Source organism: Rhodoferax sp. (assembly GCF_030653815.1).
GTDB lineage: Bacteria > Pseudomonadota > Gammaproteobacteria > Burkholderiales > Burkholderiaceae_C > Rhodoferax.
Window position 1 is genome coordinate 112,283 of sequence record NZ_JAURYQ010000014.1, and the last position, 57,671, is coordinate 169,953.

Annotated in this window: 48 protein-coding genes and 1 riboswitch (2 of these 49 running past the window's edge); of the genes, 32 read left to right on the forward strand and 16 right to left on the reverse strand. The window is 62.1% G+C overall.

Annotated features, from left to right (window positions below):
• A protein-coding gene (locus Q7U49_RS04650; protein WP_304762614.1) for a ribonuclease catalytic domain-containing protein crosses the window boundary here: on the reverse strand, window positions 1-670 show its beginning. It extends 1,394 nt beyond the left edge of the window; 670 of the gene's 2,064 nt are visible here — the first part of the coding sequence; it begins with the start codon at window positions 668-670; its stop codon lies beyond the left edge, outside the window.
• A 159-nt stretch (window positions 671-829) separates the two neighbouring features.
• Between Q7U49_RS04650 and Q7U49_RS04655 the strand changes: the two genes are divergently transcribed.
• Genes Q7U49_RS04655 through Q7U49_RS04665 form a run of 3 tightly spaced genes read left to right on the forward strand, consistent with a single transcriptional unit; the run spans window position 830 to window position 5,795 of the window.
• Window positions 830-2,995: an HAD family hydrolase gene (locus tag Q7U49_RS04655; protein ID WP_304762617.1), complete on the forward strand. Its 2,166-nt coding sequence runs from the start codon at window positions 830-832 to the stop codon at window positions 2,993-2,995.
• Complete coding sequence (locus Q7U49_RS04660) at window positions 2,992-3,843, forward strand: HAD-IIB family hydrolase (protein WP_304762620.1); 852 nt, start codon at window positions 2,992-2,994, stop codon at window positions 3,841-3,843. Before Q7U49_RS04655 ends, Q7U49_RS04660 begins: the two co-directional genes overlap by 4 nt.
• Window positions 3,843-5,795 (forward strand): amylosucrase, encoded by a 1,953-nt coding sequence (locus tag Q7U49_RS04665; protein WP_304762623.1) that lies wholly within the window; start codon window positions 3,843-3,845, stop codon window positions 5,793-5,795. Before Q7U49_RS04660 ends, Q7U49_RS04665 begins: the two co-directional genes overlap by 1 nt.
• A 58-nt stretch (window positions 5,796-5,853) precedes the next feature.
• Here Q7U49_RS04665 and Q7U49_RS04670 read toward each other — a convergent pair whose 3' ends face one another.
• From Q7U49_RS04670 to Q7U49_RS04680, 3 genes are read right to left on the reverse strand one after another with little or no spacing between them, the layout of a single operon-like run.
• Entirely contained in the window at window positions 5,854-6,597 is a 744-nt protein-coding gene (locus Q7U49_RS04670) for a Crp/Fnr family transcriptional regulator (protein ID WP_304762625.1), read from the reverse strand.
• A 26-nt stretch (window positions 6,598-6,623) separates the two neighbouring features.
• On the reverse strand, window positions 6,624-7,067 hold the full coding sequence (gene ybeY, locus Q7U49_RS04675) for an rRNA maturation RNase YbeY (protein WP_304762627.1): 444 nt from the start codon (window positions 7,065-7,067) through the stop codon (window positions 6,624-6,626).
• Window positions 7,064-8,068 (reverse strand): PhoH family protein, encoded by a 1,005-nt coding sequence (locus tag Q7U49_RS04680; RefSeq protein WP_304762630.1) that lies wholly within the window; start codon window positions 8,066-8,068, stop codon window positions 7,064-7,066. Before Q7U49_RS04680 ends, ybeY begins: the two co-directional genes overlap by 4 nt.
• 40 nt (window positions 8,069-8,108) lie before the next feature.
• Here Q7U49_RS04680 and ruvA point away from each other — a divergent pair, with 40 nt between their 5' ends.
• The 9 genes from ruvA (at window position 8,109) to Q7U49_RS04725 (ending at window position 16,517) form a co-directional block, all read left to right on the forward strand.
• Complete coding sequence (gene ruvA, locus Q7U49_RS04685; RefSeq protein WP_304762631.1) at window positions 8,109-8,681, forward strand: Holliday junction branch migration protein RuvA; 573 nt, start codon at window positions 8,109-8,111, stop codon at window positions 8,679-8,681.
• A 77-nt stretch (window positions 8,682-8,758) separates the two neighbouring features.
• Window positions 8,759-9,955: an ABC transporter substrate-binding protein gene (locus tag Q7U49_RS04690; protein ID WP_304762633.1), complete on the forward strand. Its 1,197-nt coding sequence runs from the start codon at window positions 8,759-8,761 to the stop codon at window positions 9,953-9,955.
• 25 nt (window positions 9,956-9,980) lie between these two features.
• Window positions 9,981-10,901, forward strand: coding sequence for a branched-chain amino acid ABC transporter permease (locus tag Q7U49_RS04695; protein WP_304762635.1), 921 nt, complete (start codon window positions 9,981-9,983; stop codon window positions 10,899-10,901).
• 1 nt (window position 10,902) lies between these two features.
• Entirely contained in the window at window positions 10,903-11,865 is a 963-nt protein-coding gene (locus tag Q7U49_RS04700) for a branched-chain amino acid ABC transporter permease (protein ID WP_304762637.1), read from the forward strand.
• Window positions 11,862-12,626 (forward strand): ABC transporter ATP-binding protein, encoded by a 765-nt coding sequence (locus tag Q7U49_RS04705; RefSeq protein ID WP_304762639.1) that lies wholly within the window; start codon window positions 11,862-11,864, stop codon window positions 12,624-12,626. The genes Q7U49_RS04700 and Q7U49_RS04705 overlap by 4 nt, the downstream gene beginning before the upstream one ends.
• Window positions 12,623-13,333 carry an ABC transporter ATP-binding protein gene (locus tag Q7U49_RS04710; RefSeq protein ID WP_304762641.1) on the forward strand — a complete coding sequence of 237 codons (711 nt, stop codon included), beginning with the start codon at window positions 12,623-12,625 and terminating at the stop codon, window positions 13,331-13,333. The genes Q7U49_RS04705 and Q7U49_RS04710 overlap by 4 nt, the downstream gene beginning before the upstream one ends.
• A gap of 25 nt (window positions 13,334-13,358) precedes the next feature.
• On the forward strand, window positions 13,359-14,222 hold the full coding sequence (locus Q7U49_RS04715) for an alpha/beta hydrolase (RefSeq protein WP_304762642.1): 864 nt from the start codon (window positions 13,359-13,361) through the stop codon (window positions 14,220-14,222).
• Window positions 14,223-14,253: 31 nt separating this feature from the next.
• Window positions 14,254-15,321: a Holliday junction branch migration DNA helicase RuvB gene (gene ruvB, locus Q7U49_RS04720; protein ID WP_304762644.1), complete on the forward strand. Its 1,068-nt coding sequence runs from the start codon at window positions 14,254-14,256 to the stop codon at window positions 15,319-15,321.
• A complete protein-coding gene (locus Q7U49_RS04725; protein WP_304762646.1) occupies window positions 15,318-16,517 on the forward strand; it encodes a M20 aminoacylase family protein in 1,200 nt (399 codons plus the stop codon). Before ruvB ends, Q7U49_RS04725 begins: the two co-directional genes overlap by 4 nt.
• A gap of 4 nt (window positions 16,518-16,521) precedes the next feature.
• On the opposite strand, the gene Q7U49_RS04730 is transcribed toward Q7U49_RS04725, so the two are convergent.
• Complete coding sequence (locus tag Q7U49_RS04730) at window positions 16,522-17,733, reverse strand: CaiB/BaiF CoA-transferase family protein (protein ID WP_304762648.1); 1,212 nt, start codon at window positions 17,731-17,733, stop codon at window positions 16,522-16,524.
• Between the two features lie 281 nt (window positions 17,734-18,014).
• Here Q7U49_RS04730 and Q7U49_RS04735 point away from each other — a divergent pair, with 281 nt between their 5' ends.
• The 6 genes from Q7U49_RS04735 (at window position 18,015) to selD (ending at window position 23,571) form a co-directional block, all read left to right on the forward strand.
• Window positions 18,015-18,779 (forward strand): DUF6639 family protein, encoded by a 765-nt coding sequence (locus Q7U49_RS04735; RefSeq protein WP_304762649.1) that lies wholly within the window; start codon window positions 18,015-18,017, stop codon window positions 18,777-18,779.
• Window positions 18,780-18,955: 176 nt separating this feature from the next.
• Window positions 18,956-19,720 (forward strand): haloacid dehalogenase type II, encoded by a 765-nt coding sequence (locus Q7U49_RS04740; protein ID WP_304762650.1) that lies wholly within the window; start codon window positions 18,956-18,958, stop codon window positions 19,718-19,720.
• 36 nt (window positions 19,721-19,756) lie between these two features.
• Window positions 19,757-21,979, forward strand: a complete 2,223-nt coding sequence (locus Q7U49_RS04745; RefSeq protein WP_304762652.1) for a malate synthase G — start codon at window positions 19,757-19,759, stop codon at window positions 21,977-21,979.
• 70 nt (window positions 21,980-22,049) lie between these two features.
• Window positions 22,050-22,265, forward strand: coding sequence for a cysteine-rich CWC family protein (locus Q7U49_RS04750; protein ID WP_304762655.1), 216 nt, complete (start codon window positions 22,050-22,052; stop codon window positions 22,263-22,265).
• Window positions 22,262-22,480 carry a hypothetical protein gene (locus tag Q7U49_RS04755; protein WP_304762656.1) on the forward strand — a complete coding sequence of 73 codons (219 nt, stop codon included), beginning with the start codon at window positions 22,262-22,264 and terminating at the stop codon, window positions 22,478-22,480. The genes Q7U49_RS04750 and Q7U49_RS04755 overlap by 4 nt, the downstream gene beginning before the upstream one ends.
• Window positions 22,481-22,488: 8 nt before the next feature.
• Complete coding sequence (gene selD, locus Q7U49_RS04760; RefSeq protein ID WP_304762658.1) at window positions 22,489-23,571, forward strand: selenide, water dikinase SelD; 1,083 nt, start codon at window positions 22,489-22,491, stop codon at window positions 23,569-23,571.
• A gap of 34 nt (window positions 23,572-23,605) precedes the next feature.
• On the opposite strand, the gene Q7U49_RS04765 is transcribed toward selD, so the two are convergent.
• Both Q7U49_RS04765 and Q7U49_RS04770 read right to left on the reverse strand, forming a co-directional pair.
• A complete protein-coding gene (locus Q7U49_RS04765; RefSeq protein ID WP_304762660.1) occupies window positions 23,606-24,361 on the reverse strand; it encodes a DUF3047 domain-containing protein in 756 nt (251 codons plus the stop codon).
• The gene (locus Q7U49_RS04770; RefSeq protein ID WP_304762662.1) at window positions 24,358-24,963 is read right to left on the reverse strand and encodes a CDP-alcohol phosphatidyltransferase family protein; all 606 of its coding nucleotides are present in this window, start codon (window positions 24,961-24,963) and stop codon (window positions 24,358-24,360) included. The genes Q7U49_RS04765 and Q7U49_RS04770 overlap by 4 nt, the downstream gene beginning before the upstream one ends.
• 189 nt (window positions 24,964-25,152) lie before the next feature.
• On the opposite strand from Q7U49_RS04770, the gene Q7U49_RS04775 reads away from it, so the two are divergent.
• Window positions 25,153-25,731, forward strand: a complete 579-nt coding sequence (locus Q7U49_RS04775; protein ID WP_304762664.1) for a hypothetical protein — start codon at window positions 25,153-25,155, stop codon at window positions 25,729-25,731.
• Window positions 25,732-25,784: 53 nt separating this feature from the next.
• Here the strand turns inward: Q7U49_RS04775 and Q7U49_RS04780 are convergent, their stop codons facing one another.
• The 3 genes from Q7U49_RS04780 to Q7U49_RS04790 form a co-directional block, all read right to left on the reverse strand.
• Entirely contained in the window at window positions 25,785-27,644 is a 1,860-nt protein-coding gene (locus Q7U49_RS04780; RefSeq protein ID WP_304762665.1) for a putative nucleotidyltransferase substrate binding domain-containing protein, read from the reverse strand.
• Window positions 27,645-27,710: 66 nt separating this feature from the next.
• Entirely contained in the window at window positions 27,711-29,387 is a 1,677-nt protein-coding gene (locus Q7U49_RS04785; RefSeq protein WP_370653961.1) for a cation acetate symporter, read from the reverse strand.
• Between the two features lie 47 nt (window positions 29,388-29,434).
• The gene (locus Q7U49_RS04790; protein WP_304762670.1) at window positions 29,435-29,743 is read right to left on the reverse strand and encodes a DUF485 domain-containing protein; all 309 of its coding nucleotides are present in this window, start codon (window positions 29,741-29,743) and stop codon (window positions 29,435-29,437) included.
• Window positions 29,744-30,067: 324 nt separating this feature from the next.
• Here Q7U49_RS04790 and Q7U49_RS04795 point away from each other — a divergent pair, with 324 nt between their 5' ends.
• The 7 genes from Q7U49_RS04795 (at window position 30,068) to Q7U49_RS04825 (ending at window position 38,109) form a co-directional block, all read left to right on the forward strand.
• A complete protein-coding gene (locus Q7U49_RS04795) occupies window positions 30,068-30,328 on the forward strand; it encodes a DUF4212 domain-containing protein (protein WP_304762672.1) in 261 nt (86 codons plus the stop codon).
• Window positions 30,329-30,338: 10 nt separating this feature from the next.
• Entirely contained in the window at window positions 30,339-32,144 is a 1,806-nt protein-coding gene (locus Q7U49_RS04800; RefSeq protein ID WP_304762675.1) for a sodium:solute symporter family protein, read from the forward strand.
• A 112-nt stretch (window positions 32,145-32,256) separates the two neighbouring features.
• Window positions 32,257-32,610 (forward strand): hypothetical protein, encoded by a 354-nt coding sequence (locus Q7U49_RS04805; protein WP_304762677.1) that lies wholly within the window; start codon window positions 32,257-32,259, stop codon window positions 32,608-32,610.
• A gap of 5 nt (window positions 32,611-32,615) precedes the next feature.
• Window positions 32,616-32,828, forward strand: a complete 213-nt coding sequence (locus tag Q7U49_RS04810) for a hypothetical protein (protein ID WP_304762678.1) — start codon at window positions 32,616-32,618, stop codon at window positions 32,826-32,828.
• A gap of 2 nt (window positions 32,829-32,830) precedes the next feature.
• On the forward strand, window positions 32,831-35,551 hold the full coding sequence (locus Q7U49_RS04815) for a sensor histidine kinase (RefSeq protein ID WP_304762680.1): 2,721 nt from the start codon (window positions 32,831-32,833) through the stop codon (window positions 35,549-35,551).
• A 12-nt stretch (window positions 35,552-35,563) separates the two neighbouring features.
• Window positions 35,564-35,938, forward strand: coding sequence for a response regulator transcription factor (locus Q7U49_RS04820; protein ID WP_304762682.1), 375 nt, complete (start codon window positions 35,564-35,566; stop codon window positions 35,936-35,938).
• Window positions 35,935-38,109, forward strand: coding sequence for an exonuclease domain-containing protein (locus Q7U49_RS04825; protein WP_304762684.1), 2,175 nt, complete (start codon window positions 35,935-35,937; stop codon window positions 38,107-38,109). The genes Q7U49_RS04820 and Q7U49_RS04825 overlap by 4 nt, the downstream gene beginning before the upstream one ends.
• A 3-nt stretch (window positions 38,110-38,112) precedes the next feature.
• Here Q7U49_RS04825 and Q7U49_RS04830 read toward each other — a convergent pair whose 3' ends face one another.
• The 3 genes from Q7U49_RS04830 to Q7U49_RS04840 all read right to left on the reverse strand — a co-directional run bounded on the left by Q7U49_RS04830 (window position 38,113) and on the right by Q7U49_RS04840 (window position 42,885).
• Complete coding sequence (locus tag Q7U49_RS04830; RefSeq protein WP_304762685.1) at window positions 38,113-39,990, reverse strand: putative nucleotidyltransferase substrate binding domain-containing protein; 1,878 nt, start codon at window positions 39,988-39,990, stop codon at window positions 38,113-38,115.
• Between the two features lie 102 nt (window positions 39,991-40,092).
• Window positions 40,093-41,250: an MFS transporter gene (locus Q7U49_RS04835; RefSeq protein ID WP_304762686.1), complete on the reverse strand. Its 1,158-nt coding sequence runs from the start codon at window positions 41,248-41,250 to the stop codon at window positions 40,093-40,095.
• A 3-nt stretch (window positions 41,251-41,253) separates the two neighbouring features.
• Window positions 41,254-42,885 (reverse strand): peptide chain release factor 3, encoded by a 1,632-nt coding sequence (locus tag Q7U49_RS04840; protein ID WP_304762688.1) that lies wholly within the window; start codon window positions 42,883-42,885, stop codon window positions 41,254-41,256.
• 199 nt (window positions 42,886-43,084) lie between these two features.
• Here Q7U49_RS04840 and Q7U49_RS04845 point away from each other — a divergent pair, with 199 nt between their 5' ends.
• From Q7U49_RS04845 to malQ, 4 genes are all read left to right on the forward strand, one after another.
• A complete protein-coding gene (locus Q7U49_RS04845; protein ID WP_304762690.1) occupies window positions 43,085-44,737 on the forward strand; it encodes an alpha-D-glucose phosphate-specific phosphoglucomutase in 1,653 nt (550 codons plus the stop codon).
• Between the two features lie 75 nt (window positions 44,738-44,812).
• Complete coding sequence (glgC, locus tag Q7U49_RS04850) at window positions 44,813-46,087, forward strand: glucose-1-phosphate adenylyltransferase (RefSeq protein WP_304762692.1); 1,275 nt, start codon at window positions 44,813-44,815, stop codon at window positions 46,085-46,087.
• A 12-nt stretch (window positions 46,088-46,099) separates the two neighbouring features.
• Window positions 46,100-47,548 carry a glycogen synthase GlgA gene (gene glgA, locus Q7U49_RS04855; protein WP_304762693.1) on the forward strand — a complete coding sequence of 483 codons (1,449 nt, stop codon included), beginning with the start codon at window positions 46,100-46,102 and terminating at the stop codon, window positions 47,546-47,548.
• Between the two features lie 45 nt (window positions 47,549-47,593).
• On the forward strand, window positions 47,594-49,108 hold the full coding sequence (malQ, locus tag Q7U49_RS04860; RefSeq protein ID WP_304762694.1) for a 4-alpha-glucanotransferase: 1,515 nt from the start codon (window positions 47,594-47,596) through the stop codon (window positions 49,106-49,108).
• On the opposite strand, the gene glgX is transcribed toward malQ, so the two are convergent.
• The 3 genes from glgX to Q7U49_RS04875 are packed head-to-tail and all read right to left on the reverse strand — an operon-like array spanning window position 49,089 to window position 55,855.
• Complete coding sequence (glgX, locus tag Q7U49_RS04865; RefSeq protein ID WP_304762695.1) at window positions 49,089-51,215, reverse strand: glycogen debranching protein GlgX; 2,127 nt, start codon at window positions 51,213-51,215, stop codon at window positions 49,089-49,091. The genes malQ and glgX overlap by 20 nt on opposite strands.
• Window positions 51,203-53,380 (reverse strand): 1,4-alpha-glucan branching protein GlgB, encoded by a 2,178-nt coding sequence (gene glgB, locus Q7U49_RS04870; protein ID WP_304762697.1) that lies wholly within the window; start codon window positions 53,378-53,380, stop codon window positions 51,203-51,205. The genes glgX and glgB overlap by 13 nt, the downstream gene beginning before the upstream one ends.
• Before the next feature lie 42 nt (window positions 53,381-53,422).
• The gene (locus tag Q7U49_RS04875; protein ID WP_304762700.1) at window positions 53,423-55,855 is read right to left on the reverse strand and encodes a glycogen/starch/alpha-glucan phosphorylase; all 2,433 of its coding nucleotides are present in this window, start codon (window positions 55,853-55,855) and stop codon (window positions 53,423-53,425) included.
• 125 nt (window positions 55,856-55,980) lie between these two features.
• Window positions 55,981-56,089: riboswitch (S-adenosyl-L-homocysteine riboswitch) on the forward strand.
• Between the two features lie 63 nt (window positions 56,090-56,152).
• On the opposite strand from Q7U49_RS04875, the gene ahcY reads away from it, so the two are divergent.
• Together ahcY and Q7U49_RS04885 are read left to right on the forward strand one after the other, a co-directional pair.
• A complete protein-coding gene (ahcY, locus tag Q7U49_RS04880; protein ID WP_304762702.1) occupies window positions 56,153-57,604 on the forward strand; it encodes an adenosylhomocysteinase in 1,452 nt (483 codons plus the stop codon).
• A gap of 7 nt (window positions 57,605-57,611) precedes the next feature.
• Window positions 57,612-57,671, forward strand: the beginning of a protein-coding gene (locus Q7U49_RS04885; protein ID WP_304762703.1) for a TlyA family RNA methyltransferase. It continues 765 nt past the right edge of the window; only the first 60 of its 825 coding nucleotides appear in the window; it begins with the start codon at window positions 57,612-57,614; its stop codon lies beyond the right edge, outside the window.

The window sequence follows — 57,671 nt, forward strand, 5'->3', positions numbered from 1 at the left end:
ACCCGGTGCCCTTGGGAAAGTTTTCCAGCAGGAACCGTTTCCAGTGGAACTGGTAGGGCGAGTCAATGGCGCCGGCCTTGATCAGCAGGTCGAGCGGGCCCAGATGGGTGGCGCGCGAGGCCTCGACCACGGCCTTGTATTCGGGCGCATTCTTGTCGGGCTTGAACAGGATCTTGTAAAGCTGGTCGCGGATGGCCTGCGGGCAAACGCCTTCACTCAGTTCCTTGACCCAGGCCTCAATCTGCAGCAGCAACTGTTTCTTTTTTTCGATGGCCGCCAGGGCCTGCGCCAGGATGTCGGCCGAGGCCTTTTTGAAGCGGCCCTTGCCGGCGCGGCGAAAGTAGTGCGGTGCCTCCTGCAGCGCCATCAGGGTGCCGGCTTGCTGCTCCAGCGTGGCGTGTTCCGAGAAGTAGTCGCGCGCCAGCTCGGCAAAGGCAAAGTCGCCCTCGGGGGCAAATTCCCAGGCCATGTCGAGCTCGATGCCAGCGGCCACGGCCTGCGCGCCGGCCATCAAGTCATGCGGTGTGGGCTTGTCGAACTTGAGCAGCATGTTGGCCGACTTGACCTTGACGCGCTTGCCCGAGTCCAGCTCGACTTGCGCCGAGGTGTCGGCCTCGGAGAGGATGCGCCCGGCCAGGAATTTGCCGGTTTCTTCAAATAATAAGTACATCGGCGAATTGTCCCATGGCTTGCTGCTGTTGTCGGTACGCCCGCCAGCGGCCTGTTTCAGGCTGGCATCCCGTTGAAAATATATTTGTTAAAATGTAATTTTTTGGATGCCCTGTTTGGTGATTGAATTGTTGCCAGCGCATCTTGCAGGAGTCGTGCCATGAAAAAGCGAAGCTTGGCGGCAAAAAAACCTTTGTACATCGTACTGATCAGCGTTCACGGCTTGATCCGGGGGCACGACCTGGAGCTCGGGCGCGATGCCGACACCGGCGGCCAGACCAAGTACGTGGTGGAGCTGACGCGCGCGCTGGGTGAACGCGGCGACGTTGAACGGGTGGTGCTGCTGACGCGGCGCGTGGTCGACAGTCAGGTGAGTCCCGACTATGCCGAAGTGTTTGAGCCGCTGTCCGACAAAGCCAGCATCGTGCGCATTGCCTGCGGTGAAGACAAGTACCTGCGCAAGGAAATGCTGTGGGACACGCTGGAGAACTTTTCCGACAATGTGCTGGCCTACCTCAAGAGCCAGCCGCGCATGCCGGACGTGTTGCACAGCCATTACGCCGATGCCGGCTACGTGGGCTCGCGCCTGTCGCACCAGTTGGGTATTCCGCTGGTGCATACCGGGCATTCGCTGGGCCGCAATAAACGCCAGCAGTTGCTGGCCAGCGGCATCAAGCGCAGCGAGATCGAAGCCACCTACTGCATCTCGCGCCGCATCGAGGCCGAAGAAACCACGCTGGGCGCGGCCGACCGCGTGATCACCAGCACCCAGCAGGAAATTGAGCAGCAGTACGGCCTGTACGACTTCTACCAGCCTGAGCGCATGCGGGTCATCCCGCCGGGCACCGACCTGACGCAATTCTTCCCGCCCCAGGGTGATGAAAAAAAGAGCCCGATTGCGCTGGCACTTGACAGGCAGTTGGCGCAGCCCAACAAGCCGATGATTCTGGCGCTGGCCCGGCCAGACCCCAAAAAGAACCTGTTGACCTTGATTGCAGCCTACGGAGAGTCGCCGGCCTTGCAGCAAGCCGCCAACCTGGTCCTCGTGGCCGGCAACCGCGACGACATTCAGGAGCTGGAGAGCGTCGCCAAAACCGTGTGGACCGACATCCTGCTGGCCATCGACAAGTACGATTTGTACGGCAAGGTGGCCTACCCCAAGCACCACAAACAGGAAGAGGTGGCAGTGCTCTACCGGCTGGCTGCCACCTCGCGCGGTGTTTTTGTCAACCCGGCGCTGACCGAGCCCTTTGGCCTGACCTTGATCGAGGCGGCGGCCTGCGGCCTGCCGATTGTGGCCACCGAGGACGGCGGCCCGAGCGACATCATTCGCAATTGCCAGAACGGCCATCTGATCAACCCGCTTGACAAGGTGGCGATGGCGGCCACGCTGCTGCAGACCCTGAGCGACAAGACGGCCTGGCGGCGTTTGGCCCGCAAGGGCATGGCCGGCGTGCGCCAGTTTTACGCGTGGTCGGCGCATGTGGAGAGCTACCTGGCGGTGGTGCGGCCCTTGGTGGAAAAATCCGAGCCGGTGACTCGCATGGCCTTGCGCCGGCGCCCGGGCACGTTCCGTGAGCAGGCGATTTTCACCACCCTGGACCTGAACCTGATTGGCGACACGGCTTCGCTCGCGCCCTTCATGCACACCATGCACGCGCACCGCAAGGCCATCATCTTCGGCATAGCCACCGGGCGCAGTCTGGACGATGCGCTGAGCACCCTGAAGCGCTACAACATTCCCCAGCCCGATGTGCTGATCACCGGGCAGGGCACGCAAATCCATTACGCCCCCCACCTGACCGAGGACGCGGTCTGGGCGCGCCATATCGACCACCTGTGGCATCGCCAGGCGGTGCGCGAGCTGCTCGAGGACGTGCCGGGGCTGACGCTGCAGCCGCAAAGCCACCAAAGCGCGTTCAAGCTGAGCTATTTCATTGACACCCGCGTGACCAGCGCCAACGACATCCGGCAACTCCTGCTGCGCAACGAACAGGCGGTGAATGTGATTTTCTCGTTCGGACAATTTCTTGACGTGCTGCCGCAGCGCGCCTCCAAGGGGCTGGCCCTGCGCTGGTGCGCCGAGCAGTTTGGTTTTGCGCTGGAAAAGACACTGGTGGCGGGCGTCACCGGTGCCGACGCCGACATGTTGCGCGGTAACACCCTGGGCGTGGTGGTGGACAACCGCCACCTGGCGGAGTTGGCGGACCTGGCCAACATCGAAAAAATCTATTTTTCCAGGCAGGCTTACGCGGCCGGCATTCTGGAGGCCATGACGCATTACCAGTTTTTTGCCGACGAGTCCAAGGCCGGAGCCGCCGCATGAGGCGCCTGCTGCTGTGCACCGACCTGGACCGCACCCTGATCCCCAACGGTGCGCAACACGCCGCACCCGGCGCGCTGGCGCTGTTTCGGCAACTGGTGCGCCGCGAGGACGTGACGCTGGCCTACGTGAGCGGTCGGCACCAGGCACTGATGGCGCAGGCGATGCGTGAGTTCGACCTGCCGCAACCTGCTTTTGCCATCGCCGATGTGGGTTCGACGATCTACCAGGTCTCGCCCGCTGGCTGGTCGGAAGACGTGGCATGGCGTGCGCAGATGGCCCCGGACTGGCGCGACCTGACGCATGCTGATCTGGTGGCCCTGCTGGCTGTTTTTCCGGCGCTGCAGTTGCAGCCCCCGGCGCAGCAGAACCGCCACAAGCTCAGCTACCACGTGGCATTGACAGAAGACGCGCACAGCCTGTTGCGCGAGGTGGACGTCCGCCTGAAAGAAGCGCAGATTCAGGCGAACCTGATCTGGAGCATCGATGAACCCGCCGGGCTGGGTTTGCTCGATGTCTTGCCCGCCAGTGCCAACAAGCTGCAGGCCATCCGATTCCTGCTGCAACAAACCGGGTTGAAGGAGGGTGACGTCATTTTTGCAGGTGACAGCGGCAACGATCTGGAGGTGCTGCTCAGCAGCCTCCCCGCCGTGCTGGTGGCCAATGCCGACCCGCAGGTCAAAAGTCAGGCGGCTGCCGCCAAGCCTGGCACCCTGTATCTGGCGCAAGGCGGCTACCTGGGCATGAATGGCAACTACAGTGCGGGTATTCTGGAGGGCGTGGCCCATTACCACCCGGCGCTGGACGCCTGGTTACGCGCGCAACAACAGAAATTTTTGGGAGACCACTGATGTACGAACAAGCGTCACATGCGGTGTTGAACGACATCCTGCGGGAGCTCAAGCCCGAGATCGGCAACTTTCGGCTGCGCCATTTTTACACCCGGCTGGGCGCCAATTTTTATGCCATCCATTCCCTGTTTCATCTGCTTTACGGTGACCGGCCGGATTTCAAGGCGCAGATGGTCAGCCTGGTCGAGACGCTGGCGGTGCGCTACATGGAGCGCAGCCCGGCCTTGCGCAAGTCAGACCTGACGCGGGAGCGCGACTACAACTGGTTCCTGAGCCAGAAATGGGTTGGCATGGCGCTGTATTGCGACCGCTTTGCCGATGACCTGAAGGGCCTGCGCACCAGGCTGCCCTACCTGCAGGATCTGGGCATCAACATGCTGCACATCATGCCGATCCTGGATTGCCCGCCAGTCCATGCCGACGGCGGCTACGCCATCAGGGATTTCTTCAAGGTGGACCCCCGCTACGGCAGCACCGAGGACGTGGAAGCGCTGGCTGCCACGTTAAAGAAGCGCGACATGCTGCTGGTGCTCGACGTGGTGGTCAACCATACCTCGAACGAGCACGACTGGGCGCAACGGGCGCAAAGTGGCGACAAAAAATACCAGGACTACTACTACGTGTTTGACGACCGCGAGATGCCCGACACCTTCGAGGAGACCATGCCCGAGGTCTTTCCGGCCACGGCACCCGGGAATTTCACCTGGGACGAGGCCATGGGCAAGTGGGTCATGACGGTGTTCAACCACTACCAGTGGGACCTCAACTACCGCAACCCGGCCGTGTTGATCGAAATGATCGACATCATTCTGTTCTGGGCCAACAAAGGCGCGGACATTTTGCGCCTGGATGCGGTGGCGTTCTTGTGGAAAAAGATTGGCAGCACTTGCCAGAATGAGCGTGAGGCGCACCTGCTCTTGCAGTTGATGAAAGACTGCTGCCAGGTGACTGCGCCGGGTGTGCTGTTCATTGCCGAGGCCATCGTGGCGCCGAGCGAGGTGGCCAAGTATTTTGGTGAAGACGCCATCAACGCCAAGGAGTGCGAGATTGCCTACAACGCCACCTTCATGTCCCTGCTGTGGGACGGGGTGGCCACCAAGAATGCCGTGTTGCTGAACCAGGGTATCAAGCATTTGCCGGTCAAGCTGGAGCGCGCCACCTGGCTCAACTATGTGCGTTGCCACGACGACATCGGCCTGGGTTTTGATGACAATGACGTGCGCCTGTCAGGCTACGATCCGGTACAGCATCGGCGCTTTCTGATCGATTACTTCACCGGCAGATTCCCCGGTTCGTTCGCCCGGGGGCTGCCGTTTGGCGAGAATCCCAAGACCGGTGATGCGCGTATCTCGGGCTCGCTGGCCTCGCTGGCCGGGCTTGAGGCGGCGCTGGAAAGCCAGGACCCCCAAGCCGTCGATCAGGCCATCAAGACCATTCTGTTGCTGCACAGCCTGATCCTGTCCTTTGGCGGTATTGCCTTGTTTTACTACGGCGATGCCATCGGCACGCTCAACAGCCTGGCCTATCTGACCGATCCCGCAGAGTGTGATGACAGTCGCTGGGTGAACCGCTCGTATTTTGACTGGACCAAGGCCGCCTTGCGCCATCAGACCGGCACGGTGGAGCAGCGCATTTTCAGCGCGCTCAAGAAAATGATCACCTTGCGCAAGGAGCTGAGTGCGTTTGCCGACTTCGACAACCGCCAATTGCTGAGTGTCGACAACCCCAACCTGCTGGTTTTTTTGCGCACGGACATGCACAACGCGCGCAACCGGGTGCTGGTGGTGAGCAACTTCAACACCGTGGCGCAACGCTTGCCGCTGGGCGCACTGCGCCCTTATGGTTTGTTTCAGCAAGAGGCCATGAAAGAGCTTTGTTCGGGCGAGCGCATCACGGTTGACCACGACACGATCACCATCCCGGCGCTGGTCAGTTGCTGGTTGGTCGACTGAGTCCGCACGCCAAAACCCAAGCCCTGCGCAGCGCGCAAGCACGGACCATGCGGGTGGGTTAGTGACTTGTTTTGGGGGCAGGCAGCAAGCGCTCGCATTCCTCGGTGACGGCCGCGTAGCACTCGCAGACACGCGCCTCCAGCCCCGGGCGATCCACCACGGTGAGGCAGCCGCGCGACACCGCAATCAAGCCATCTTTTTGCAGTTTGCCAGCGGTTTGTGTGACGCTTTCGCGGCGGATGCCCAGCAAGTGCGAAATCTGTTCCTGGGTGATGGCCATTTTGTCACTGTGCAAGCGGTCCAGGCTCATCAACAGCCAGCGGCAAAAACGTTGCTCCACCGAGTGGTGCTGGTTGCACACAGCGGTTTGCGAAGTTTGGCAGATCAGCGCCTGGCTGTAGAGCAAGGCCAGATGTTGCAGTTTGCCGCCCAGCGCAAATTCGTGTTTCATGACTTTGCGGCTGAGCCGGTAGGCACTGCCAGCGCTTTGCACCTCGGTGCTGCTGGGCAGGCTGTCACCGCCCATGTAGATCGAGATACCGATCAGCCCCTCGTTGCCGACCAGGGCGACTTCGCTGGACGAGCCATCTTCCAGGTCGTAGATCAGCGACACGATGCCGGAGGTGGGAAAGTGCAGAAAATTGACATGGTCGCCCGATTCCGAGAGGGTCCATTTGCGCGGCATCTCGACCAGGTGCAAATCGGGCAGCAGGCGTTCGTACTCCGCCGCTGGCAGCATGGCCAGGATTTGGTTGAGCTTGGGGCTGGGTGGGCTGGACACAGGTGTTTTTTTGGTGGACATGGCAGATCCTTAAAAATGAAACTGACTCAATACGGGTTGTCAAACCCCAGCCGCGCCATGATCTCGCTCTCGCGCAGCTCCATCACCTGGGCGTCTTCGTCTTCATCGTGGTCCCAGCCCTGCGCGTGCAGCGCGCCGTGCACCAGCAGATGGGCGTAATGGGCTTCCAGGGTTTTGCCCTGTTCTTTCGCCTCGGCGGCCACCACCGGCGCGCACAACACCAGGTCGGCGGTGACGACCGGTTCTTGCGTGTAGTCGAAGGTCAGCACGTTGGTGGCGTAGTCTTTCTGGCGGTAATCCCGGTTGAGGGCCTGGCCCTCAGCGGCATCGACGATGCGCACGGTGAGCTCGGCGTCGTCTTGCAGCGCGGCGCGCAGCCAGCGCATGACTTTGTGACGGGGCAGGGCGGCGCGGTGCTGCGCCACGTCTTCAAACTTGCCGAATTGCAGGGAGAGGGTGAGTTGGTTCATAGGTCAGAGCGTTTCAGGCTGCGGGCGGGGCGTTTGACGGCGAGCGGCTCGGCGTCGTCGCGGCGCAGGATGCCGATGCGCCCGGGGGCGTCGTAGGCGTCGACAATGCGCGCCACCAGCGGGTGCCGCACCACGTCCGCGCTGGTCAGACGGCACATGGCAATGCCGTCGACACCCTTGAGCACGCGCTCGGCGTCAATCAGGCCGCTGAGCTGGGTGCTGGGCAGGTCGATCTGGCTGACATCGCCGGTGACCACGGCCTTGGAGCCAAAACCGATGCGTGTCAAAAACATCTTCATCTGTTCGGGCGTGGTGTTTTGCGCCTCGTCCAGGATCACAAAAGCAGTGTTGAGCGTGCGCCCGCGCATGAAGGCCAGCGGCGCGATCTCGATGGTCTGGCGCTCAAAGGCTTTTTGCACCGCCTCGAAGCCCATCAGGTCGTAAAGCGCGTCATAAAGTGGGCGCAGGTAGGGGTCGATTTTTTGCGCCAAGTCGCCGGGCAGGTAGCCCAGGCGCTCACCGGCTTCCACCGCCGGGCGGGTCAGCACAATGCGCTGCACCGTGCTGCGCTGCAGCGCGTCGACCGCCATGGCCACCGCCAGGTAGGTCTTGCCGGTGCCGGCCGGGCCAATGCCGAAGGTGATGTCGTGGCTGACGATGCTGTCCAGGTAATGCGCCTGGTTCAGCGAGCGGGGTTTCAGGTCGGCACGTTTGGTCTTGAGTGACGGGCCTTCCGCGCCGTGCGGGTCGCCGTCGCCGGCCAGCATCAGTTGCACGGTGCGTGGTTCGATCGGGCGCGCCGCGATCTCGTACAGCGCCTGCAGCATTTCCATGCCGCGCTTGGCGTTGGCCTTGAGGCCGTCGACCTTGAATTGTTCGTGGCGGTGCGCAATTTTGACCTGCAGCGCGCCCTCAATGGTGCGCAGGTGCTCGTCCATGGGGCCGCACAGGTGGCCCAGGCGGGTGTTGTTGGGTGGGGAAAAGATATGTCGGAGGATCACGTTGATAATTCCATAAATACTTCTCGATGATAGGCACAAAATGATCGGTAAATTGACAGGCACTCTGGACGACAAGAATCCGCCGATGGTGATCGTCGACTGCCACGGCGTGGGTTACGAGGTATTTGTGCCCATGAGCACCTTCTACAACCTGCCTGAACTGGGTGTCAAGGTGACGCTGTTGACCCACTTTGTGGTGCGCGAAGATGCGCAGATCCTGTACGGCTTTGCCACCACGGCCGAACGCGCCGCGTTTCGTGAACTCATCAAGATTTCGGGGGTCGGGCCGCGCACGGCGCTTTCGGTGCTGTCGGGCATGGGTGTGACCGAGTTGTCACAAGCCGTGACCTTGCAGGAGGGGGGGCGGCTGATGAAGGTGCCCGGCATCGGCAAGAAAACCGCCGAGCGCCTGTTGCTGGAACTCAAGGGCAAGCTCGGGCCCGACATTGGCGTGCCCAGCAGCCTGGCCAGCGACGCCCAGGGTGACATTTTGCAGGCCCTGCTGGCCTTGGGCTACAGCGACAAGGAGGCCGCTGCCGCGCTGAAAGCCCTGCCCAAGGACATTGGCGTCAGTGATGGCATCAAGCTGGCGCTGAAGGCGCTGGCGAAATAGCTTCAAAGCTCCGCGACAATGGCGGCCTGAATTTCCCTTGGTCTCACGTTCGGTTCAACCCCTGATAGGATATTTTGATGAAAACAATTGGTCTTAAAACCCTGCGCTGTACTTTGACAGTGGCCGCCGCCCTGCTGTGTCTGACCGGGCCTGTTCAGGCCGCCGACAAGGTCAAGGTGGGCCTGCTCAGCACTTTGTCCGGCCCCGGTGCGGGTTTGGGCATTGACATTCGCGACGGCTTCAACCTGGCGCTCAAGCACGCCAATGGCAAGTTGGGTGGGCTGCCGGTCGAGGTGATCGTGGCCGACGACCAGGCCAAACCCGACGCAGCGCGCCAGACCGCCGACCGGCTGGTGAAGCAGGATAAAGTGGATTTCATGACCGGCGTGGTGTTTTCCAACGTGATGCTGGCTGTCGGCAAGCCGATTTTTGATTCCAAAACCTTCTACATCAGCGCCAACGCGGGTCCGTCGCAGTATGCGGGGGCGCAATGCAACCCCTATTTTTTCAACGTGGCCTGGCAGAACGACAACCTGCACGAAGCGGTGGGCAAGACGGTGCAGGACAAGGGCTTTAAAAAGGTGGCCCTGCTGGCGCCCGACTATCCCGCAGGCAAGGACGCGCTCGCCGGCTTCAAGCGTTATTTCAAGGGGCAAATTGCCTCGGAAGCCTACACCCCTTTAAGTCAGCTGGATTACGGCGCCGAGCTCTCCAAAATGCGCGCCTCGGGGGCCGATGCGGTCTATATCTTTTTGCCGGGCGGCTTGGGCATCAACTTCATCAAGCAGTTTGTCGGCGCCGGTTTGTCCAAGGACATGACGCTGTTTGGCCCGGGTTTCTCGGCCGATGAAGACGTGATTCGTGCCGTGGGCGAGCCCATGCTGGGCATGTTCAACAGCTCCCAGTGGGCGCACGACATGCAAAATCCGGTCAACAAACGCTTTGTTGCCGATTTCCAGAAAGACTACGGCCGCCTGCCCACGCTGTACGCGTCGCAAGGCTACGACGCTGCGCGTTTGATGGATGCCGCCGTGCGCGACGTCAAAGGCAATTTGAGCGACAAAGCCGCCCTGCGCAAAGCCATTGCAGCCGCCAAGTTTGATTCGGTGCGTGGCGCCTTCAAGTTCAACACCAACGGCTATCCGATCCAGGACTACTACCTGCGTGTGATCACCAAGGACGCCCAGGGCCGCGTCACCAACCGCACGCTGAGCACGGTGTTCAAAAACCACGCCGATGCCTATGTGGGCGAATGCAAGATGCCCGCGCTTTGATGCCGGCTGAGGTGTACTGCGCGCAATGACCGCCATTCTGGTCCTGGAGCAGTCGCTCAACGGCCTGCAGTTCGGCCTGATGCTTTTTTTGCTGGCCGCCGGGCTGACGCTGGTGTTCGGCATCATGGACATGATCAACCTGGCGCACGGCTCGCTCTACATGATCGGGGCCTACCTGATTGCCAGCATCGCGCTGGCCAGCGGCTCGTTCTGGCTGGGTCTGGCGCTGGGCATCGTCGCAACGGCGGCCATTGGCGCGCTGCTGGAGCTCAGCGTGTTGCGCCGCCTGTACCAGCGTGACCATTTGTCGCAGGTGCTGGGCACCTTTGCCATTTTGCTGATGAGCAACGAGGCCGTGCGCATGCTCTGGGGGTCGCAGCCCATTGAACTCAACCCGCCGGCTGCGCTGGCTGGCCCGGTGGCGTTGCTGGCGGGTTTCAGCTACCCGGCCTACCGCCTGTTCATCATTGCCGTGGGTTTGGCTGCAGCGGGCTTGTTGTACCTGCTGGTGTCACGCACCCGCCTGGGCATGCAGGTGCGTGCCGGTGCTTCGAACCGGGAGATGGCGCTGGCCATGGGGGTCGATGTGCGACGCCTGTTTACCCTGGTGTTTGCCATGGGCGCGGGTTTGTGCGCGCTGGCTGGCGGCATGCTTGGGCCGCTGCTGGCGGTGCAGGTCGGCATGGGTGAGCGCATTTTGATTCTGGCCTTTGTGGTGATCGTGATCGGCGGCATCGGCTCGATCCGCGGCGCGCTGCTGGGGGCCCTGTTGGTGGGCGTGGTGGATACCGCCGGGCGCACGCTGATTCCTTTTGTCTTTGAGCGCATCGCGGGGCCGGAGCTGGCCACCAACGTCGGCCCGGCGGTGGCCGCCATCCTGATTTACGTGCTGATGGCTGCCGTGCTGTTCTTCAAGCCGCAAGGCTTGTTTCCTGCCCATGGCTAAGATGGATGCAAAACCCGGCTTGCTCGACCACCCGTTGCGTTGGCGCACCGGTTTGGGTTTGCTGATCGCTCTGGTGTTGCTGCCCACCTTGGCGCACGCCTGGGGCCAGGAGTTTTATGTCGGCGTGGCCAGCCGGTTTTTGATTTTTGCGCTGGCGGCCACCAGCCTCAATCTGATTCTGGGTTTTGGCGGCATGGTCAGTTTTGGTCACGCGGCGTTTGTCGGTGTCGGGGCTTATGCGGCGGGGATCTTGATGCAGCACGGTATTGCGTCGGCCTGGCTGGCGCTGGCGCTGGCCTTTGTCGCCGCGGGCGCTTTTGCCTTGCTGATCGGGGCCATCAGTCTGCGCACCCGGGGCGTCTACTTCATCATGATCACGCTGGCCTTTGCGCAGATGCTGTACTACCTGATGGTGTCGGTCAAAACCTATGGCGGCGACGATGGCCTGTCGCTGAGCGGTCGCTTTGACCTGGGATTCAACCTGGACCTGAGCCAGGATGCCACCTTCTACTACCTGGTCCTGACCCTTTTTGTGGCGATTTTCCTGGGAGTGCAGCGCTTGCTGAACTCCCGTTTTGGCCATGCGCTGCAGGCGATTCGCGACAACGAGACACGCATGGCGGCCATTGGTTTCCCGGTGTACCGTTTCAAGTTGGTGGCCTTTGTGCTGGCCGGTGCCCTGGCCGGCCTGGCCGGTGCCCTGCTGGCGCACCAGGGTGGTTTTGTCAGCCCGTCGATGATGCAGTGGAGCGAGTCCGGCATGTTGATGGTGATGGTGATTTTGGGCGGGGTCGGGCACCTTTATGGTGGTTTGGTTGGCGCCGTGGTGTTTCTGGCGCTCGAAGAACTCCTGAGCAGCAGCACCATCCACTGGCAGTTTGGTCTGGGCGCCGTGCTGCTGGCCGTGGTGCTGCTGGCACCCAACGGCCTGCTGAGCTTGCGCTTGAAAAGGAAAGCGCCATGAGCCACAGCACGCTGCTGCAGGTCGACGATCTGGTCAAGTCCTATGGCGGCCTGCGTGCCACCGACCACGCCAGCCTGAGCGTGCTCACCGGTGAGATTCATGCGCTGATCGGCCCCAACGGCGCTGGCAAAACCACCCTGATCCAGCTGATTTCCGGCGCCCTGGCGCCCAGCGCCGGGCGCATCGAGTTTGACGGCATGGACATCACCCGCATGCCCATGCATGCGCGGGTGGCGCACGGCTTGGCGCGCTCGTTCCAGATCACCAGCATCTTCCATCGACTGTCGGTGCTCGACAACCTGGCGCTGGCGGTGTTGGCCCACGCCGGCCACAGCCTGAACTTCTGGCGACCCGCGCGGCGCGATGCCGAACGCTACGCGCTGGCAGCCGAGGTGGCCCAACGGGTCGGTTTGGGTTTGCACGTCCATCGGCTTGGCGGCGCCCTGTCGCATGGCGAGCAGCGCCAGCTGGAGCTTGGCCTGGCGCTGGCCACCCGGCCCAAATTGCTGCTGCTCGACGAGCCCATGGCCGGCATGGGGCCCGACGAATCCGAGCGCATGCTGAGCTTGCTGCAAAGTCTGCGCGGGGAGACCACGCTGCTGCTGGTGGAGCACGACATGAATGCGGTGTTCCGGCTGGCGGACCGAATTTCGACGCTGGTGGCTGGCCGGGTCATCGCCTGCGGCACCCCGCAGGAGATACGCCAGAACCCCGAGGTGCGGCTGGCCTACCTGGGCGACGACGAGGAAGCCACGGCATGAGCGCGCTGCTGGAAGTGGAGGGTCTGCAAACCGCCTATGGCGCCAGCCAGGTGCTGTTTGGCGTGAGTTTTTCCGTGCAGCCCGGTGAGGTGGCCACCCTGCTGGGGCGCAACGGCATGGGCAAAACGACCACGGTGCGCTCCATTCTGGGGCTGACCCCGGCGCGCAGTGGCAGCGTGCGTTTTCTTGGTGAGCGCATCGACCGTCTGACGCCCGACCGCATCGCCCGCATGGGGCTGGCGCTGGTGCCCGAGGGCCGGCAGATTTTTCCAAACCTGTCGGTCCGGGAAAACCTGCTGGCGTTTGCCGACAACCGCAACAGCGCCGCAGACCCGTGGACGCTGGAGTCGGTGTTCGACTTGTTCCCGCGCCTGGCCGAGCGAGTGCGCCACATGGGCAACCAACTCTCGGGCGGCGAGCAGCAAATGCTGGCGATTGGCCGTGCCCTCATGACCAACCCGTATCTGCTGATCCTGGACGAAGCCACCGAGGGCCTGGCGCCGCTGGTGCGTGAAGACATCTGGCAATGCCTGCACCAGTTGAGCCACCGGGGACAGACCATTCTGGTGATCGACAAATACGTGCAGCGGCTCATCAAACTGGCACATCACCACAGCATTCTGGAGCGCGGCCAGGTCGTGTGGCAGGGCGACTCCGAGCAGCTGGCGGCTGAGCCGGGCCTGTGGCAGCGTTATATTGGCGTGTGATTCCCCACCTGTTGAGTTTAAAAAAATGACCACTCTCTACCGTGAATTTGCAAGCCAGGCCCAAATTGATGCGCAGTACAACCCTGCCATCAAGCTGCCGGACCCTTTGGTGCCGGCCAAGCACTACATCGCGCAGTCGGCGCTGGCTCGGCAGAATTTGCGCTGTGTGCTCGATGTGCCTTACGGCCCCACGCTGGCCGAGACGCTCGACATTTTTCCAGCCGATGTGCCCAACGCGCCGGTGTTTGTGTTCCTTCACGGAGGGTACTGGCGCGCGTTTTCCAGCAAGGAATTCAGCTGTGTGGCGCTGGGCCTGCAGTCACTGGGCATCACCACCGTGGTCGTGAATTACGCCCTGTGCCCTTTTGTGAGCCTGGATGAAATCACGCGCCAGGTGCGTGCGGCCGTGGCCTGGACGCAGCGCCACATTGCCGCTTATGGTGGTGACCCGGCGCGGCTGGCGCTGGGCGGCCATTCGGCTGGCGCCCATTTGACCGCCATGTGCCTGCAAACGCGCTGGGCCGAGGACTACGGACTGCCACCAGATCCGTTGGCGGCTGCGGTGCTGGTGAGTGGCGTCTATGACATTGCACCGCTGCGCTACAGCTACTTGCAGCCCATGATCCAGCTCGACGAGGGCCTCATCCGGCGCAACTCGCCGATGTTCGGCGTGCGGCCGTGCAAAACGCCGATCTGGGTGAACTGGGGCAGCGAGGAAACGCCGGAGTTTGCGCGCCAGGCCAGCAGTTTTTTGGCGGCATGGCAAGACGCCGGCAATGCCGGCGAGCTCAGCGCGCTGCCCGGCGCCGACCATTACATCGGCATCCACGGCTTTGAAGACCCCGCCAGTTCTTTAAGCCAGTGGCTGGCGACCCGGCTGGCGCTATAGTGCCTCTCTTTGCTGCTGAATTGAGCCCGCCTTGAGTATTCAAACCGACGACTTTGCCCCGGCGCCGCCCAAGCGGGTGGTGTCCAACGCGCCCGCCTCGCCCAACGAGGAGGCCATCGAGCGCGCGCTGCGGCCCAAGCTGATGCAGGAGTACGTGGGCCAGACCAAGGCGCGCGAACAGCTCGAAATTTTCATCAGCGCCGCCAAGATGCGCAGCGAGGCGCTCGACCATGTGCTGTTGTTTGGCCCGCCGGGCCTGGGTAAGACCACCTTGAGCCACATCATCGCGCACGAGCTGGGCGTGAACCTGCGCCAGACCAGCGGCCCGGTGCTGGAAAAGCCCAAGGACCTGGCCGCGCTGCTGACCAACCTGGAAAAAAACGATGTGCTGTTCATCGACGAAATCCACCGCTTGAGCCCGGTCGTCGAGGAAATTCTGTACCCGGCGCTGGAAGACTACAAGATCGACATCATGATCGGTGAAGGTCCGGCCGCGCGTTCCATCAAGCTCGACCTGCAGCCCTTCACGCTGGTGGGTGCCACCACCCGCGCCGGCATGTTGACCAACCCGCTGCGCGACCGCTTCGGCATTGTGGCGCGGCTGGAGTTTTACACCCCTGAGGAGCTGGCGCGCATCGTCAAGCGCAGCGCCGGCCTGCTCAAGGTGACCACCGATGAACGAGGTGGCTTTGAGATTGCGCGCCGTTCGCGCGGCACGCCGCGCATTGCCAACCGCTTGTTGCGCCGGGTGCGCGACTACGCCGATGTGAAAGGCGTGGGCGAAATCACCCTCGACATTGCCAACCGCGCGCTGGCCATGCTCGATGTCGACCCGCAAGGGTTTGATCTGATGGACCGCAAACTGCTCGAGGCGGTGATCCACCGCTTTGACGGCGGCCCGGTGGGCCTGGACAACATTGCAGCCAGCATTGGTGAGGAGCGCGAGACCATTGAGGATGTGATCGAGCCCTACCTGATCCAGCAGGGCTACCTGCAGCGCACCCCGCGCGGCCGCATCGCCACGCTGGCCGCCTACCGCCATCTGGGTGTGACGCCACCGGCCGACCAAGCCGGCGGGGAATTGTTTGGGGCGCTATGAGTAACCGCGCCTTTGCCCACATCGCCGCTTTTCACCCGGAGCTGACTGCCCTGCGGCGCGACCTGCACGCGCACCCGGAACTGGGCTTTGAAGAGGTTTACACGGCCAGACGCGTGCAGCAGGCGCTGCAACTGTGCGGCGTCGATGAAATTCATCCCGGCATCGGCAAGACCGGTGTTGTGGCGGTGGTCCGGGGCCAGCGCAACAGCAGCGGCAGGATGATCGGGCTGCGCGCCGACATGGACGCGCTGCCCATGACCGAGCACAATGACTTTGCCTGGAAGTCTGCGCGTCCCGGCCTGATGCACGGCTGCGGCCACGACGGCCACACCGCCATGCTGGTGGGTGCGGCACGCTACCTGGCCGAGACGCGCAACTTCAACGGCACTGCCGTGCTGATTTTCCAGCCTGGCGAAGAAGGCTACGCCGGCGCCCAGGCCATGATCGACGACGGCCTGTTTGAGCGTTTTCCGGTGCAGTCGGTCTATGGCATGCACAACTGGCCGGCCATGCGCCCGGGCACCATCGGCCTCAATTCCGGCCCGATGATGGCCGCGGCAGACCGCATCAAGATTGAAATCACCGGCAAGGGCGGCCATGGCGCGCACCCCTACCAGACGGTCGACCCGGTGCTGGTGGCCGGGCACATCATCACTGCGGTGCAAAGCATTGTGTCGCGCAACGTCAAACCGGTTGACAGCGCCGTGATCAGCCTGTGTGCCATGCAGGCGGGTGATTTGAATGCCATGAGCGTGGTGGCGGGCAGCGCGACCCTGGTGGGCACGGTGCGCACCTTCAAGGTGGAGGTGCAGGCGCTGATCGAGCGCCGCCTTCATGAGTTGTGCAGTTCGGTGGCGCAGGCATTTGGCGCCACAGCAGTGGTGACTTACCAGCGCATGTACCCGGCCACGGTCAACACGGCGCCGGAAGCCCGCTTTGCCGGTGATGTGGCGGAGAGCCTGGTGGGCGCTGCCAACGTGGTGCGCGACCTGGAGCCAAGCATGGGCGCCGAAGATTTTTCCTTCATGCTGCGCGTCAAGCCAGGGGCCTACCTGCGCCTCGGCCAGGGCACGGAGAACGGCCTGGGCAGTTGCCACCTGCACAACAACCGCTACGACTTCAATGACGAGGTGCTGCCGCTCGGTGCCGCCCTGCACGCCAGCCTGGCGGAGCAGGCGATGCCTTTGTCGGCCTGACCACTCAGCCCACGGCACCGGCCTGGCGCAGCGCCTGCACCGCATCCGCCTCCAGACCCAGCGCGTTCAACAGCTCATCGGTATGCGCGCCCAGCTTTGGCGGGCTCAAGCGCACACCCAGGCGCTGGCCGTCCATGGTGAAGGGGAACAGCGTGGCTTTGCTGGTTTGTCCGGCGCGTTCGCCGTCGGGCAGAGTGATGTCGGCCAGGCCGCCGGTGGCCAGCAGGTGCTCGTCGTCAAACAGTTCCTCGGGTTTGCGGATCGGTGCGTAGGGCAATTTGTTGGCTTCCATCAGATTAGCCAGCTCAGCGGCGCTGTAGTGGCCCAGGCGCTCGCGCAGGATCGGCATCAGCGTGGGGCGTTCGCGCACGCGGTCGTTGTTGCTGGCATAACGCGCATCCGCCTTCAGGTCAGCAAAACCGAACACCTCACAAAAAGTGGCCCATTGCGTGTCGCTCACCGCCGAGATGAAAATCTGCTCGCCGTCTTTCACGGTGAACACGTCATACACCGCCCAGGGCGAGATGCGCGCCGGCATGGGCGCGGCGGGTTGGCCGGTCATGGCGTACTGCAGCATGTGCTGGCCGACCAGAAACACGTTGTTCTCAAACAGCGCGCTTTGCACTTCCTGGCCACGCCCGGTGATGCCGCGCTGGATCAACGCGCCCAGCGTGCCAATGGCGCCAAACATGCCGCCCATGATGTCGTTGACGCTGGTGCCGGCGCGCAGCGGGTCACCGGGTCGGCCGGTCATATAGGCCAGGCCTCCCATCATCTGCACCACTTCATCCAGCGCGGTGCGGTGCTCGTAGGGACCGGGCAAAAAGCCTTTGTGGCTGACGTAAATCAGCTTGGGGTTTTGGGCCGATAAAGCGGCGTAGTCCAGCCCGTACTTGGCCATGGTGTCGGGCTTGAAGTTTTCCAGCACCACGTCGGCACTCCCCGCCAACCGGCGCGCAAGGGCCGCACCCTCGGGCTTGTGCAGGTCGATGGCGATGCTTTTCTTGTTGCGGTTGAACATGGGGAAAAAACCGGCCCCCGCGCCGAGCAAATGCCGGGTGCGGTCACCTTCGATGGGTTCGACCTTGATGACTTCGGCGCCCATGTCGGCCAGCACCATGCCGCAGGTGGGCCCCATGACCATGTGGGTGAATTCGACCACGCGCAGGCCGTCAAGTGGCAGGGGGTGGGGTTTGTTGTCTGGGCTTGGGTTCATGGCGATGCGCTTTCTGGATTAAACCGATTATTTCGCAAACTTTGCTGACTGACCAAAAGCAAATCCCAACACCCATTAAGTTAGTGACCATGGCCAGGTCACATTGCTGTCCGCACTGAAATCAGCCTGTACTGCCTGGATTACAACCTGCTCCGGGCAACTCGAAGAGGGTTGTAACAGGCTCTGGTGGCGTGGCTGAGCATTGACAATTATCAACAGATCATTTTGCTGCAAGCTCACAGTGAATCGATGCTGATTGAGCAGGGTACAGGGGGATTGTTATGAAACACTGGTTTCAATCGTGCGACGCAGTGGCTTGTGCTGTGTCGGCCGTGGCCATGGGGGGCGGTCTATGGACAAGTAGTGCATCACCCGTTCGGGCCACAACAACTGTTTTGTGCCCCACCCTTGCGATGGAACGGATTGAAGTCGCATGTCCCACAAAAGACAAACTTGTTCATTCATGTGAACCGGCGGATGTAAAGCTCGCATGCGAAGGCGCGCTCGCCGCCGCTTTCTTTCTTACAGCGCAGGGCTTCATCATGGCCAATCCCATTTTGATTGTGATCGCACAGAAACTGCCGCTCGCTGGGACGGCCACCACAGGCGGTCTCTATCTGGATTCGCCGGACGATTGCAATAGTGACACGGCCCACGTGGTGCATATATTGTCATATTCGGAATTCAAAAAATTCAAAAACTGGTTTCACATTCCAATCGAGTCTTCGCTCTACCGCAGCCTCGCCGCGCACGAAGTCGCTCATGCAATCAGTGATTGCAACTTCAAGCTTGCCAGACCCACCATTCAGGCAAAAGAGTACATGGCTTACGTGACGATGTTTGCCACCATGGCGCCCGCAGTACGAGCGCGCATTTTGAGGAAATCCCCAGGACATGGCTACGACGGCGATTGGCAGATGGGTACCACCATCTACATGGCTGATCCCATGAGATTCGGAGTGCAGGCGTACCGGCATTTTCTTAAACCGGTCAATGGGCGTAGTTACTTGCATGCAATCCTGGATGGAAAAGTCATGCTTGAATAGCGGCTTGGCCACAAGAATTCAGCGGGTTCATGGCGTTTTTCAACACTATCTGGTCCAAGCAGCAGCGTTTTCACTACCGCTGCTGCCATCTTTCAGTTGAATTACCCGCATTTTGGTCAAAGCTCTTGCATGGCCGGCCAAAGACTGGCGTCAGCATCCTTCCTTAAAATTCTGCTATGCCCAGTTCGTCCTCCTCCATCCTCGCAAAAAGCACAGTGCCCGGCCGCAAACCGCCGCGCGCCGTGCTGTTTGACGCCTACGGTACGCTGTTCGACGTCTACAGCGTGGCGCAACTGGCCGAGGAACTGTTCCCCGGTCACGGCCAGGCCTTGAGTGTGTTGTGGCGCGACAAGCAGATCGAATACACGCGACTGGTCACCACCAGCAACCATGGTGCGCATTACCAGCCGTTCAGCGTGCTGACCCGGGCCGCGTTGATTTACGCCATCAAGAAACTGGTGGTCGGCCCTGGCGCAACGCTGCCGCAAGACGATTTTTTGCTGGACCACGAGCCCGCCATCGAGATGCTTCTGGCCCAGTACCAGCATCTGGATGCCTTCCCGGAAAACCTGGCGGTGCTGCAGCAGCTTAAACGCCAGGGCATTCCGGTCGGCCTCTTGAGCAATGGCGACGCTGCCATGCTGCAGGCCGCCGTGCACTCGGCGGGCTTTGATGGCCTGCTCGATCACATCATCAGCGTCGACCCGATTCGAAAATTCAAAACCCACCCCGACGCCTATGCCCTGGGTGAGCAGGTCACCGGCCTTGCGGCGCGTGACATCCTGTTCGTCAGCTGCAATGCCTGGGACGCACTGGGCGCCACCTGGTATGGCTACACCACGCTGTGGGTCAACCGGTACCAGCTGCCTTTTGAAGAGCTGGGCACCCAGGCCACCCGGACAGGCGTCGACCTGCGCGCCGTGCTCGACTTTTTCTCCTGACCATTTTTCTGATTTTTAACTCTGAGCCTCACCATCATGACTGAACGTATCACCAAGAACGGCCTGCAGGTCGCAAGCAATCTGTGCCAATTCATTGAAACCCAGGTGCTGCCCGGCACCGGCGTGACGCCTGCCAAATTCTGGAAAGGCTTTGGCGCCATCGTGGCCGACCTGGCCCCCAAGAACATCGCCCTGTTGGCCGAGCGCGACCGCCTGCAGACCGAGCTGGATGCCTGGCACAAGGCACACCCCGGCCCCATCGCCGACATGCCGGCTTATCGCGATTTTTTGGAGGGCATTGGCTATCTGGTCGAAGCCCCCAAAAAGGCCCGCATCACCACCTCGAACGTCGATGCCGAACTGGCCAAGCAAGCTGGCCCGCAACTCGTGGTGCCTATTTTGAACGCGCGTTACGCGCTCAACGCTGCCAATTCGCGCTGGGGTTCCCTGTATGACGCGCTTTATGGCACCGACGCGATCGATGAAGCCAAGGGCTGCGAAAAGGTCGGGAAAAAAGGCGGCTACAACCCCAAGCGCGGCGCCAAGGTGATCGCTTATGCGCGCAACGTGCTGGATCGCTGCGCCCCACTGCGCAAGGGCTCGCATGTGGACTCGGTCGAGTACCGCATCAAGGCCGGCAAGCTGGCCATCAAACTGGCCGACGGCAGCAACACCAGCCTGGCGGACGCCAGCCAGCTGGTCGGTTATCAGGGCGACGTCAAGGCGCCTTCCAGCGTGCTGTTGGCGCACAACGGCCTGCACCTGGACCTGATCATCAACCGCGCCACCACCATTGGCGCCAGCGACCCGGCAGGTGTCTCCGACCTGGTGCTGGAAGCCGCCCTGTCGACCATCCTCGACCTCGAAGACTCGGTGGCCGCTGTCGATGCCGACGACAAGGTGCTGGCCTACAGCAACTGGCTCGGCATTCTGAAAGGCACGTTGACCGAAGAAGTCGCCAAGGGCGACAAAACCTTCACCCGCGGTCTCAATGCCGACCGCCTGTACACCGCCCCCGACGGCAAGAAGTCAGTGCGCTTGCACGGCCGCTCGCTGATGTTTGTGCGCAACGTCGGCCACCTGATGACGAATCCGGCCATTCTGTACACCGACAAGGCCGGCACCGTGCGTGAAATCCCCGAGGGCATTCTGGACGCGGTGGTCACCACCACCATCGCCATGCACGACCTGGCCAAGACCAAGAAGGACGCCATCCGCAACTCGCGCAAGGGCTCGGTCTACATTGTCAAGCCCAAGATGCACGGTCCGTTTGAAGTGGCTTTTGCCGGCGAACTGTTTGGCCGCGTCGAAGCCATGCTGGGTCTGCCTGATAGCACGGTCAAGCTCGGCATCATGGACGAAGAGCGCCGCACCAGCGTCAACCTGAAAGCCTGTATTGCCGCCGCGGCCAGCCGCGTCGCCTTCATCAATACCGGCTTCCTCGACCGTACCGGCGACGAAATGCACACCGCCATGCAGGCCGGCCCCATGATCCGCAAGGGCGACATGAAGAGCAGTGCCTGGATCCAATCCTACGAGCGCAACAACGTGCTGGTGGGCCTGGGTTGCGGCCTGCGCGGCAAGGCGCAGATCGGCAAGGGCATGTGGGCCATGCCCGACCTGATGAAGGCCATGCTGGAGCAAAAAATTGGTCACCCCAAGGCTGGCGCCAACACCGCCTGGGTGCCAAGCCCGACCGGTGCCACGCTGCACGCGCTGCACTACCATCAGGTGCTGGTGAGCGACGTGCAAAAGGAACTGGAAAAAATCAGCGCCGACAAAGAGCGCGACGTGCTGCTCAATGGCCTGTTGACCATTCCTGTCACCGCCACACCGAACTGGAGCGAGGCCGAGAAGCAGCAGGAACTCGACAACAACGCTCAGGGCATCCTGGGTTATGTGGTGCGCTGGGTCGATCAGGGCGTGGGCTGCTCCAAGGTGCCCGACATCCACAACGTGGCGCTGATGGAAGACCGCGCCACGCTGCGCATTTCCAGCCAGCACATGGCTAACTGGCTGCATCATGGTGTGGTCACCGAAGCCCAGGTCAAGGAAACCTTTGAGCGCATGGCCGCCGTGGTCGACGTCCAGAACGCGGGTGACCCGCTCTATAAGCCGATGGCCGGCCACTTCGACACCTCGATGGCCTACCAAGCGGCGTGCGATCTGGTCTTCAAGGGCCTGGCGCAACCCAGTGGCTACACCGAGCCGCTGCTGCATGGCTGGCGGTTGAAGGTGAAGGCGGCGCTGGCGGCTTAAGTCACGATCAGGCAAAAAGCTGCCAGCGTCTATGATGACGTTGGCAGCTTTTTTTTCAAGTGAACTCAACATGAATCCCACCCCAACCCTCAATCCCCAAAACTGCCCCCTGTGCGGCCAGCCCAACCAATGTGCCATGGAGGTGCAGGCTGCCACCGGCATCCCGCAACCGCCCTGCTGGTGCACCCAGGCGCAGTTCAGCGCCGAGTTGCTGAACAAAATTCCCGAGGCAGCGCGGGGTGTGGCTTGCCTGTGCGCAGCTTGTGTGAAGGCGGCAACCGCATGAGCTGGCTCGATAAATTTCCGCTCGCCATTTTGATTGCGCTGGCCGCCTGGATGGCGGTGGCGCCGATCAGCCCTGAGCCGCATCTGATTGAAAAACTGCGTATGCTGAGCCAGGGCACGCTGGTCAAGCCAATCGATATTTTTGATTTGCTGCTGCACAGCGCGCCCATCGTGTTGCTGGCAGTGCGGCTGTGGCGCAAGTTCACGGCCCGCTGAACACGTCCATGACCTTTGAAAATCCACTGTTGACGCCCGCCCCCACGCGCGCCGAGCCGCGCCTGACCAGCCTGTCGCACGGCGGCGGTTGCGGTTGCAAGATCGCCCCTGGCGTGCTGTCCAGCATCCTCAAGGGCACCACCGCCATGCCGATGCCCAAGGAACTGCTGGTGGGTATCGAGACCGCCGACGATGCGGCGGTGTACCAGCTCAACGACACACAGGCGCTGATTGCCACCACCGATTTCTTCATGCCCATCGTCGATGATCCGTATGATTTTGGTCGCATCGCCGCGACCAACGCCATCAGCGACGTCTATGCCATGGGCGGCACGCCGATCATGGCGCTGGCGCTGGTGGGCATGCCGATCAATGTGCTGTCGGTCGAGACCATTGGCAAGATTCTTGATGGCGGCGCCAGTGTCTGCCGCGCCGCCGGCATTCCGATTGCCGGAGGCCACACCATCGATTCGGTCGAGCCCATTTATGGCCTGGTGGCCATGGGCCTGATGCACCCGGGGCGGGTCAAGCGCAATGCCAGCGCCCAAGTAGGCGACCGGCTCATTTTGGGCAAGCCGCTCGGTGTGGGCGTGCTGTCGGCCGCGCTCAAAAAAGACAAGCTCGGGCCAGAAGGCTACGCCGAGATGATCCGTGTCACCACCCAGCTCAACACGCCCGGCCCGGCGCTGGCCGCGCTTGACGGGGTGCACGCCATGACCGACGTCACCGGTTTTGCCCTGGCCGGCCATGTGCTGGAGATGGCGCGCGGTGCCGCGTGCACGGTGCAGCTGGACTGGCACAACGTACCGTTTTTGAGCGGCGTGCGCCAGCTGGCACAGCAGGGTTGCATCACCGGCGCCTCGAGCCGCAACTGGGCGGCGTATGGCCATGAGGTCAGTTTGCCCGCCAGCTTTTCAGCGGTCGATCAAGCCCTGCTGACCGACCCGCAGACCAGTGGCGGCCTGTTGGTGAGCTGTGCGCCGTCGGAGGTCGATCAGGTGATGGCGATCTTCCGGGCGCATGGTTTTGCCGATGCGGCGGACATCGGTGGGGCGATTGCCTTCAACGGCGCGACCCATCTGGTGCTGTGAACCCATTGGTTTTTCGGTCGTTGGGCTGGCCGGCTCACGGCAGCCAGCGCAGCTGGGTCACATAGCCCAGGCTGCTGCCCTGCGTGTTGTCGCTGTCGGCCCCCACGGCCACGGCGGTAACCGGCGGCATGGCCAGGCTCTCCTGACCGAACAGCAGCGCAAAGTCTTCGGCGATGTTGCGGCGCTGGTTGATCCATTGGCCGGTGGCGGATTCCACGCCATTGAGCACCATGTAGCGCACTCGTGCGCTGTAGGGGTTGGCGCCACGCGTGCCTGCCGGGTAGCGGCTGTCCCACAGGTAACACAGGGTGGCGCTGGGCAAGTTTTGCCCACTGACCGAGCGCGCCAGGGCCAGCACCGAACGTTGCACGAAAGGGATGTCGGCCAGCGGCTGGTTCAGCATCACACAGACCTTGAGCGCCGCATCGTCACCGGCCTTGGTCTTGATGTCGGCCGCTGCCAGCGGCTGCTCCAGGCGCCAGCGCCAGCTCAAAAACGGTGGCGCCGCGCCTTGCCAGGCGTGGGTCAGCACGCCATAAGACCCTTGGGTGCGCAGCCCCAGCACGGTTTCGCCGTTCAGGGCAAGCGCTTCAAACGTGCTGCGCGGCGCCTTGTTGTCGGGCAGGCCACTGAGCTGCCAGACCGGGTGGGGTGCCGGGTTGCCCGGACTAACCAGCGGCGCCAGGGCGGTGGCGGGTGGGGTTGATACCGTTTGAGCCCCGCCGTGCTGGCTGCCCAGCAGCCCAAAAAAGAAGCTGACCCAAGCCGGTGTTTTGTTGCGAATTTTCATTGAAATGTCTTCCAGCCCCACCAGATGCGCGTGGCGGTGGTGATGGCACACAACGCAGCAAAGCCATAGGCGAGCTCGATGAACAGGCCGGGCCAGACACACATGGCCATGAAACACAGCAGGGTCTCGCTGGCTTCGGTCAGGCCACCCAGAAAGTAAAACGACTTGTTGGGGGTGGCCAGGTTACGCAAGCCGCGCTTGGCGGCCATCACGGCAAAGGCCAGAAAGCTCGACCCGGTGCCGATGAAGGCGGCCAGCAGCACGGCGGCGGGCAGCGCGTTGCGCGCCGGGTCGCTGACGGCAAAAGCCAGCGGGATGCTGGCGTAAAAAACAAAGTCCAGGGCAATGTCGAGAAAACCACCGGCATCGGTGGCCTGGGTCAGGCGCGCCACGGCCCCATCCAGCGCGTCCAGCAGCCTTGATGCCAGGATGGCGACGGCCCCGGCCAGGTAGGCCTCGAAGGCGATTAAAAATGCGGCCAACAAGCCAAGCACAAAACCCAGCAGGGTGAGCTGGTTGGCCGTGAGCCCCAGACGCCTGGTCTGGCGCGCCAGGCGCTGGATCGAGGGGGCCATCATCTGGCTGACGAAGCGGTCAAACATGGTTCAAAGGCCGTGGGCTAAAGTTGTTGAGTCGGTGCGCGGCGGAAATTCTTACAGACTGCCAGGCTAAGCGGTGCCAGTCCCAGTGATCGGTTAAGCTTGTTAACCATGAGCATAGTGGAATCCAGGCACGCGCCTGGCGCCACCGAGCCCCCATTGTTGAACGCGCGTCATTGATCGGAGATCCGGATGAAAAAAACCCTTGTGGCCTTGCTGCTGTTGGCCAGTGCGGGCGCCTTTGCCCAGACCAGCCCGGCCAAGCAGGCACTGATTGACAAGCTCTTGAGTCTGCAGCGCCCCGCGATCGAGCAAACGGGGCAGGCGCTTGCCGAGCGCCCGGCGCTGCAAATGATGCAGCAGGCGGGTGTCGCCCTGCAAACCCGTGTGGCCCCGGAAAAGCGTGAGACGGTGGCCAAGGACATTCAGGCCGATCTGAAAAAATATGCCGATGAGGTGGTGCCTTTGATGCAACAGCAGGCGGTCAAGCTCGCGCCCGCCACGGTGGGGGTGATGCTGGCAGAAAAATTTACCGAAGACGAGCTCAAGCAGCTCATTGCCATCATCGAGTCCCCGGTGAACCGCAAATTTTTGCAAATGGGTGGTGAGATGCAGAAAGTCCTGGCGGACAAACTGGTGACCGACATGCAGAGCGCCGTCGACCCCAAGGTCAAGGCGCTGGCCATGGCCATGGACAAGCACCTTGGTTTGGCTGCGCCAGCGGCAAGCGCCAACGCAGCCAAACCGACCGGTGCTGCGCCCAAAAAATAGCCAGCAACGCCCGCAGCAGCGCCCGCAGCAGCGGGCACCCAGACCGGGGGGCATCAGGATTCAAGCCGGTAGTGTTGGCGCAAGAACTGCTTGAACTGGCGGATGATGCCTAAAGCATCGGTGAGCTGGTCGCGTTCCAGCGTGCCCAGGCTGTTCAGCTCCACCAGATTGCTGATGGCCTGGCCCAGTGCACGCTGGCGCAGGTTGTTGCGCAGCTTCAGGGTCATGAGCATGTGAAGGGTCTCCACCAGGTCGCGCTCCAGTGCGGCGGGCAGCACCTGCAGATGGGCCAGGGCCTGCAAGCGCTCCACCGTGCCCAGTGCTTCCAGACGGTATTCCAGGGCCAATGCCCGCGCCCCATGCACGATGGGGAAGGTGCCGATTTTCTTCAGGTCAAAAGTTTCGGATTCGCGACTGCCCAGCAGCGGCAGGCGGCTCCACCAAGCGCTGCTGGGTTCCGCAAACTGGTCGATCGCGCTGGCCATGCGGCTGATGAAGGTGTTGCTGCCAATGGCCCGGTTCAACGCAAAGTCGCGTGCGTTTTGCAGCAGCGTGGCGTCACCGGCGACGGCGCGCGCGTCCATGAAGATGGCCAGGTGCATCTTGCCCTCGGGGTTGTCGGCATACAGCCACTGACCAATGGTTTGCCGAAAGGCGCCCAGGCTCTGGCACCACATCGGGTTGGTGACCATGATGTGACCCGGGCACGGCGGGTAGCCAAAGCCCAACAGCGCGGTGCTGAACTGTTGGGTGATGTCGGTCAGGTGGGGGGGCAGGTAGCCGTCGCGCAGCAGCAGCGCGTTGTCCTGGTCGGTTTTCAAAATTTGCTCGCTGCGGCCTTCGCTGCCCAGCACCAGCAGGCAGCTGTTGTGCACCAGTTCCGGCGGTGCCAGCAGCGCCCAGAGCCGGGCAAAGATCTGGCTGTTGAGCTCGCTCACCAGCCGCGAGATGATCTCGATGCGCAGGCCGCCGCGCTGCAGCAGTTTGATGGTGTTGTCCACCTGCAGTGCCGCCACCTGCAGCTCGGCCACGCTGCGCGCCTGCTCGACCTGCAGCATGATCAGGTGCGAGTGGTTCGACATGAAGCTCATCAGGTCGAGCTGGCTCAGCACCCCCACGATGGTGTCGCCGTCTTTCACCAGCACCCGGTGCACCCGATGCCGCAGCATGATCAGCAGCGCATCGAAGAGTTCGGCATCGGGCGCGACAGTGACCAGATCGAAGCGGGCCACGTCGCGCACCGCCAGGTGGGCTGGCGGCGTAGGCTGCAGCAGGGCATCGCGCAGGTCGGTGGTGGTGAACATGCCAATGCGTTCCACCCCGTTATGCACATCGCGCACCAGCGCATTGCCGGTTTTTTGCCCGGACAGCAGACGGCACACCGACACCAGGTCGAGCCGGCCGTCCACATAAAACGGCTTTTGCAGGTAGGCGTCCCGCACGCGCACCAGCAGCAGCGACAGCAACTCGCGGTGCTGGTCCATCTCTTCGTCGTCGGCCAGGTGGCCCGCGACCTCGCTGAATACCTTGGCGCTGAAGCGGGCATTGTGGGCCAGCAGTTGCCGCAAGGTTTGCGCGGGCAGTTGCCATGCCTGCACCGCATCGAGCGCGGTCACGCTGGCCTGGTTGTGCCCGGTCAACACAGCGCGCCAGCTGAAGCATTCACCCGCGCCCAGAATATGCACGTGGCCCTGTTCCTCCTGCTGCACGTGACCGCTGTGCAGCACCCACAGGCAAGACGGTGGCTCCGTCTGGGGCCGCAGGATGGCCTCGCCGTGGTGGTAATGCACCAGGCTTGTCAGCTCTTGCAACTGGCCTCGTTCGGTTGCACCCAGTTCGTTGAACGGCGCTGATGCAAATGAAAAATGGTCTGACACGGTCAGCTTCTCAAAATAAAAAAGGGCTGCAGACACTTTGCCTGCAGCCCCTTGAGCTTATCGCATCGCTACCCGGACAGGGGCCATGCCGTTGTTGCCAGGTCAGTGGCCTGACGCGCCGTCAGCACCAATGCCGGTCTCAGAGCGCACTTGCTGCGCCAGGAAACCTGCACGGTCTTTTTTGGCACGTGCGCTGTTGTCCAGAACCGAGAACAGCCAGATACCCACGAAGCCGATGGTCATGGAGAACAGGGCCGGCGAGGTGTACGGGAACAAGGCTGAGCCCTTGGGGTTGCCCAGCGTGGCTTCCCACACCGAAGGCGACACCACGGTCAGGCCAACCGACGAGATCAGGCCCAAAAAGCCACCAATCACGGCGCCCTTGGTGGTGCAGTCTTTCCACAGCACCGACATGAACAGCACGGGGAAGTTGGCCGACGCGGCAATCGCAAAGGCCAAAGACACCATGAACGCAATGTTCTGTTTCTCGAACACGATGCCCAGGGTCACCGCCAGAATGCCAAGGCAAATGGTGGTGATCTTGGAGATGCGCAGCTCGTCGGCGCTGTTGGCCTGGCCTTTTTTGATCACGGTGGCGTAAATGTCATGCGACACAGCCGAGGCGCCAGACAGTGTCAGCCCAGCCACCACGGCCAGGATGGTGGCAAAGGCCACCGCCGAAATGAAGCCCAGGAACACATTGCCGCCCACCGCGTTGGCCAAGTGAATGGCCGCCATGTTGCCGCCGCCGATCAAGCCGCCCTTGGCGTCCAGAAAGTCGGGGTTGGTCAGCACAAAGGTGATGGCGCCAAAACCGATGATGAAGGTCAGCAGGTAGAAGTAGCCGATCCAGCCGGTGGCCCACATCACCGAGCTGCGCGCCGCCTTGGCACTGGGCACCGTGAAGAAGCGCATCAGGATGTGGGGCAAACCGGCGGTACCGAACATCAGCGCCATGCCGAAGCTGATGGCGGAAATGGGATCTTTGACAAAGTTGCCCGGGCCCATGATGGATTGGCCAGCGGCCGCGGCCACTTCGGCTATCTTGCCGTCTTTCAGGGCCAGGTCGGTCTTGATCTGGACGGCGCCGGCGAACATGGCTTCAAAGCTGAAACCAAAGTGCCACAACACCGACAGGGACATGAAGGTGGCGCCCCCCAGCAACAGGCAGGCCTTGATGATCTGCACCCAGGTGGTGGCCGTCATGCCGCCAAACAGCACATACACCATCATCAAGCCGCCCACAATGATCACGGCCACGTAGTATTCCAGACCAAACAGCAGCTTGATCAACTGACCGGCACCCACCATCTGGGCAATCAGATAGAAAGCCACCACCACCAGCGTGCCCGAGGCCGCAAAAATGCGCACCGGCTTTTGCTCGAAGCGGAAAGCGGCCACGTCGGCAAAGGTGAACTTGCCCAGGTTGCGCAGGCGTTCGGCCATCAGGAAGGTGATGACGGGCCAGCCCACCAGGAAGCCGATGGAGTAGATCAGGCCGTCAAAACCGCTGGCCATCACGGCCGCGGAAATACCCAGGAACGAGGCGGCCGACATGTAGTCGCCGGCAATCGCCAGACCGTTCTGGAAGCCGGTGATGCCGCCGCCTGCGGTGTAGAAGTCGGATGCCGACTTGGTTTTGGCCGCCGCCCACTTGGTGATGAACAGCGTAAAAACCACAAAAGCCCCGAACATGCCGATGGCCGTCCAGTTGGTGGCTTGCTTTTCGGCCTGACCCAGGTCAGCGCCAGCGGCCCAGACGGCTGCCGAGACGCCCATCAGGGCCAGCAGCGTGAGGATGCGTCGTGTGTGTTCAGTTTTGTAGTTCATTTAAGTACCGCCTTGGTGATGGCGGCAGTCAGGTCGTCGTATTCGCTGTTGGCACGGCGCACATAAATGGTGGTGATGATGACGGTGAACACAATCACGCCGAAACCGATGGGGACGCCAATGGTCATGACGCCTGCGCCCAGCTTCTGCGAGAGGAACTCTTTGTTGAACGCCACCAGCATGATGAAACCGTAGTAAACGATCATCATGGCCCAGGTCAGCGTCCAGCCAAAGCTGCTGCGCTTGCGCTTGAGCTCCTGGTATTGGGGATTGTTGACAACCCGCTCTATCAAATCATCTTGCATGAACTATGTCTCCTCGTAAATTGCGACGAGAGTGAGACTAAGGGTTAGTACTTACCAAGCACTTACCTCGCGCTTACCCAGCGCTTACCGGGTGCTTATTCGTGCGCTGGCAAGTGCGGTTTTTGCCCGTGAAGCCGGTTAGCCAAAAAAGCCCAATTTATTCGCTAAGTGTTTACCCTCGTTTGATGCGCTGGGGCCCGCTTTATAAGAAAACTGTAAGCAAGCGCCTTAATAGTCCCCCCTGCATCAGCGCGGGTTCAAGCCGCGCACTGTAAAGGCGCAGCTGATTCAGCTGCTTTGTCTTATTAAAACTTAGGAGACTTCATGAAGCATGACTATGACAGTGGTGCCTACTGGAAGGAAACCATCAAACTTTTGAGGAACGTGCTGATCCTCTGGTTTTTGGTGTCTTTCGGGGCGGGCATTTTGTTCGTTGACTTTTTCAACCAATTCCACCTCGGTGGCTATCCGCTGGGATTCTGGTTTGCACACCAGGGCTCCATGTACGTCTTTGTGGCGCAGATTTTTTACTACGCCTGGCGCATGAACAACCTGGACATCAAATTTGATGTTCATGAAGACTGAGGACTAAAACATGGATCTTCAAACCACAATCTACATCATGGTGGGCTTGAGCTTTTCGCTCTACATCGGTATTGCCATCTGGGCACGTGCCGGTTCCACCAGTGAGTTTTATTCTGCGGGTGGCAACGTCAACCCGATCATGAACGGCATGGCCACCGGCGCTGACTGGATGAGTGCGGCGTCCTTCATCTCCATGGCCGGCCTGATCGCCAACATGGGTTACGGCGGCGGCCTGTTCCTGATGGGTTGGACCGGCGGCTATGTGCTGCTGGCGATGCTGCTGGCACCCTACCTGCGCAAATTCGGCAAGTTCACCGTGCCGCAGTTCATTGGTGACCGCTTCTATTCCCAGGGCGCTGCCGTGATTGCCGTGTTGTGCCTGCTGACCGCTTCACTCACCTACATCATCGGTCAGATGACGGGTGTGGGCGTGGCGTTCTCGCGTTTCCTGGGCGTGTCGAGCGAAGTCGGCATTTATGTCGGTATGGGCATCGTGTTCATGTACGCCGTGTTCGGCGGCATGAAGGGCATCACCTACACCCAGGTGGCGCAGTACATCGTGCTGATTCTGGCTTACACCGTGCCGGCTGTCTTTATCTCCTTGCAGTTCACGGGTATCGCCCTGCCGCAATTGGGTCTGGGCTCCACCCTGGTGGGTACCGATGTGTCCTTGCTGATGAAGCTGGATTCTGTCGTGACTGACCTCGGCTTTGGCAAGTACACCACCACCACGGCGGGCAGCACACTCAACATGTTTGTCTACACCTTGTCGCTGATGATTGGTACTGCCGGTCTGCCCCACGTGATCATGCGATTCTTCACGGTGCCTACCGTGAAAGACGCGCGTTCATCGGCTGGTTGGGCGCTGGTCTTCATTGCGATTTTGTACACCACGGCTCCTGCCGTGGCCGCCATGGCCAAGTTGAACCTGCACTCTGCCGTGAACAGTGCGGTGGCTGCCGGTGGTGACCTGTATGCACCAGAAGCCAGTATTCAAGCTGAAGCCCGTCCTGACTGGATGAAGCGCTGGGAAAAGACCGGTCTGCTGAAGTTTGAAGACAAGAACGGCGACGGCCGCATCCAGTACTACAACGACAAGACCAAGAACGAAGCCGCTGCTGCCAAAGCCGCAGCTGCGGGCTGGAAGGGCAATGAGCTGACAGTGAACGCCGACATCATTGTGTTGGCCAACCCTGAAATTGCCTTGCTGCCCAACTGGGTGATTGGTTTGGTGGCTGCCGGTGGTCTGGCCGCTGCGCTGTCGACGGCTGCCGGTTTGCTGATGGCGATTTCTTCGGCCGTGTCGCATGACCTGATCAAGGGCATCTTTGCGCCGGAGATCTCTGAAAAGGGTGAGCTGATGGCTGGCAAGATCTCGATGGCCGTGGCGATCGTGGTGGCGGGTTACCTTGGCTTGAATCCGCCAGGGTTCGCGGCGGGCACGGTGGCCCTGGCCTTCGGTATTGCGGCCAGTTCGTTGTTCCCTGCCATCATGATGGGTATTTTCAGCAAGAAGATGAACAAGGAAGGCGCCATGGCCGGTATGCTGGCTGGCCTGTTCATCACCCTGTTCTACGTGTTTGCGCACAAGGGTATCTTCTTCATCAAGGGCACCGAGTACCTCGGTCTCATTGGTGGTCCGAACCCCTTCTTCGGCATCACGCCTGAAGCCTTCGGTGCCATTGGCGCAATGGTGAACTTTGCGGTGGCTTTCGCTGTGGACAAAGTGACGCCCGAGCCACCTGAGCACATCCAGCACATGGTGGAAGCTGTGCGTATTCCGCGTGGCTCCAAGCTGGTGGATGGCGCCCACTAAAAGGTGCTTTGATGATCTGAGTCACCCGCTTGCCTGCCTCGGTGGGCAGGGGTGACAATGAAAGCCCTGTCGGTCATGCTGGCGGGGCTTTTTTCTTGAACTGGAGCCTTCCATGGTGTTTGATATCAGCGTCGCAATGACGTGGATTTTGTTTTTGGCGCTGTTTCCGATCAGCTTTGTCTGGTTGCGCCGGGCCTGGCGCATTGTGGCGAACCGTGATTTTTCCGAGGTGGGTATCAAGCGTGGCGAGGCACCGCCCAACCCGGAAAAATTTGCACCCTATGAGATGGCCATCAACCTGGTGGCCGGGGTGGTGATTGTGTGCGTGATTGTGGCCGTGCTGGCCGGGGTGTGGGAATACAGCACCTGGAGCGCCATTGCCGGCAGCACCATCTGGTGCAAATTCATTGCGAGTTTTGCGCTCAGTCGCCATGCGCACGCCAGTTGGCTCAAGGGCAAGGTCTGAGCGACATGGCCGAGGGCTTGACGTCCCAGCGCCTGGTGGCCCTGTTTGGCTGCGGCTGGGTACTGCTTAACTTTCCCTTGCTGGGGCTGTGGGATGTGGACACCACCGTGCTTGGCGTGCCCTTGTTGCCGGCCGCCCTGATGGCCCTGTGGGCCTTGTTGATTGCGGCGGTGGCCTGGTTGATGGAACGGCAGCACGCCGCTGACGGGGACGACTAGCCATGCTGTCACCCCTGCTGGTCGTCGGGGCTTCGTTTGCTTACCTGCTGCTGCTGTTTGCCGTGGCCAGCTTTGGTGACTGGCGCGCGTCCCGCGGCCGCTCGATCATTGCCAACCCCTGGACTTATGCCTTGTCGCTGGCGGTCTATTGCACGGCCTGGACCTATTTTGGCAGCGTTGGTCGCGCCGCATCGGGCGGCATCTGGTTCCTGCCGATTTATCTGGGGCCGACACTGGCCATGATTCTGGGTTGGCTGGTGATTCGCAAGATGATCCGCATTGCCAAGACCTACCGCATCACCTCGATTGCCGACTTCATTGGCAGTCGCTACGGCAAGAGCCCGCTGCTGGCCGGCCTGGTCACGCTGATTGCGGTGGTGGGCATCGTGCCTTACATCGCGCTGCAGCTCAAGGCGATTTCAGCGGGTTATGGTTTGCTCACGGCGGCCTCACTGAGCGAACTGCCGGTGCAGGTGCACTGGGCCCAGGACAGCACGTTTTACCTGGCGCTGGCGCTGGCGGGTTTCACCATGGTGTTTGGTGCCCGGCATCTGGATTCGGCCGAGCGCCACGAAGGGTTGGTGGCGGCCATTGCCTTTGAGTCGGTGGTCAAACTCATTGCTTTTCTGGCAGTAGGCCTGTTTGTGGTCTACGGTTTGTTCAACGGCTTGACCGACGTTTTTGCGCGTGCGCACGCGGTGCCCGAGCTGGCCAAGCTGTTGCGGCTTGAGCAGGGTGGCAACTTTGCCTGGACCCAGTGGTTTGCCCTGACGCTGCTGTCGATGTTTTCGGTGATTTTCTTGCCGCGCCAGTTCCAGGTGATGGTGGTGGAGAACGTGCGCGAGAGCCACCTGCGTCGGGCGGTCTGGGTGTTTCCGCTGTACCTGCTGGCGATCAATCTGTTTGTCTTGCCGATTGCCCTCGGGGGCTTGTTGTATTTCGGGCCGGGGCAGATGAATGCCGACAATTTTGTCTTGTCGCTGCCGCTGGCTGCGGGTCAGCCCGCGCTGGCGCTGTTTGCCTTCATTGGCGGCCTGTCGGCGGCCACCGGCATGGTGATTGTGGAAACCATTGCGGTGTCCACCATGGTCTGCAACGAGCTGGTGATGCCGCTGTTGCTGCGCACCCGGCATTTCAGGTCCGAGGCCGGGCACGACCTGACGCGTGTGCTCTTGCTCATTCGGCGTGCCGCCATTCTCGGCGTGCTAGTGCTGGGCTACGTCTACTTTCATCTGGCCGGTGAAGCCTACGCGCTGGTCAGCATCGGGCTCATCAGCTTTGCCGCCGTGGCCCAGTTTGCCCCGGCGGTGTTGGGTGGCCTGTACTGGCGAGGCGCCACGCGCCGGGGTGCGCTGGTGGGTTTGCTGGCCGGCTTTGTGATGTGGTGCTACACGCTGATGCTGCCCTCTTTGGCCAAGTCGGGCTGGCTGCCGGATGCCTTCCTGAGCCAGGGCCTGTTGGGCCTGGACTGGTTGCGGCCCGAGCAACTGTTTGGCTTGCAGGGGCTGGACAACCTGACGCATTCGCTGTTCTGGAGTCTGCTGGTGAATGTGGGCGCCTATGTGGGCTTGTCGCTGTGGCGCGCGCCCAATGGTCAGGAGGCCAGCCAGGCGCTGTTGTTCGTCGATGTGTTCGAGCGCACCAGCAGCGCGCGGCCGGTGTTCTGGCGTGGCCGTGCCACGGTGCCGGATTTGTTGCGCCTGTGCGAACGTTTCATGGGCGCAGAGCGGGCGCAGGCCTTGTTTGCCGACTATGCGCGCCAGGCGGGGGCCAGTAGTTTGACCGGCATCACGCCCGACGCCCGTCTGGTGCAGTTTGTCGAGACCCAGTTGTCGGGTGCGGTGGGCAGCGCCTCGGCGCGGGTGCTGGTGGCCAGCAGTGTTGATGAAGAAACCCTGACACCCGACGATGTGTTGCGTATCCTGGACGAAAGTTCGCAACTGCGTGCGCACTCGCTGGAGCTGGAAGAAAAATCCAGTTCGCTCGAGCGCGCCACCCGCGAGCTGCGCGCAGCCAACGAACAACTCAAGAGCCTGGACCGGCTCAAGGATGACTTCATGTCCTCGGTCACCCATGAGCTGCGCACGCCACTGACCTCGATCCGGGCGCTGGCCGAGCTGATGCGCGACGACCCCGGCATGGGCGAGGCCCAGCGCAGTCAGTTCATCGCCATCATCGTCAGCGAAACCGAGCGCTTGTCCCGGCTGGTGAACCAGGTGCTGGACATGGCCAAGATCGAGTCGGGTCATGCCGAATGGCACAACGCCGAGGTGGATTTGGGCGCGCTGGTGCAGCAGGCGGTGGTGACCACCTCCGAGTTGTTCCGTGAGCGTCAAGCCCAGGTCACCGTCAGTTTGCCAGAGCTGCCGCTGGTCCTGCTGGCCGACCCCGACCGCCTGACCCAGGTGCTGCTGAATTTGCTGTCGAATGCCGCCAAATTTGTGCCGGTGCCTGGTGGTCGGGTTGATGTAAGCCTGAGCGGCGACGATGCTGGTGCGACCGTGGTGGTGCGTGACAACGGCCCGGGTGTGTCGTCTGAGCAGCAGGCGCTGATTTTTGAGAAATTTCGCCAGGGCGGCGATGCCGCCAACCGCCCTCAGGGGACCGGTCTGGGCTTGCCGATCAGCCGCCAGATCGTGGCGCATTTCGGTGGCCGGCTGTGGCTGGAATCACACCCCGGGCAGGGCGCCGCGTTTTGCTTTTACTTGCCATTCAAAATATAAGAGGAGACCGAGATGAGTCCAAAGATACTGGTGGCTGACGACGAGCCCAACATCGTGATTTCGCTGGAGTACCTGCTCAAGCGCGAAGGCTATAACGTGGTGATTGCACGTGACGGCCAGGAGGCGGTGGACGCCATCGTCCGGGAACAGCCCGACCTGGTGCTGCTCGATGTGATGATGCCCAAAAAGACCGGCTTCGAGGTGTGCCAGGAAATCCGCGCCATCGAGTCGGTGCAGGGCACCAAGATTCTCATGCTGACCGCCAAGGGGCGTGACACCGATGTGGCGAAGGGGCTGGCGCTGGGGGCCGATGCCTACATGACCAAACCCTTCGCCACCCGTGAACTGGTGCAGAAGGTGGCCGAGATGCTGGGATCCGCAACATGAACCGACCCAAGATCGACCGCCGCCTGCTGCTGGCGATTGCCGTCATCGGCCTGGCCACGGTGGTCTGGCTGTTGCTCACGATCGGCCTGATTGCGTCGACCCTGGAGCCCGAACAACGTGCTTTGCTGGCGGACCAACTGGCGCCCCGCTTCGTGTTGATTGGCCTGACCTGGATTTTTGGCCTGGTGGTGATCGGCTCGACCCTGCGCTGGCTGTTCCGGCGTTATGCCAGTGCGCCGGGGCGATTGCTGGAGCAGACCCAGGTGCTGCTGGCGGCGCCGCAAGCCGCGCCCATGAACCACCAGGGCACCACCGAGACCCAGGCGCTGGCCGAAGTGATTTTTCAGCTGGCGACCCAGCGCGACAGCTTGCGCGCCGACGTGGCCAGCCAGATTGCCCAGGCCAGCCTGAGCGTGCAACAGGAAAAAAACCGGCTGGCTGCGCTGATGTCCGAGCTCACCCAGAGCGTGGTGGTGTGCAATCTGGACGGCCGCATCATTTTGTACAACAACCGTGCCCGCCTGCAGTTCAAGACGCTCTCGGTGGCGCCCACGCTGGCGGGTGGCGCCGAACTGGTGGGCATCGGGCGCTCCATTTATGCGGTGTTCGATCGGCAGCTGGTGGCGCACGCTTTGGAGAGCATCCAGCAGCGCATCAGCCGCGGTGCCGGCAGTCCGTCGGCCCAATTTGTCACCACCACGCAAGCGGGCCAGTTGCTCAAGGTGCAAATGGCGCCGGTGCGCAGTGTCGATGCCACCGGGGGGGCCACCGAGATCAGTGGCTTTGTGCTGATGCTCGACAACGTGACCCGGGCGTTTGAAGAGGAGCATTTGCGCGACCAGTTGCTGCACGGCCTGACCGAGGGCAGCCGCTCTTCGCTGGCCAACATTCAGGCGGCGGTCGAGATGCTGGCTTACCCTGACCTGGAGGCGCCCATGCGCGAGCGCTTTCTGGCCGTGGTGCGCGAAGAAGTCAGCAGCATGAGCACGCGCATCAACACCATGACGCAACAGGCCACGCAAGGCCTCAAGGCGCGCTGGCCGATGGAGGAAATGCTGGGTGCCGACGTGCTGCTGGCCTGCCAGCGCCGCATCGAGGTGCGCAGCCAACGCCCGGTCACGCTGGAAAACCTGGACGCCAGTGTCTGGCTCAAAGTCGACAGTTTCAGTTTGACGCAGGCGCTGGATTACCTGGCGCTGCGCCTGGTCGACGAGTTCGACATCAAGTTTTTCCGCTTGCGCCTGCAGGCCAACGGCAACCGGGCCCAGCTTGACCTGATCTGGACCGGCCAGGCCATGAGCACCGAGACCGTCATGAGTTGGGAGATGGACAGCATGCGTTTTGGTGCCGAGAGCACGCCGCTCACCGTGCGCGATGTCATCGAGCGCCATGGCGGCGAGATGTGGTTTGAACGGGAGCGCGTGCGCCACGAGGCGTTTTTCAGATTTTTGTTGCCCATGGCGAGTGTGCAGGAGCAACTGGAAGCCACACAGATTTTGCACAACGACAGCCGGCCCGAGTTCTACGATTTCGACCTGTTTCAGACCACCGACCAGAGCAGCGCGCTTGAGGATCGCCTGCTGGGTGAGCTGTCGTTCACCGTGTTTGACACCGAGACCACCGGGCTGAATCCGTCCGAGGGCGACCAGATCATCCAGATCGGCGCGGCGCGCATTGTCAATGGCAAACTGTTGCGGCAGGAAAGTTTTGAGCAACTGGTCAACCCCGGGCGCCTGATTCCGGCGGCCACGGTGCCGATTCACGGCATCACGCAGGACATGGTCAGGGGCAAGCCCCCCATCACCGAAGTGCTGCCGGCCTTCTACACCTTTGCCCAGGATACCGTGCTGGTGGCGCACAACGCCGCTTTTGACATGAAGTTCCTGCAACTGCAGGAGCGCCACACCGGCCTGGTGTTCAACCACCCGGTGCTCGACACCTTGCTGCTGTCGGCGGTGGTGCATCCGAACCAGGAGTCGCACCGCCTGGAGGCGATTGCCGAGCGCTTCAACATCACCGTGCTGGGGCGCCACACCGCTTTGGGCGATGCCATCGTGACCGCTGAAGTCTGGTTGCGCCTGCTGCCCCTGCTACAGGCGATGGGCATCACCACCCTGCGCCAGGCCAGGGTGGCTGCGCAAAAGACCTATTACGCGCGGCTGAAATACTGACGACTAGAACCGGCCGCCGGCGTAGCGCTGGCCCAGCACGCCCTGCAGGGTTTGCACCACGCTGAAAGCCTCCTTGAGGTGGCTGCGCTCGAAGTTGCTGAGTTCTTCCAGTGCCAGAAAGTTGTCAGGTGCCTGGCCCTGTGCCATTTGCCGCGCCTGGTGGGCAATACGCAATTTGCCTAAAAATTCCAGCGCGCCGCGCAGGTCGCGCGCGCTTTGCTCGGTCACTTCGCCGGCCTGGGCCGAGACCTCTAGCCGGTCATGGGTGTTGGCTACGGTGACGCCAGCGGCCAGCGCATAGACCCGCGCGAGGTCGACAATGGGCACGATGCCGGTATGTTTGAGGTCGATGGTGTGCGGGTTGTCGCCGCCCTTGATCAGCGTGATCTGGCCAAACATGCCCAGCGGTGGCCGGTGCTTGAGGGCGTTACTGACCATGTGCGCCAGAAACAGGCTGTTGCCCTTGGTGTGTTGCACCACCTGCTGGCGCAGGCCATCGAGCAACGCGGCTTGGCCGTGGATGGCGCGCAGGTCGAAAAATACGCAGGTCAACATCAAGGACTTGGGCTTGGGACTGTCGACCCACTTGCGGAAGTACTCCGCCCAGACCCGCCGCGGCTGGCGCCAGATGTCGGTCATGGCCATCATCTCGCCCGGGCAGTGGATGTAGCCGCACTCGGCCAGGCCGTCACAGACGAATTTGCTGAAAGTCTTGAAGTAGGCGCCGTGCGCTGCTTCGTCGAACGCATCGTCCAGGATCAGGCAGTTGTCCTGGTCGGACTTGGCGGTCTGCTCATTGCGCGCCTGGCTGCCGGCGGCGACCCACACGTAATCCACTGGGGCCGGACCCAGTTGCGCTTCGGCCAGGTGAATCAGCCGAATCGTGATGGCGTCGGTGATGGCGGTGATGATGTGGCCGGTGCTGTAGGCGCTGGCGTCGGCCGCGGCCAGGTGTTGTTGCAGTTGGCGCACCCGGGTGCTGATGCTTTTCAGGCCATCAAGTGAGCTTTGTTTGTAGATGTCGCCGGCCAGGTAGACCGCCGAGGTACTGTGCTGCTCGGTCAAGTCGGTGGCCGTGATCATGCCCAGAATGTCGCCGCCTTCCATCACCGGGATGTGGTGGATGTTGTGGCGCGCCATCAGCAGCAGGGCCTCAAAAGCCGGGCTGTTGGCGCTGACCGTCATGGGCGCGAGCGTTGCAATGTCGGAAACCGGGCGGCTGATGTCCAGGTCGAGGGCCACCACACGGTTGCGCAGGTCACGGTCGGTGACCAGGCCAAACAGCAGGCCTTGTTCGACCAGCAGCACCGAGGACACTCGCCGGTCGCGCATCAGCACGGCGGTCGCCTGGATCGAGGTATCGGGGGCCACGGTGATGGGTGGGCGTTTGATCAGGCTGCGAATGGGCGTTCCCAGCAGGTTCAGTGCATTGCTGGATTCGCTGACCGGCGGTGCCGGCACCGCCGGTGGCTGATGCGCTGGCTGCAGTGAGGGCAGGAAAAACGCCAGTTGGGGATGTTTGGTGCACAGTTGTGCCAGTACGTCAGCCGCTAGCCAGGCCACTTCGCAATCGGCGGCAGCCACGGCCTGCCAGGTCGCCAGTTGGGGTGCTGGCGTGACGCCAAAGCCGAACAGGTTGCCGACTTCAAGTTGAACCGACAGGTTCAGGTCCGGATCGCTCAAGCGCACGGTGCCGCTCAGGATCAGGCCCAGCTGGTCTGGCAGGCGGCCTTGCGCCGCCAGTGTGGCCCCCGCCGTGGCGTTGGCCAGCGTGAATTGGCCCGCCAAGGTGTCACGACTTTTGGCACTGAGCTGGGAAAAAACCCGCTGCTGGGACAATTGGCTGATGAGCAGGGGCGGGTGCTTGGGCGTGGAGGGCATGACAGATCACTCAAGGTTGTGAGGGCGTAGCATACGATTTTCGGCTATATTTTGATGTAAAAACAGCAGCTTTTCGCTGTTGCACAGGGCCTCACTGTAACGTCAGGGCAAGCGTTTGTGCCGGTTTTTGAGCAAGGCGGCCAGCCCGATGCTGGCCGCGGTCAGCAACAGGGCCGGAAAACCGAGTTCGAGCGAGACGTCAAGCATGGCCCCGGAGACGCTGGACGCTATCAGCCCGCCCAGGGTGTAGGTGAGCACCAGCACGGCCGTGGCGTTGACCAGTGTCATGCCTTTTTCGCGCGAGCCAATGTCGACCATGGCCAGCGTGTAGAGGGCGCCGCCCGAGGCGCCCCAAATGGCCACCATGGGCCAGATCAGCCACGGTGCGTGACCGACCCAGGGGCTGGCGCAAGCCGACAGAAAAATCAATGCGGCACACACGGCCATCAGGGTGCGCCGGCCCTGAGCGGGGGAATCAAAGCGGTCGGCCAGCATGCCCGCAGGCAGTGCCGCCAGCGTGCCGCCCATGCCACTGACCGACACCAGCAGTGCCGCCGTGCTGGCGCCCAGACCCAGCGTGAGCCCGTACAGTGGCAGGATGGAGGCCAGGCCCAGTTCGAAAAAACCGCCCAGAAACCCGGCCAGCATGATCACCGGATGGGCGCGCACGGCGCGCCAGAGTCCAGCCAGGCCGATGCTTGCGGTATGGCGGTCAGGGTCTGGCGGCAGCGGGGGAATGAGCGCGGTCCAGGCCAGGCCAATGGCCAGCAGGGCGATCACCAGCCAGAGGGCGTGGCTGTTGTCGGGACCCACCCAGGCCAGCAGCGCCGGACCGATCACAAAGGTGAGGCCGACCATGGTGGCATAGGCGCCAATGTAGCGGCCGATCTTGCCGGGGGGTGCAAATTCGGCAATGAAAGCTTCCGCCAGCACCCAGCGCAGCCCGCCCGCCACACCGGCCATCAGCTCGAGCGCAAACCAGACCCACAGCACATCGGTGAGCAAAAAGCCCAGCGCTGCGACCATCGGCAAGGTGGAGGCCAGCCACATGGTGGGCCGCCGCCCCAGGGTGTGGGTGATGACCGAGGCAAAGGGCGTGATGACGAAAATGCCGAGCCAGGTGGTGGCGGCAAACAACCCGGCCACGGTGGTGGAAACCTGGGCTTGCTTGAGCAGCAACAACAGCAACGGCGACAGCATGAAGATGCCCGACAGCTGGAACAGCGTTGAGCCGAAAACGCTCAGCAAACCTTGTCGCAAGGTTTATCCCGCCGATTGCAGCGCCAGCCCGGCGTGCTCGCGCAGCGGGTGGAAGTGGATTTTGGGAAAGCGCTCCTGCGCCAGGCGCACGTCGTAGGGGCTGGTGCACAGGTAGGCCAGGGTGTCGGCTGCGTCGCGCGCCATGCGTTGCGGGTAGGCGTAGACAAAGTCCTTCAATTCCCCGGGCGAGTCGGCGGTGATCCAGCGCGCACCGGTGTACTGGCTGCCCTCCAGCCGCACATCGGCATCGTATTCGCCCTTGAGGCGGTGCTGCACCACCTCGAACTGCAGCTGGCCGATGGCGCCGAGCAGCATGTTGCCGCCCATCTCGGGCTTGAACACCTGGATCGCGCCTTCTTCACCCAACTGCGCCAGCCCTTGCTGCAACTGTTTGGTGCGCAACGGGTTTTTCAGCACCACGGTCATGAACATCTCGGGCGCAAAAAACGGCAGGCCGGTGAACAGCAGGTTGACCGAGCCGTCGGTGATGGTGTCGCCCAGCTGCACGCCGCCGTGGGTGGTAAAGCCGACGATGTCGCCGGCGTAGGCTTCCTGCACGGCTTCGCGGCGCTGGCTCATGAAGGTCACCACGCTGGTTGGGCGCAGCTCCTTGGCCGTGCGCATCACCTTGAGTTTCATGCCGGGGGTGTATTTGCCCGAGGCGATTCGCACAAACGCGATGCGGTCGCGGTGGTTGGCGTCCATGTTGGCCTGCACCTTGAACACCACGCCTGAGAAAGCATCGTCTTCGGGCTGCACCTGCTTGATGACCGGCTGCTTGTTGACCACGAACGAGCTGGTGCGTGGACCCGGCGAGGGCGCCAGGTCGACCAGCGCCTCGAGCACTTCCATGACACCGAAGTTGTTGACACCCGAGCCAAAGAACACCGGGGTCTGTTTGCCCGCCAAAAAGGCTTCGCGGTCGAACTCGGGACTGGCGCCGGTGGCCAGTTCCATGCTTTCCAGGGCGGTGTCCCATTCATGGCCGAAGCGTTTCTGCAAGGCCGCCGGGTCGCTCAAAGGCATGGACTCGAAGTCATGCGGCAGGCGCTCGCTGCCCGACTCGAACACCGTCATGGCTTGCGTGCGCAGGTTGATGATGCCGCCGAAGGTCTTGCCCTGGCCCACCGGCCAGGTCATGGGCACGCAGGGCATGCCGAGCTCGCGCTCGACCTCGTCCAGGATGTCGAGCGGGTCGCGCACCTCGCGGTCCATCTTGTTGATGAAGGTGATGATGGGGGTGTCGCGCTGGCGGCAGACCTCGATCAGCCGGCGGGTCTGTGACTCGACGCCGTTGGCCGCGTCGATCACCATCAGTGCCGAGTCCACGGCCGTGAGCACGCGGTAGGTGTCCTCGGAGAAGTCCTTGTGGCCCGGGGTGTCGAGCAGGTTGATGACGTGGTCGCGGTAGACCATCTGCATGACCGAACTGGCCACCGAGATGCCGCGCTGTTTCTCGATTTCCATCCAGTCGCTGGTGGCATGGCGCGTGGCCTTGCGCGCTTTCACCGAGCCGGCAATCTGGATCGCACCCGAGAACAGCAACAGTTTTTCGGTCAGCGTGGTCTTACCCGCGTCGGGGTGCGAGATGATGGCAAAGGTGCGGCGGCGGCGGGTTTCAAAAGCGTAGGTCACTGGGAGTTCTCAAGTCTGGGGTTGACGCAGGCCCGTTTGGCCTTGCCTGCGCGGCCGATCTGGACCGGGCCGGGTGTGGCCAGGGCGGGCGATTCAACCAAGGGGGGATGGCGCTATTTTAAAGGGCGTGCGGCGTCGGTTTACGGCCCCAATTGGTGCTAAATTCAAGTGGTCACAGTTGCAGCAGGTGTTTCTCATCATGGCTATCCAGACAATCCCAACTCAGCCCTTTGCCGGGCAGCGTCCCGGTACTTCAGGTTTACGAAAGAAAGTGACGGCGTTCACCCAGTCGCACTACCTGGAAAATTTTGTCCAGACGCTGCTGGACGTGCTCAATGCCTCGGGTCCCGACGGCCAGGCCTTGACAGGCCAGACACTGGTGCTGGGGGGCGATGGCCGGTTTTACAACCGCACGGCGGTGCAAACCATCCTGAAACTGGCGGCTGCCAACGGTGTGGCGCGTGTGCTGTTGGGGCGCGGCGGCATTTTGTCGACGCCGGCAGTCAGTGCCGTGATTCGCCGCCGCCAGGCTTTCGGCGGCATTGTGCTGTCGGCCAGTCACAACCCCGGCGGACCTGATGGCGACTTTGGCATCAAGTACAACGCCGGCAACGGTGGCCCGGCCAATGAAGCCCTGACCGAAGCGGTTTATGCCCGCACCCAGGTTTTGCGCGAGCTGCGCATCAGTGATGTCCCGGACGTCGACATTGATCGCTTGGGCCTGCAGCAAATCGAGCAAATGCAGGTGGACGTGATCGACCCGGTAGCGGATTACGCCGCGGTGATGCGTGTGCTGTTCGACTTTGACCTGCTGCGCACCATGTTCAAGCGCGGTTTCAGGGTACGCGTGGATGCCATGAACGCCGTGGGTGGCCCTTATGCCCGGGCGATTCTGGAAGGCGAACTGGGCGCGCCGGCAGGTACCGTGGTCAATGCCGAGCCACTGGAAGACTTTGGCGGCCTGCACCCGGATCCGAACCCGGTCAACGCCGAGGACCTGATTGCCCACATGCAGCGGCCCGATGCGCCCGACTTTGGCGCCGCCATGGACGGTGACGCCGACCGCAACATGGTGGTGGGCCGCAACTTTGTGGTCACACCTTCCGACAGTCTGGCCCTGATGACGGCGCACGCCAGGCTGATTCCGGGCTACAAAGATGGCTTGCTCGGCGTGGCGCGCTCCATGCCGACCTCGGCGGCGGTGGACCGGGTGGCCAAAGTCATGGGCTTGCCTTGCTTCGAGACGCCCACCGGTTGGAAGTTTTTTGGCAACTTGCTCGATGCCGGGCGCGTGAGCCTGTGTGGCGAGGAAAGCTACGGCACCGGCTCCAGCCATGTGCGCGAAAAGGACGGCTTGTGGGCAATCTTGTTCTGGCTCAGCCTGCAGGGCGCGACCGGGCGCTCGGTCGAGTCGCTGGTGCGCGAGCATTGGCGCATTTACGGCCGCAACTACTACACCCGGCACGATTACGAGGGCATTGCGGTGGACGTGGCCCAGGCGCTGATGCAGGATTTGCGCGCCGCCCTGCCTGCCCTGCCCGGACGCCAGTTCGGCACACGTCGGTTGGTGTTGGCCGATGACTTTGCCTACACCGACCCGGTGGATGGCTCGGTCTCGGGCCAGCAAGGTATCCGGCTGATTTTTGATGATGGCGCGCGCGTCATTTTCAGGCTGTCCGGTACCGGCACCGAAGGCGCCACGCTGCGGCTGTACCTGGAACGTTATGAAGCCGACTCGGCAAAGCAGGACCAGCCCGTGCAACCCGCGCTGGCTGAACTGGCGGCGGTGGCCGAGCAGGTGGCCGGCATCAGCGGCCGCACCGGCATGGCCGGCCCGACGGTGGCAACCTGAGTGCAGCGGCAGATTGGGAGCAGGGTGATTTCGCCCCCATCAGTGTCAACAAGAACAAGCAACAAGGAGTCTTTCATGGTGCATTTTGAAAAACGATCCCCCGAAACCCACCAACTGGTGCGGCACACGGTGGCCTTGATCCTGGCGGGTGGGCGCGGCTCCAGGCTCAAGCAATTGACCGACACGCGTGCCAAGCCGGCGGTCTACTTTGGTGGCAAGTTCCGCATCATCGACTTTGCACTGTCCAACTGCCTGAATTCGGGGATTCGGCGCATGGCGGTGGTGACCCAGTACAAGTCGCACTCGCTGATGCGCCATTTGCAGCGGGGTTGGAGTTTTCTGCGGGCCGAGCTCAATGAGATGGTGGACATCCTGCCGGCCCAGCAGCGCGCTGGCGAGGAGCATTGGTACCGCGGGACTGCCGACGCCATCTTCCAGAACATGGACATCATCCGCTCCAGCAAGCCGGAGTACGTTGTCATCCTGGCGGGTGACCACGTGTACAAGATGGACTACTCGATCATGCTGAAGGACCATGTGGCCAATGGCGCCGGCTGCACGGTGGGCTGTATCGAGGTGCCACGCACCGAGGCCAGTGCGTTTGGGGTGATGGCCATTGATGCGGCGCGCCAGATCACCGCCTTCATCGAGAAACCGGCCGACCCGCCACCGATGCCGGGCAATGACACGGTGTCGCTGGCCAGCATGGGCATTTACATTTTCAATGCGGATTACCTCTACGACTTGCTCGACGCCGACCTGGCCAATGCGCAGTCCGAGCACGACTTCGGCAAGAACGTGATTCCCCAGGCGGTGGCTGACGGCAGGGCCATCGCCCATCCGTTCGGTCTGTCCTGTGTCTCGCGGGTGAAGGATGTCGAGCCCTACTGGCGCGATGTCGGCACCATCGACGCGTTTTGGTCAGCCAACCTGGACTTGGCCTCGACCGTGCCCGAACTCGACATCTATGACACTGATTGGCCGATCTGGACTTACCAGCGCCAGCTGCCGCCAGCCAAGTTCGTGCCGGACAAGGATGGCAACCATGGCGTCTATGCCAACACCGTGATGTCGGGGGGCTGCATTGTGTCCGGCTCCAACGTGGCGCACTCGGTGTTGTTTTCTGAAGTGCGGGTGCATTCGGACTGCCTGATTGACGAGGCCGTGGTGTTGCCTAATGTGACCATCAACCGCCATTGCCGCCTGCGCAAAGTGGTCATCGACCGCGGCTGTGTGATTCCCGAGGGCACGGTGGTGGGAGAAGATGCGGTCCTGGATGCCCAGCGCTTTGATCGCAGCGAAGGTGGCGTGGTCTTGATCACCCGTGAGATGTTGGCCCGGCTGAAGTAAAGAAAGATGTCGATGAACGTGTTGCAGGTCAGTGCCGAGATTTTTCCCTTGCTCAAAACCGGTGGCCTGGCAGACGTTGCCGGCGCCTTGCCTGCGGCCTTGAATGCGGCGGGTTGCGAGGTGCGCGTATTGCTGCCGGGCTTCGCGCCCATCCTGGCCGACCTGCAAGCCGGAGAGATGCTGGCCGAGTTGACGGCGCCCTGGGGTGAGCGCGTGGCGCTGCGCCACGGTGTGCTGGCCAGTCTGGGTGTGCGCGCCTATGTGATCGACGCACCCCATCTTTATGTGCGCGCCGGCACCCCTTACGAAGACGTGCAGCGCCAGCCCTACCATGACAACCACCTGCGTTTTGCGCTGCTGGGTTGGGTGGCGGCGAAACTGGCATGCGGACTTGACCCCTCTTGGCAGCCTGCCGTGGTGAACAGCCATGACTGGCACGCCGCGCTGACCTCAGCTTACCTTGCGTTCGGGCCGGTCCAGGGCCGCCGTGTGGCCAGTGTGTACACCGTGCACAACCTGGCCTACCAGGGTGTTTTTGCGCCGATCCATTTCTTTGACCTGGGGCTGCCCACGCATGCATTTTCGGTGAACGGGCTGGAGTTTCATGGCCAGTTGTCGTTCATGAAGGCGGGGCTTTATTTTGCCGACCACATCACCACGGTGAGCCCAACCTACGCGCGGGAAATCCAGACCCCGGCGCAGGGCTGTGGGCTTGACGGCCTGCTGCGTTCCCGTGCCCACGACCTCAGCGGCATTCTCAACGCGGTGGACGAGGCGGTCTGGAACCCCGCCCTTGACGCCGCGATTCCGTACGGTTTTGATGCACAAAAGACCGCGGGCAAGGCGCGCTGCAAGGCCGCCTTGCAGCAAGAGCTGGGTCTGGCGCCAGAGCCCGATGCGCCGCTGTTTGGTGTGGTGAGCCGCCTGACCGAACAAAAGGGGCTGCACCTGGTGCTGGCAGTGCTCGATGCGCTGATTGCCCGCGGTGGCCAACTGGTGGTGTTGGGTGCTGGGGATGCTGCCTTCGAGGCGGCGTTCAAGGCGCGCGCTTTTTCCTACCCGCAAGCGGTGTCGGTGCGCATCGGCTATGACGAAGCCTATGCCCACCGGGTGTTTGCGGCGACCGATGTGACGCTGGTGCCGTCGCGCTTTGAACCCTGCGGCCTGACGCAAATGTACGGTCTGAAATACGGCAGCTTGCCGCTGGTGCACCGTGTCGGCGGACTGGCCGACACGGTGGTGGATTGCGCGCTGGAAAATCTGGCCGATGGCTCGGCCAACGGTTTCGTGTTTGACGAATTCACGCCGGAGGCGCTGGACCGTGCCGTGCGCCGCGCCCTGGCGCTGTATGCCCGCAAAAGCGAATGGCGCGCCGTGCGCCAGCGCGCCATGCAGCAGCCGCTGGGCTGGGACAAGGCGGCCGCGCAGTATGTGGCGCTGTACAGGCGCCTGCTCGCTTGAGCGGGTCGGGCACTGATTTTTCTTACTTTCTGGAGCTTTTGACGCATGGCTGACTCATGGATGGTGCAGCGTGCTGCTGGCGTGGTGTTGCACCCGACCTCTTTGCCCGGGCCGCATGGTGTGGGCGATCTGGGGCCGAATGCCTATTTCTTCATAGACTGGCTGCACAGCGCGGGTCAGGCCTTGTGGCAGACCTTGCCGCTCGGGCCGGTCGGGTCGGGCGACTCACCCTACATGGGCAGTTCCGCCTTTGCTGGTAATCCCTTGCTGGTGGCCTTGGAGCCTCTGGTGCAGCGCGGTTGGCTGGCGGGGTCAAGTGTGGCTGCCGATTGGGACTCCGCGCGGGTGGACTATGCGGCCGTGACGCCCTGGCGCATGCAACGCCTGCGTGAGGCTTTTGCCGGGTTCGAGCAGCAGGCCACAGTTGAGGAGCGGGCCGAATTGACTGCCTGGGTGTTGAGTGAGCAGGCCTGGCTGCTTGATTACACCCTGTTCATGGCACTGGATCAGGCGCACAGCCCGGCACTTTGGCCCGATTGGCCGCCCGCGCTGGCCCAGCGTGACTCTGCCGCATTGGCCATGGCGCGGGCCAGTCATGCGCAGGAGATTGCCTTTTGGTGTTTTGTGCAGTGGCAGTTCGAGCTGCAATGGCAGGCGGTCAAAAGCTATGCCCACAGCAAGGGTGTGCGCCTGGTCGGTGACCTGCCGATCTTTGTGGCGCACCACAGCGCCGATTGTTGGGCGCGGCCTGATTTGTACCTGTTGGATGCCTCAGGCCGACCGCGTGTGGTGGCGGGTGTGCCACCTGATTTCTTTTCAAACACCGGTCAGCGCTGGGGCAACCCGCTGTACAACTGGGACGCCATGGCGCAGGACGGTTACCGTTGGTGGATCGAGCGGGTGCGCCGACAGCTGCATCTGGCCGACCTGGTGCGCATAGACCATTTTCGTGGTTTTGTCGATTACTGGGAAATTCCCGCCGACGAGCCCACCGCGATCAAAGGCGGCTGGCGACTGGGGCCGGGCATGGCCTTGTTCGATGCCCTGGAACACGCCCTGGGTGACTTGCCCATCATTGCGGAAGACTTGGGCATCATCACGGCTGAAGTCAATGCCTTGCGCGAGCGCACCGGGTTCCCGGGCATGCGGGTGCTGCAATTTGCGTTTTCGGGCGATGCGGGCAACGCTTTCCTGCCGCACAACTTCGAGCCCAACACGGTGGTCTATACCGGCACCCATGACAATGACACGGCACCCGGCTGGTGGGCCAATTGCAGTGCCTATGAGCGCGCTTTTGCCGCGCACTATCTCGGCGTCGACGGCCATGAGGCGCATTGGGCCATGGTGCGCGCGGCGTCTTTTTCGGTGGCACGCCTGTCGCTGTGCCAGTTTCAGGACGTGCTGGGCCTGGGCAGCCCGCACCGCATGAACACACCGGGTACCTTGGGTTGCTGGACTTGGCGCTTCAGCTGGGACTGGGTGGGGCCCGACCTGGCGCAGCGCTTGGCGAACATCACGGCCGCCAGTGGTCGCACCGGATTCAATCGGCTGAAGTTATAGCCGGGTTCGCACTTTTCTGCAGCAGCATCATGCTGTGCGCCGGGACCGGAAAAGAGACGCCGCCCACGCTCCGGGCCTGGCTTTGACCACGCGCTTGGCTGGTGTCCAGCAGCGCTTGCCATTCGCCAGGTGGCAGCATAAAGTTCTCACGCCGGGCACCGGCATTGAACAGCAGCAGCAGGGGTGTCGCGCTGCGCCCGGGTTTGCCAATGAGACAAACCAGGCTGCGGTCCGTGGCATGGTGCCAGGCCTCGTGTTGCAGCGTCGTGCCGTCGGCGTTCCACCAGGACACGTCATAGAGCCCATTGCCATCGGCAATGCCGCTGTACCATTTGTTGGCGAAGGGTTGCAGTTGGTGGCGCAACGCCACCAGATGCTGGGTGAACGCCAGCAGGTCCGTGTTGGTCGCCGACCAGTCGATCCAGGTGGTGGCGTTGTCCTGGCAGTAGGGGTTGTTGTTGCCGCCTTGGGTGTGGCCCAGCTCGTCGCCGGCGCACAGCATGGGTGTGCCCTGGGCCAGCAGCGTGTTGGCCAGCAGCGCGCGCTGCAAGCGCTCGCGCAGGGTCACAACCATGGGGTCGTCGCTGGGGCCCTCGACGCCACAGTTGAAACTCAGGTTGTCGTTGTGGCCGTCGCGATTGTCCTCGCCGTTGGCCTCGTTGTGGCGCTGGTTATAGCTGACGAGGTCCAGCAGGGTGAAGCCGTCATGGGACACCACGTAGTTCACCGACTTGGCTGGCGCACGACGACGCTCCTGGTAAAGGTCGGACGAGCCACACAGGCGCATGGCAAAGTCGCCGCGCGTGCAGCCCGCGGGCATCTCTTCGCCAGCGGCGGCGCCCTGCACCCAAAACCGGCGCGTGCAGTCCCGGAATTTATCGTTCCACTCCAGCCAGCCGCGTGGAAACCCGCCCACCTGGTAGCCGCCGGGCCCGGTGTCCCAGGGTTCGGCAATCATCTTGACGCGCGACAGCACCGGGTCTTGCGCCATGGCGACAAAAAAGGCGGCTTGGGCACTGAAGCCGGTGTCGGTGCGGCCCAACACGGGAGCCAGATCAAAGCGGAAGCCGTCGACATGCATGTCCTCGACCCAATAACGCAAACTGTCCATCACCAGTTGCAGTACCTTGGGCTGACGCAGGTTCAGGGTGTTGCCACAGCCACTGTAGTTTTCATAGCGACTGGGATCATCGGGCGGCAAGCGGTAATAACTGGCGTTGTCGAGTCCGCGGAAACTCAGCGTCGGGCCGGTCTCGTCGGCTTCGGCGGTGTGGTTGTAAACCACATCCAGAATGACTTCGAGCCCGGCCTGGTGCAGAGCACGCACCATGGTGCGGAACTCGTCGCGCGCCGCCTTGCCGTCGCCCGCGCTGGCCAGTTGCGGGTTGACACAGAAAAAACCAAGGGTGTTGTAAGCCCAGTAGTTGCTGAGCCCCTGCCTGACCAGGCGCTCTTCGCTGAGGCTGTAGTGCACTGGCAACAGGCTGACGGCAGTCACGCCCAGACCCTTGAGGTGGCTGATCGAGGCAGGGTGGGCCAGCCCGGCGTAGCTGCCGCGCCGTTCAGGTGGGATCAAGGGGTTGAGCTTGGAAAAACCCTTGACGTGGCATTCGTACAACACGGTGTCGGTCAGGGTGATGCTCGGGGGGCTGTCATCGCCCCAGTCAAACTGGTCATGGATGACGCGGGCCTTGAGCGCCAGGGCGGCGTTGTCGTGGCTGAGCTTGTGCCCCGGGTAATGCCGGTCCGGCGTGAAGTGCTCATCGCGCCATTCAAAGTGGCCGACGATCTCGCGCGCATAGGGGTCGAGCAGCAGTTTGCTGGCGTCAAAACGGTAGCCCTTGTCGGGCCACCAGGGGCCATGGGCGCGCAGGCCGTAGACCAGGCCGGGTTGCGCCCCTGGCAGGTAGCCATGCCAAACATCGACGGTATGGCATGGCAAGGGCAGGCGTGCCAGTTCGTGCTGGCCATCGGCGTCGAACAGGCAAAGATCCATGGCCTGGGCATGGGTTGAAAACACGGCGAAATTCACCCCGTGGCCATCGAAGTGGGCCCCCATGGGCCAGGGGTGGCCGGCTTGCAGCGGCTGAGGTGTCAGGCGGTCCATTCGAAAAATACCGTGGCGAGTGGGGGCAGCGTCAGCAGGACGGAATGTGGTTTGCCATGGCAGGGCAAGGCTTCGGTGTTGGCTGCACCTAAAGGCGTGCCCACATTGCTGCCACCGTAATGGGCGGAGTCGGTGTTGAGCACCTCGCGGTAGCAGCCAGGCTGAGGCACGCCCAGTCGATAGCCTTGCCAGACCTGCGGCGTGAAGTTGCACACCACCACTGTGAAGGTGTCGGCATCATGCCCGTGGCGCACAAAGCTCAGCACCGAGTGCGCGGCGTCACTGTGGTCAATCCACTCGAAGCCCGCCGGCACAAAGTCCTGCTGGTACAGCGCGGGGCTGGCGCGGTACAGCGTGTTGAGGTCGCGTACCAGGCTTTGCACGCCGGCATGCGCTGGATCGTTGAGTAAATGCCAGTCCAGGCTCTGGTCGTGATTCCATTCGCGTTCCTGGGCAAACTCGCAGCCCATGAACAGCAGTTTTTTACCGGGGTGGCCAAACATGTAGCCCAGGAAAGCGCGCACATTGGCCAATTGTTGCCAGCGGTCGCCTGGCATTTTGGTCAAGAGCGAGCCCTTGCCGTGCACCACTTCGTCGTGCGAGATCGGCAGCACAAAATTTTCATTGAAGGCGTAGACCAGGCCGAACGTCATTTCGCCCTGATGGTGCTGGCGGTAGATCGGGTCGCGCGCCATGTAAGCCAGGGTGTCATGCATCCAGCCCATGTTCCACTTGTAGTGAAAGCCCAGTCCTCCGGCATAGGTGGGGCGCGAGACCGCAGGGTAGGCGGTGGACTCTTCGGCCAGCGTGATGGCCGACGGGCATTCGACCCCCACGACTTCGTTGACGCGTTTCAGAAAGGCAATGGCTTCCAGGTTTTCGCGTCCACCAAACACGTTGGGAACCCATTCGCCGGCTTTGCGGCTGTAGTCACGGTAAAGCATGGAGGCGACCGCATCGACGCGCAGGCCATCGACGCCAAAACGCTCCAGCCAATACAGGGCGTTGCCAACCAGGAAGTTGCTGACCTCGGTGCGGCCCAGGTTGTAGATCAGCGTGTTCCAGTCCTGATGGAAACCTTCGCGCGGGTCGGCGTATTCGTACAGATGGGTGCCGTCGAAATTGGCCAGCCCATGGGCATCGGACGGGAAGTGCGCCGGGACCCAGTCCAATATCAGGCCAATGCCGGCAGCATGGCAACGCTGCACCAGGCGGCCAAAACCAGAGGCATCACCAAACCGGGAGGTGGGCGCGTACAAACCAATGGGTTGGTAGCCCCAGGAACCATCAAACGGGTGTTCGCTCACCGGCATCAGTTCCAGGTGGGTGAAACCCATGTCTTGCGCGTAAGGAATCAGTGTGTCGGCCAGTTCGTCCCAGGTCAGCCAGCGGTTGCCGTCATCCGCCTTGCGCCGCCACGAGCCCAGATGCACCTCGTAAATGCTCACGGGGGCGTCCAGCCCGTTGGCCGCCAGCCGTTGCGTCGAAGGCGAGACCTTGGCCGGCAACTGGCCGACCACGCTGGCCGTGGCGGGACGAAGCTCGGCTTGCAGGGCGTACGGGTCAGAGCGCGCTGGCAAGACATCGCCGCCTTGTGTTCGGATCTCGAATTTGTAGAGTGACCCCGCGGACACGCCAGGCAAAAACAACTCCCAGACACCACATTCGCGGCGCAGGCGCATCGGGTGGCGGCGGCCGTCCCAAAAATTGAAGTCGCCCACGACGCTGACGCGCGAGGCGTTGGGCGCCCAGACGGCAAAGCGCGTGCCGGCCACGCCCAGCATCGTGCCCGGATGCGCACCCAGCACCTCGAAGGGGCGCAAATGGGTGCCTTCGCCCAAAAGCCAGACGTCCATGTCGCCCAGCACCAGGGGGAAGCGGTAGGGATCTTCCAGGGTGCTTTGCTGACCGTCGGCCCATTGCACTTGCAAGCGGTAGGTTTCTGTCGGCGCGAACTTCACCTTGCCTTCAAAAAAACCGCTGCTACGTTCCTTGAGCTGGCCCAGCTTGTGATTTTGCTCATTGACCACCGTGACCTGGGTGGCATTGGGTAAAAAACAGCGCACAGAGGCCTGACCGGCAGTCGCCGCATGAGGCCCCAACACGGAAAACGGATCGCCGTGACTGGCGTGACAAATCATTTGAATGGTGTGTTGGTGCAGCATGGCAAGCAGTTCTTCGGTAAGGCGGTGGGCCGGACGCGCTTCTCAGTGATTGTCGGGCTGGATGTGCCAGATGTCCCGAGCGTACTCGCCAATGGTACGGTCAGATGAAAACACCCCCATGCCGGCCACGTTGCGGATGGCGCGCTGGCTCCACGAGGCAGGCTGGCTGTAGAGCGCATCGACCTGCCCCTGAGTGGCCACATAAGAGGCATAGTCGGCCAGCAGCATGTAGTGGTCGCCGCCCCACACCAGCGAGTTCACCAGGGCGCGGTAACGCTCGGGTTCATCCGGGGAAAACTGGCCCTCGCCAATGGCGTCAAGAACGGCCTTGAGCGCCGGGTTGTTTTGGTAGTGGTGCAGCGGGTGGTAACCCTCGACCCGGAGCTGGCGCACCTCGGGCGTTTTCAGACCGAAGATGAAAATATTCTCATCACCGACCTGTTGCCGGATTTCAATGTTGGCGCCATCGTCCGTGCCGATGGTGAGTGCACCGTTGAGCGCCAACTTCATGTTGCCGGTGCCCGAGGCTTCGGTGCCTGCGGTGGATATTTGTTCTGACAGGTCAGCGCCGGGCATGATGATTTCAGCGACCGAGACGCCATAGTTGGGGATGAAGACCAGCTTGAGTTTGTCACCGACACGTGGGTCGTTGTTGATGGTCTGACCGATGTCGTGAATCAGGCGGATGATGGACTTGGCGGCCACATAACTTGACGCGGCCTTGCCGGCAAAAATGACGGTGCGTGGTACCCAGGGGGCGTTCGGGTTGGCCAAAATGGCCTGGTAGCGGCTGACGACATGGAGCACGTTGAGCAATTGCCGCTTGTACTCGTGAATGCGTTTGACCTGCACGTCAAACAGGCTGTCCGGGCTGACCTGAACTCCCGTGGTGGTGGCAATGTAATGCGCCAGACGCACTTTGTTGGCGCGCTTGATAACCATGAACTGCTCAATGAAGGCAGCATCGTCCAGACGGTCCTCAAGGCGTTTCAACTGAGTCAGGTCGAGCCGCCAGGCCTTGCCCAGAGTGTCGTCGAGCAGGCCGGAGAGTCCCGGGTTGGCCTGTGCCAACCAGCGTCGCGGGGTGACCCCGTTGGTCATGTTCGTGAAGCGCTCGGGCCACAAGGCTGCAAAGTCCGAAAAAATCGTGTGCACCAGCAGTTCAGAGTGCAATGCCGAGACGCCGTTGACCTGGTGGCTGCCGACCACCGACAAATGGGCCATGCGCACCCGCCGCTCGCCGACTTCATCGATCAGCGACAAGCGTTTCAGGAACTCTTGGTCGCCCGGGCGAAAGCGCGCGGCATGGTCCAGGAACTCCTTGTTGATGCGGAAAATAATTTCCAGGTGCCGCGGCAGCACATGCTGCAGCAGCGAGACCGGCCAGGTCTCCAGTGCTTCCGGCATCAGGGTGTGGTTGGTGTACGAGAATGTTTTGCCGCACAGTGCCCAAGCCCGGTCCCAGTCAAAAGCGTGTTCGTCGCACAAAATCCGCATCAACTCGGCCACGCCGATGGCAGGGTGGGTGTCGTTGAGGTGAATCGCGACGTGCTCGGCCAGGTTGTTGAGTGTGGGGTGTTCGTCAAGGTGGCGCTTGATCAGGTCCTGCATGGATGCGGCAACAAAGAAGTACTCCTGTTTGAGTCGCAACTCGCGGCCGGCCGGCGTGCTGTCATTGGGGTACAGCACCCAGGAGATGTTTTCGTATTCATTTTTGGCGCAGGCGGCACGCGCATAGTCGCCGGTGTTGAAGGCACCCAGGTCAATGTGCTCGGGTGCAACCGCTTTCCACAAGCGCAGCGTGCTGACCTTGTCGGTGCCATGACCGGGCACCACCATGTCGTAGGCTTTGGCGGCCACTTCGCCGGCGTGCTTCCAGACGGCCTTGTCGTTCACGTGGGCGACCCAGCCGCCAAAACGAACCGGGTAAGTCAGGTCTGCCCGCGGAAATTCCCAGGGCGTACCGTCCTTGAGCCAGGAGTCCGGGTGTTCCATCTGGCTGCCCTGTTGAATTTCCTGCGCGAACATGCCGTATTCATACCGAATGCCGTAACCGAACGAGGGCAGACCGAGGGTCGCCATGGAATCCAGAAAGCAGGCCGCCAGGCGACCCAGGCCGCCGTTGCCGAGGGCAGCGTCGGGTTCCTGGCTGGCAATGTCTTCAAGATTTTGCGCGTGTTGCGCCAGGCCCTCCGCGGCACCTTCGGTCAGGTTCAGCGCGGCCAGGGCGTTCGAGAGGGTGCGCCCCATCAAGAACTCCATCGACAAATAGACCACGCGACGTGCCTTTTGGCTGCGTTCCGTTTCCTGTGTGGCGACCCAGCGTTTGGAAAGTTGCGCGCGTGCCAGCTGTGCGGTCGCCAGCATCAGGTCGCTGGGAGAGGCGCGATCGGGCGCCACGCCAACGGTGTGCAGCAGGTGGGCGTTGATTTGTTCCGCAGGGCTTGCGGTGGATGGCGTGGCGGAGACGTTCAAGTGGATTCCTTGGGGCGTGGACTGATTGGGTTTGAGTTCGTATTTTGCACGTCATTGGCTTTGGTTTTTACAGCTGGGTTACTTGCAGCACTTCAAGGGTTTTGCCGCGACTCTATAATCGCGGCCATTCCGAGGAGCGTTGCAGCTCACGCAGGGGCGAAAGCTCTGCGCTGAGTGAGGCTCGGAACCCGCTTTGGCCAACGGCCTGGCGTTTCACAACGGCGCTCACCCACTGCATGTGAGGTGAGTTTTTCCCCTTGTATGTCGTGGTTCAAATCTTAATTTCTGGAGTGAACCATGAGCGCTACATCTAAAGCTGTCAAACAAAACGACTACATCATTGCCGACATCGGCCTTGCAGACTGGGGGTGTAAAGAACTGAATATCGCCGAGACCGAGATGCCGGGCCTGATGGCGATCCGTGAAGAATTCGCCAAGGAGCAGCCGCTTAAAGGCGCGCGCATCACCGGCAGTCTGCACATGACGATCCAGACCGCCGTGCTGGTCGAAACACTGCAAGCGCTGGGCGCCGACGTGCGCTGGGCCTCGTGCAATATTTTTTCGACCCAAGACCATGCTGCCGCAGCGTTGGTGGCCAATGGCACGCCGGTGTTTGCCTACAAAGGCGAGTCTTTGAGCGATTACTGGGACTACACCCACCGCATTTTCGAATTCGGTGGCAAGAAGGGCACTGCGGCCGAAGGCCCCAACATGATTTTGGACGATGGCGGCGACGCGACGCTGCTGATGCACCTGGGCACCAAGGCCGAAAAAGATGCCAGCCTGCTCGACAAACCCGCCAGTGAAGAAGAAACCTGCCTGTATGCCGCCATCAAGGCCAAGCTGGCTATCGACCCCACCTGGTACAGCCGCCGCCTGAAAAACATCATTGGCGTCACTGAAGAAACCACCACGGGTGTGCTGCGTCTGAATGAGATGTCGGCCAAGGGTGAGCTGATGCTGCGTGCCATCAACGTCAACGACTCGGTGACCAAGAGCAAGTTTGACAACCTGTACGGTTGCCGCGAGTCTTTGGTGGACGCCATCAAGCGCGCCACGGACGTGATGATTGCGGGCAAGGTGGCTGTGGTGGCTGGTTATGGTGACGTGGGCAAGGGCTCGGCCCAGGCTCTGCGCGCCCTGAGCGCCCAAGTGTGGGTGACCGAGATCGACCCGATCAATGCCCTGCAAGCGGCCATGGAAGGCTACAAAGTGGTGACGATGGAATATGCCGCTGACAAGTGCGACATCTTTGTGTCGGCCACCGGCAACAAGAACGTGATCACCTACAAGCACATGGCCGCAATGAAAGATCAGGCCATCGTTTGCAATATTGGTCACTTTGACAATGAAATCGACGTGGCATCGCTGTCCAAATGCAAGTGGGAGGAGATCAAGCCGCAGGTGGACCACGTCATCTTCCCGGCCAAGGGCAAAACGCCGGCCAAGCGCATCATCCTGCTGGCCAAGGGCCGTTTGGTGAACCTGGGCTGCGGTACCGGCCACCCCAGTTTTGTCATGAGCTCCAGCTTTGCTAACCAGACCATTGCGCAGATTGAGCTGTTCACCAAGCCCAAGAGCTACAAGGTCGGACAGGTTTACGTGTTGCCCAAGCATCTGGACGAGAAAGTGGCACGCCTGCACTTGACCAAAGTGGGTGCCCAGTTGTCCGAGCTGACCGACGAGCAAGCCGCTTACATTGGCGTCAGCAAGGCCGGCCCGTACAAAGCCGACAGCTACCGCTACTAAGTCACCCATGCGCATTGACCAACTTTTGGCACAGCGTGGCCTGGCCAGCACCCGCTCTCAGGCGCAG

Coding starts and splice junctions, on each gene's coding strand:
- Q7U49_RS04655 (WP_304762617.1), top strand. CDS start 830: ATGAAAAAGCGAAGCTTGGCGGCAAAAAAACCTTTGTACATCGTACTG.
- Q7U49_RS04660 (WP_304762620.1), top strand. CDS start 2,992: ATGAGGCGCCTGCTGCTGTGCACCGACCTGGACCGCACCCTGATCCCC.
- Q7U49_RS04665 (WP_304762623.1), top strand. CDS start 3,843: ATGTACGAACAAGCGTCACATGCGGTGTTGAACGACATCCTGCGGGAG.
- Q7U49_RS04670 (WP_304762625.1), bottom strand. CDS start 6,597: ATGTCCACCAAAAAAACACCTGTGTCCAGCCCACCCAGCCCCAAGCTC.
- ybeY (WP_304762627.1), bottom strand. CDS start 7,067: ATGAACCAACTCACCCTCTCCCTGCAATTCGGCAAGTTTGAAGACGTG.
- ruvA (WP_304762631.1), top strand. CDS start 8,109: ATGATCGGTAAATTGACAGGCACTCTGGACGACAAGAATCCGCCGATG.
- Q7U49_RS04690 (WP_304762633.1), top strand. CDS start 8,759: ATGAAAACAATTGGTCTTAAAACCCTGCGCTGTACTTTGACAGTGGCC.
- Q7U49_RS04695 (WP_304762635.1), top strand. CDS start 9,981: ATGACCGCCATTCTGGTCCTGGAGCAGTCGCTCAACGGCCTGCAGTTC.
- Q7U49_RS04700 (WP_304762637.1), top strand. CDS start 10,903: ATGGATGCAAAACCCGGCTTGCTCGACCACCCGTTGCGTTGGCGCACC.
- Q7U49_RS04705 (WP_304762639.1), top strand. CDS start 11,862: ATGAGCCACAGCACGCTGCTGCAGGTCGACGATCTGGTCAAGTCCTAT.
- Q7U49_RS04710 (WP_304762641.1), top strand. CDS start 12,623: ATGAGCGCGCTGCTGGAAGTGGAGGGTCTGCAAACCGCCTATGGCGCC.
- Q7U49_RS04715 (WP_304762642.1), top strand. CDS start 13,359: ATGACCACTCTCTACCGTGAATTTGCAAGCCAGGCCCAAATTGATGCG.
- Q7U49_RS04725 (WP_304762646.1), top strand. CDS start 15,318: ATGAGTAACCGCGCCTTTGCCCACATCGCCGCTTTTCACCCGGAGCTG.
- Q7U49_RS04730 (WP_304762648.1), bottom strand. CDS start 17,733: ATGAACCCAAGCCCAGACAACAAACCCCACCCCCTGCCACTTGACGGC.
- Q7U49_RS04735 (WP_304762649.1), top strand. CDS start 18,015: ATGAAACACTGGTTTCAATCGTGCGACGCAGTGGCTTGTGCTGTGTCG.
- Q7U49_RS04740 (WP_304762650.1), top strand. CDS start 18,956: ATGCCCAGTTCGTCCTCCTCCATCCTCGCAAAAAGCACAGTGCCCGGC.
- Q7U49_RS04745 (WP_304762652.1), top strand. CDS start 19,757: ATGACTGAACGTATCACCAAGAACGGCCTGCAGGTCGCAAGCAATCTG.
- Q7U49_RS04750 (WP_304762655.1), top strand. CDS start 22,050: ATGAATCCCACCCCAACCCTCAATCCCCAAAACTGCCCCCTGTGCGGC.
- Q7U49_RS04755 (WP_304762656.1), top strand. CDS start 22,262: ATGAGCTGGCTCGATAAATTTCCGCTCGCCATTTTGATTGCGCTGGCC.
- selD (WP_304762658.1), top strand. CDS start 22,489: ATGACCTTTGAAAATCCACTGTTGACGCCCGCCCCCACGCGCGCCGAG.
- Q7U49_RS04765 (WP_304762660.1), bottom strand. CDS start 24,361: ATGAAAATTCGCAACAAAACACCGGCTTGGGTCAGCTTCTTTTTTGGG.
- Q7U49_RS04770 (WP_304762662.1), bottom strand. CDS start 24,963: ATGTTTGACCGCTTCGTCAGCCAGATGATGGCCCCCTCGATCCAGCGC.
- Q7U49_RS04775 (WP_304762664.1), top strand. CDS start 25,153: ATGAAAAAAACCCTTGTGGCCTTGCTGCTGTTGGCCAGTGCGGGCGCC.
- Q7U49_RS04785 (WP_370653961.1), bottom strand. CDS start 29,387: ATGGGCGTCTCGGCAGCCGTCTGGGCCGCTGGCGCTGACCTGGGTCAG.
- Q7U49_RS04790 (WP_304762670.1), bottom strand. CDS start 29,743: ATGCAAGATGATTTGATAGAGCGGGTTGTCAACAATCCCCAATACCAG.
- Q7U49_RS04795 (WP_304762672.1), top strand. CDS start 30,068: ATGAAGCATGACTATGACAGTGGTGCCTACTGGAAGGAAACCATCAAA.
- Q7U49_RS04800 (WP_304762675.1), top strand. CDS start 30,339: ATGGATCTTCAAACCACAATCTACATCATGGTGGGCTTGAGCTTTTCG.
- Q7U49_RS04805 (WP_304762677.1), top strand. CDS start 32,257: ATGGTGTTTGATATCAGCGTCGCAATGACGTGGATTTTGTTTTTGGCG.
- Q7U49_RS04810 (WP_304762678.1), top strand. CDS start 32,616: ATGGCCGAGGGCTTGACGTCCCAGCGCCTGGTGGCCCTGTTTGGCTGC.
- Q7U49_RS04815 (WP_304762680.1), top strand. CDS start 32,831: ATGCTGTCACCCCTGCTGGTCGTCGGGGCTTCGTTTGCTTACCTGCTG.
- Q7U49_RS04820 (WP_304762682.1), top strand. CDS start 35,564: ATGAGTCCAAAGATACTGGTGGCTGACGACGAGCCCAACATCGTGATT.
- Q7U49_RS04825 (WP_304762684.1), top strand. CDS start 35,935: ATGAACCGACCCAAGATCGACCGCCGCCTGCTGCTGGCGATTGCCGTC.
- Q7U49_RS04830 (WP_304762685.1), bottom strand. CDS start 39,990: ATGCCCTCCACGCCCAAGCACCCGCCCCTGCTCATCAGCCAATTGTCC.
- Q7U49_RS04845 (WP_304762690.1), top strand. CDS start 43,085: ATGGCTATCCAGACAATCCCAACTCAGCCCTTTGCCGGGCAGCGTCCC.
- glgC (WP_304762692.1), top strand. CDS start 44,813: ATGGTGCATTTTGAAAAACGATCCCCCGAAACCCACCAACTGGTGCGG.
- glgA (WP_304762693.1), top strand. CDS start 46,100: ATGAACGTGTTGCAGGTCAGTGCCGAGATTTTTCCCTTGCTCAAAACC.
- malQ (WP_304762694.1), top strand. CDS start 47,594: ATGGCTGACTCATGGATGGTGCAGCGTGCTGCTGGCGTGGTGTTGCAC.
- glgX (WP_304762695.1), bottom strand. CDS start 51,215: ATGGACCGCCTGACACCTCAGCCGCTGCAAGCCGGCCACCCCTGGCCC.
- glgB (WP_304762697.1), bottom strand. CDS start 53,380: ATGCTGCACCAACACACCATTCAAATGATTTGTCACGCCAGTCACGGC.
- ahcY (WP_304762702.1), top strand. CDS start 56,153: ATGAGCGCTACATCTAAAGCTGTCAAACAAAACGACTACATCATTGCC.